General features: G+C 45.5%; 34 protein-coding genes (1 of these 34 only partly in view). 16 read left to right on the forward strand and 18 right to left on the reverse strand.

All coding sequences use genetic code 11. The annotated features are described in order from the left end of the window. The 5 genes from epd to nhaD form a co-directional block, all read left to right on the forward strand. A protein-coding gene (epd, locus tag KFE26_RS04365; RefSeq protein ID WP_105250098.1) for an erythrose-4-phosphate dehydrogenase crosses the window boundary here: on the forward strand, positions 1 to 243 show its 3' end. 774 nt of this gene lie to the left of the window's left edge; the window shows 243 of its 1,017 coding nt (coding positions 775–1,017); its start codon lies off the left edge, out of view; its stop codon occupies positions 241 to 243. 135 nt (positions 244 to 378) lie between these two features. Beyond that, positions 379 to 1,554, forward strand: coding sequence for a phosphoglycerate kinase (locus tag KFE26_RS04370; protein WP_168824858.1), 1,176 nt, complete (start codon positions 379 to 381; stop codon positions 1,552 to 1,554). Between the two features lie 223 nt (positions 1,555 to 1,777). Continuing rightward, positions 1,778 to 2,845 carry a class II fructose-bisphosphate aldolase gene (gene fba, locus KFE26_RS04375; RefSeq protein ID WP_028761627.1) on the forward strand — a complete coding sequence of 356 codons (1,068 nt, stop codon included), beginning with the start codon at positions 1,778 to 1,780 and terminating at the stop codon, positions 2,843 to 2,845. A gap of 205 nt (positions 2,846 to 3,050) precedes the next feature. After that, positions 3,051 to 3,788, forward strand: coding sequence for a YdiY family protein (locus KFE26_RS04380; protein ID WP_212599762.1), 738 nt, complete (start codon positions 3,051 to 3,053; stop codon positions 3,786 to 3,788). Positions 3,789 to 4,020: 232 nt separating this feature from the next. Then, on the forward strand, positions 4,021 to 5,490 hold the full coding sequence (gene nhaD, locus KFE26_RS04385) for a sodium:proton antiporter NhaD (RefSeq protein WP_173246601.1): 1,470 nt from the start codon (positions 4,021 to 4,023) through the stop codon (positions 5,488 to 5,490). Between the two features lie 181 nt (positions 5,491 to 5,671). On the opposite strand, the gene KFE26_RS04390 is transcribed toward nhaD, so the two are convergent. Beyond that, on the reverse strand, positions 5,672 to 6,190 hold the full coding sequence (locus KFE26_RS04390; protein WP_212599763.1) for a hypothetical protein: 519 nt from the start codon (positions 6,188 to 6,190) through the stop codon (positions 5,672 to 5,674). Positions 6,191 to 6,200: 10 nt separating this feature from the next. Beyond that, positions 6,201 to 7,022: a cytochrome C gene (locus KFE26_RS04395; protein ID WP_168824862.1), complete on the reverse strand. Its 822-nt coding sequence runs from the start codon at positions 7,020 to 7,022 to the stop codon at positions 6,201 to 6,203. A gap of 429 nt (positions 7,023 to 7,451) precedes the next feature. Between KFE26_RS04395 and KFE26_RS04400 the strand changes: the two genes are divergently transcribed. The 3 genes from KFE26_RS04400 (at position 7,452) to KFE26_RS04410 (ending at position 10,247) form a co-directional block, all read left to right on the forward strand. Beyond that, positions 7,452 to 8,201: a transcriptional regulator gene (locus KFE26_RS04400; RefSeq protein WP_105250092.1), complete on the forward strand. Its 750-nt coding sequence runs from the start codon at positions 7,452 to 7,454 to the stop codon at positions 8,199 to 8,201. Beyond that, complete coding sequence (locus KFE26_RS04405; RefSeq protein WP_113939813.1) at positions 8,194 to 8,748, forward strand: hypothetical protein; 555 nt, start codon at positions 8,194 to 8,196, stop codon at positions 8,746 to 8,748. Before KFE26_RS04400 ends, KFE26_RS04405 begins: the two co-directional genes overlap by 8 nt. Positions 8,749 to 8,843: 95 nt before the next feature. Next, on the forward strand, positions 8,844 to 10,247 hold the full coding sequence (locus tag KFE26_RS04410) for a hypothetical protein (protein WP_028761621.1): 1,404 nt from the start codon (positions 8,844 to 8,846) through the stop codon (positions 10,245 to 10,247). Here the strand turns inward: KFE26_RS04410 and KFE26_RS04415 are convergent. The 6 genes from KFE26_RS04415 to KFE26_RS04440 all read right to left on the reverse strand — a co-directional run bounded on the left by KFE26_RS04415 (position 10,228) and on the right by KFE26_RS04440 (position 20,569). Then, the gene (locus KFE26_RS04415; protein WP_173497323.1) at positions 10,228 to 12,465 is read right to left on the reverse strand and encodes a PAS domain-containing protein; all 2,238 of its coding nucleotides are present in this window, start codon (positions 12,463 to 12,465) and stop codon (positions 10,228 to 10,230) included. The two genes, KFE26_RS04410 and KFE26_RS04415, sit on opposite strands and share 20 nt — an antisense overlap. 190 nt (positions 12,466 to 12,655) lie before the next feature. Further along, complete coding sequence (locus tag KFE26_RS04420; RefSeq protein ID WP_173497324.1) at positions 12,656 to 13,363, reverse strand: TatD family nuclease-associated radical SAM protein; 708 nt, start codon at positions 13,361 to 13,363, stop codon at positions 12,656 to 12,658. A gap of 228 nt (positions 13,364 to 13,591) precedes the next feature. Then, on the reverse strand, positions 13,592 to 16,783 hold the full coding sequence (locus KFE26_RS04425) for an efflux RND transporter permease subunit (RefSeq protein ID WP_212599764.1): 3,192 nt from the start codon (positions 16,781 to 16,783) through the stop codon (positions 13,592 to 13,594). Beyond that, the gene (locus tag KFE26_RS04430) at positions 16,783 to 17,994 is read right to left on the reverse strand and encodes an efflux RND transporter periplasmic adaptor subunit (protein WP_212599765.1); all 1,212 of its coding nucleotides are present in this window, start codon (positions 17,992 to 17,994) and stop codon (positions 16,783 to 16,785) included. Before KFE26_RS04430 ends, KFE26_RS04425 begins: the two co-directional genes overlap by 1 nt. A 362-nt stretch (positions 17,995 to 18,356) precedes the next feature. After that, complete coding sequence (srmB, locus tag KFE26_RS04435; protein WP_105250089.1) at positions 18,357 to 19,616, reverse strand: ATP-dependent RNA helicase SrmB; 1,260 nt, start codon at positions 19,614 to 19,616, stop codon at positions 18,357 to 18,359. 236 nt (positions 19,617 to 19,852) lie between these two features. Next, positions 19,853 to 20,569 carry a tRNA1(Val) (adenine(37)-N6)-methyltransferase gene (locus tag KFE26_RS04440; protein WP_212599766.1) on the reverse strand — a complete coding sequence of 239 codons (717 nt, stop codon included), beginning with the start codon at positions 20,567 to 20,569 and terminating at the stop codon, positions 19,853 to 19,855. Positions 20,570 to 21,116: 547 nt separating this feature from the next. Between KFE26_RS04440 and brnQ the strand changes: the two genes are divergently transcribed. From brnQ to KFE26_RS04470, 6 genes are all read left to right on the forward strand, one after another. Beyond that, positions 21,117 to 22,529: a branched-chain amino acid transport system II carrier protein gene (gene brnQ / locus KFE26_RS04445; RefSeq protein ID WP_212599767.1), complete on the forward strand. Its 1,413-nt coding sequence runs from the start codon at positions 21,117 to 21,119 to the stop codon at positions 22,527 to 22,529. A 120-nt stretch (positions 22,530 to 22,649) separates the two neighbouring features. Then, positions 22,650 to 23,552: a site-specific tyrosine recombinase XerD gene (xerD, locus tag KFE26_RS04450; RefSeq protein ID WP_212599768.1), complete on the forward strand. Its 903-nt coding sequence runs from the start codon at positions 22,650 to 22,652 to the stop codon at positions 23,550 to 23,552. Between the two features lie 140 nt (positions 23,553 to 23,692). Beyond that, complete coding sequence (dsbC, locus tag KFE26_RS04455; protein WP_105250085.1) at positions 23,693 to 24,418, forward strand: bifunctional protein-disulfide isomerase/oxidoreductase DsbC; 726 nt, start codon at positions 23,693 to 23,695, stop codon at positions 24,416 to 24,418. A gap of 94 nt (positions 24,419 to 24,512) precedes the next feature. Further along, positions 24,513 to 26,237, forward strand: coding sequence for a single-stranded-DNA-specific exonuclease RecJ (gene recJ / locus KFE26_RS04460; protein ID WP_212599769.1), 1,725 nt, complete (start codon positions 24,513 to 24,515; stop codon positions 26,235 to 26,237). Between the two features lie 17 nt (positions 26,238 to 26,254). Further along, entirely contained in the window at positions 26,255 to 26,590 is a 336-nt protein-coding gene (locus KFE26_RS04465; RefSeq protein ID WP_311980920.1) for a hypothetical protein, read from the forward strand. Positions 26,591 to 26,624: 34 nt separating this feature from the next. Continuing rightward, positions 26,625 to 27,065, forward strand: coding sequence for a GNAT family N-acetyltransferase (locus KFE26_RS04470; protein ID WP_212599771.1), 441 nt, complete (start codon positions 26,625 to 26,627; stop codon positions 27,063 to 27,065). 72 nt (positions 27,066 to 27,137) lie between these two features. Here the strand turns inward: KFE26_RS04470 and ahpF are convergent, their stop codons facing one another. From ahpF to KFE26_RS04490, 4 genes are all read right to left on the reverse strand, one after another. Next, on the reverse strand, positions 27,138 to 28,709 hold the full coding sequence (gene ahpF, locus KFE26_RS04475) for an alkyl hydroperoxide reductase subunit F (RefSeq protein ID WP_113939822.1): 1,572 nt from the start codon (positions 28,707 to 28,709) through the stop codon (positions 27,138 to 27,140). Between the two features lie 162 nt (positions 28,710 to 28,871). Continuing rightward, a complete protein-coding gene (gene ahpC / locus KFE26_RS04480) occupies positions 28,872 to 29,441 on the reverse strand; it encodes an alkyl hydroperoxide reductase subunit C (RefSeq protein ID WP_105250080.1) in 570 nt (189 codons plus the stop codon). A gap of 364 nt (positions 29,442 to 29,805) precedes the next feature. Next, positions 29,806 to 31,341, reverse strand: a complete 1,536-nt coding sequence (locus KFE26_RS04485) for a leucyl aminopeptidase (protein WP_212599772.1) — start codon at positions 31,339 to 31,341, stop codon at positions 29,806 to 29,808. A gap of 89 nt (positions 31,342 to 31,430) precedes the next feature. After that, the gene (locus tag KFE26_RS04490; protein ID WP_212599773.1) at positions 31,431 to 32,174 is read right to left on the reverse strand and encodes a spermidine synthase; all 744 of its coding nucleotides are present in this window, start codon (positions 32,172 to 32,174) and stop codon (positions 31,431 to 31,433) included. Between the two features lie 106 nt (positions 32,175 to 32,280). On the opposite strand from KFE26_RS04490, the gene KFE26_RS04495 reads away from it, so the two are divergent. Next, a complete protein-coding gene (locus tag KFE26_RS04495; RefSeq protein ID WP_106651494.1) occupies positions 32,281 to 32,826 on the forward strand; it encodes a mechanosensitive ion channel family protein in 546 nt (181 codons plus the stop codon). A 148-nt stretch (positions 32,827 to 32,974) separates the two neighbouring features. Here KFE26_RS04495 and KFE26_RS04500 read toward each other — a convergent pair whose 3' ends face one another. From KFE26_RS04500 to KFE26_RS04510, 3 genes are all read right to left on the reverse strand, one after another. Then, positions 32,975 to 33,757, reverse strand: a complete 783-nt coding sequence (locus KFE26_RS04500; RefSeq protein WP_212599774.1) for a PepSY domain-containing protein — start codon at positions 33,755 to 33,757, stop codon at positions 32,975 to 32,977. Next, positions 33,754 to 34,419 carry a peptidase gene (locus KFE26_RS04505; protein ID WP_212599775.1) on the reverse strand — a complete coding sequence of 222 codons (666 nt, stop codon included), beginning with the start codon at positions 34,417 to 34,419 and terminating at the stop codon, positions 33,754 to 33,756. The genes KFE26_RS04500 and KFE26_RS04505 overlap by 4 nt, the downstream gene beginning before the upstream one ends. Before the next feature lie 133 nt (positions 34,420 to 34,552). Beyond that, positions 34,553 to 37,267: a TonB-dependent receptor gene (locus KFE26_RS04510; RefSeq protein ID WP_212599776.1), complete on the reverse strand. Its 2,715-nt coding sequence runs from the start codon at positions 37,265 to 37,267 to the stop codon at positions 34,553 to 34,555. Between the two features lie 324 nt (positions 37,268 to 37,591). Between KFE26_RS04510 and KFE26_RS04515 the strand changes: the two genes are divergently transcribed. After that, positions 37,592 to 37,996 carry a DUF1801 domain-containing protein gene (locus KFE26_RS04515; protein ID WP_113939828.1) on the forward strand — a complete coding sequence of 135 codons (405 nt, stop codon included), beginning with the start codon at positions 37,592 to 37,594 and terminating at the stop codon, positions 37,994 to 37,996. A 174-nt stretch (positions 37,997 to 38,170) separates the two neighbouring features. On the opposite strand, the gene KFE26_RS04520 is transcribed toward KFE26_RS04515, so the two are convergent. The 3 genes from KFE26_RS04520 to fccA form a co-directional block, all read right to left on the reverse strand. Further along, positions 38,171 to 38,908 carry a dienelactone hydrolase family protein gene (locus tag KFE26_RS04520; RefSeq protein WP_212599777.1) on the reverse strand — a complete coding sequence of 246 codons (738 nt, stop codon included), beginning with the start codon at positions 38,906 to 38,908 and terminating at the stop codon, positions 38,171 to 38,173. A 68-nt stretch (positions 38,909 to 38,976) separates the two neighbouring features. Then, complete coding sequence (locus KFE26_RS04525) at positions 38,977 to 39,966, reverse strand: 2-hydroxyacid dehydrogenase (RefSeq protein ID WP_212599778.1); 990 nt, start codon at positions 39,964 to 39,966, stop codon at positions 38,977 to 38,979. Between the two features lie 257 nt (positions 39,967 to 40,223). Beyond that, complete coding sequence (fccA, locus tag KFE26_RS04530) at positions 40,224 to 42,017, reverse strand: fumarate reductase flavoprotein subunit FccA (RefSeq protein WP_113939829.1); 1,794 nt, start codon at positions 42,015 to 42,017, stop codon at positions 40,224 to 40,226. Positions 42,018 to 42,487 lie beyond the last annotated feature (470 nt).

Raw genomic sequence — 42,487 nt, forward strand, 5'->3', positions numbered from 1 at the left:
GTCAATCAGGTGCTGGAATCAGCCGCCAATGGGCGATTTAACGGCATCTTAGGCTATACTGATGAGCCCTTAGTCTCATGTGATTTCAACCATGATCCGCGCTCCAGTATTGTCGATGGTACCCAGACCCGCGTGAGCGCCGGTCAGTTGGTGAAGTTACTCCTGTGGTGCGATAACGAGTGGGGTTTTGCCAATCGTATGTTAGATACGAGTTTGGCGATGATCGCGGCCAAGCGAGGCTGATAAAAGTAGATTATTCACTTGTGGGTTACTGAATTTATGCCAATTCGACGGGATGTCGAGCGCCGAGCGGCAGTCAATTCATACCGGCTATAGTGTGAAACAGTTTGTTTTTTGATTATAAAAGGAAGCGTTACCATGGCAATTATCAATATGTCAGATCTGGATCTACAAGGTAAGCGCGTGCTTATCCGCGAAGATCTCAATGTCCCTGTCAGCAACGGCGTCGTCACCAGTGACGCACGTCTGCGCGCCTCTCTACCGACTATCGAGTTGGCCCTTGAAAAAGGTGCGGCTGTGATGGTGATGTCGCATTTAGGTCGTCCGACCGAAGGTGAATACAATGCTGAATATTCTATGCAACCTGTGGTCGATTATTTGGCAAAAGCCCTGTCTTGTCCTGTGCGTTTAGCGACCGACTATTTAGATGGCGTTGACGTTGCCGTGGGTGAAGTGGTTGTGTTCGAAAACGTGCGTTTCAACGTGGGTGAAGGTAAGAACAACGAAGCCTTATCGAAAAAAATGGCGGCGCTGTGTGATGTCTATGTGATGGACGCCTTCGGTACTGCACATCGTGCCCAAGCATCGACTCATGGCGTGGGCATGTTTGCCCCAATCGCCTGTGCCGGTCCATTACTGGCACAAGAATTAGATGCCTTAGGCAAGGCATTAGATAATCCTGCGCGTCCAATGGTGGCGATTGTCGGTGGCTCTAAAGTGTCGACTAAGCTGACTGTGCTAGAAAGTCTTTCAGGCATAGTCGATCAGTTAGTGGTTGGCGGCGGTATTGCCAATACTTTCATTGCGGCGGCGGGCTACAATGTCGGTAAATCGCTGTATGAGGCGGATTTGATCGACGAAGCTAAGCGTTTAGTGGCTAATGCTAAGAGCCGTGGCGCCGATATTCCTGTGCCGACCGATGTAGTCGTTGCGGGCGAGTTTAGCCCAACAGCAGCGGCAACTTTAAAATCGGTTAGCGAAGTCGCTGATGGCGAAATGATTTTCGATATTGGTCCAGATAGCGCTGAAGCACTGGCTAAAATCATCGAATCTGCAGGCACTATCGTGTGGAACGGCCCTGTGGGCGTGTTCGAATTCGACCAATTCGGTGAAGGTACTAAGCGTATCGCCCAAGCGATTGCTGATTCAAAAGCGTTCTCTATCGCAGGCGGTGGTGACACTTTGGCTGCGGTTGATAAGTACGGCATTGCCGATAAAGTGTCTTACATTTCGACTGGTGGCGGTGCTTTCCTCGAGTTCCTCGAAGGTAAAGAATTACCGGCTGTGGCTATGTTAGAAAAGCGCGGCGCTTAATCATTAAGTTTTAAAAAACGCGGCGCATAAGACGCCGCGATAAGCTCTGATAACATCAAAGCTTTGATAAAAAGTAAAAAATTATAAAAAAACCGCCCGTATTCATCTAAGGTACTTAATTTAAGTTGTTTATTTAAGGTACAGAGTTGAATGCGGGTATAAAAATCCATCCAAACGATAGCGACCTCGGTGATAGATATCACCCTATTATTGGAGTTAAAAAATGGCGTTAATTTCCCTACGACAACTACTTGATCACGCAGCAGAACATGGATACGGTGTGCCTGCGTTTAACGTTAACAACTTAGAGCAGATGCGTGCCATTATGCAGGCCGCTGAAGCAACAGACAGCCCTGTGATAGTGCAAGCTTCTGCTGGCGCGCGTAAATACGCTCGCCCACAGTTCTTAAAATATTTGATGGCAGCGGCTCTTGAGCAGTACCCAGATATTCCAGTGTGTATTCACCAAGACCACGGTACCGATCCTGATATTTGTCAGCGTTCTATCCAATTAGGCATGTCATCAGTCATGATGGACGGCTCTTTGATGGCTGACGGCAAAACGCCTGCATCGTACGAGTACAACGTTGATGTTACCCGTCGTACAGTGGCATTTGCCCATGCGTGTGGTGTGTCAGTTGAAGGTGAAATCGGCTGTTTAGGCAGCTTAGAAACTGGCCAAGCTGGCGAAGAAGATGGTGTTGGTGCATCAGGTATTTTAAGTCACGATCAAATGTTGACTAGCCCTGAAGAAGCGGCGCGTTTCGTTGCCGATACCCATGTTGATGCACTCGCGATTGCTATCGGTACTAGCCATGGTGCATATAAGTTCAGTCGTAAACCGACGGGCGATGTACTGCGTATCGACCGCATCAAAGAAATTCATGCGCGTATTCCTAACACTCACTTAGTGATGCACGGTTCATCTTCTGTGCCACAAGAGTGGCTAAAGATCATCAACCAATATGGTGGTCAGATCCCAGAAACCTACGGTGTGCCATTAGAAGAAATCGTAGAAGGTATCAAACACGGTGTACGTAAAGTCAACATTGATACCGACTTACGTTTAGCATCAACGGGTGCCGTTCGTAAATTCCTAGCTGAACACCCAAGTGAATTTGATCCACGTAAATTCCTGAAAGCATCAATGGAAGCCATGGCCGATATCTGTACGGTTCGCTATGAAGCTTTCGGCTGTGCAGGTCAAGCATCTAAGATTAAGCCATTGTCTTTACAAGCAATGTATAAAGCGTATCAGTCTGGCGCGTTAGATCCTAAGATCAATATGTAAGCGTTATCACTGAGATAAAAACCCGCTAAAGCGGGTTTTTTTATACTTAAAATAGCTGCAATTTTCATTTTTTAATCGTAAATGTTAATATCGCGCAGATTTTCAGGGGAAAATACTAACCCTTATTAATATGTGCTTATTCAGCATCGCTGGGACGAACAGATATTTATAGGGATTGGATTTAACGGAACAGGAACGGATAAACATGAAGAAAGTACTGACCGCAGCACTATTAATGGCTGCACCTTTTATGGCGATAGCTGGGGCCGATTTTGTAAAAGGCGATGAGACATTCGCAGGTGAAGCTGAGCTTGGTGCAACCTTAACCACAGGTAACACTGAAACCTCATCATTCAAAGGACGTTTAAATCTTAAGCATGAGCTTGGCGATTGGGAGAATCAGTACTTACTCGAAGGTTTATATAAAGAGGATACAGGTTCTGTTACCGCGAAACGCTATTTAGCGGGCGCACAAGGTAACTACAAGATGACAGATCGTAGCTACTTGTTTGCTAACGGTAATTATGAAGTTGATCCGTTCACAGGTTATGATTACACACTATCTGGCGCAGCGGGTTATGGTTATAGATTCTATGATACTAGTAAGACCTTTTTAGATGTCGAAGTCGGTCCAGGTTATATCTATCAGCGTCTTGATACAGAGCAAGCACTTATCGAAGGCCATGACACCAATGACAGCGTCGTCGCTCACGGCGTGATCAACTTTGAAACCGAAATCACTGACACCTCTAAATTCCAACAACGTTTTGTTGCAGATTACGGTGATAAGCTCGATGCCCGCTCTGAAACTTCGTTAACGGCGAATATTATCGGCGCATTAGCAATGAAGTTTGCCATTATTGTGCGCTACAACAGCGAGCCGTTGGATAATAAGAAAAGTACAGATACAGAAACCAATATGACCTTGTTATATTCCTTCTAATACTGTGACACTGATTTAGAAACTAAAAAGCACCTTTGAGGTGCTTTTTTATTGGCTCTTTTTAGACTAAGTTAAATGTTTCTTTATTAGTTATCGCTGTAGTTATACAAAAATTAATGTTTTAAACGCCTTTGGTTATAGGGTAATGCATAGAAAGTTGCGTTTTATCAACATTTACTATGCCGAAGCTATGGTAATTTTCGACTAATTTCCTACGTAGAGATGAACTTTAATGAAATTACAGCGGTTGTTTAAAGGCAGTGGAATGGCGTTATGGAGTCTATTCTGCGTTGCAATATTGAGCGGATTCTCACCTGCAGCATGGGCTATGACAGAAGGGATAGAACGGCTTAATTTAACCGCCTCGAGTGTGGGTTATGTTGCCGTCTTTGTGTTTGTACTTGCATACATAATGGTGATGGCTGAGGAGTCGTTACATTTACGCAAGTCGAAACCTGTGCTGGTCGCGGCAGGGATTATCTGGGGCATGATAGGTTTTGTGTATGTACAAAATGGTATGTCTGAAGTGTCGGAAGCGGCATTCAAACATAACTTGCTTGAATATGCGGAGCTTCTACTCTTCTTACTCGTGGCGATGACTTATATCAATGCTATGGAAGAGCGAAATTTGTTTGATGCCATTCGTGGTTGGCTTGTCGGCCGTGGGTTTAGTCTAAGAACCGTATTTTGGTTGACGGGGTTTATGGCGTTCTTTATCTCACCCGTGGCAGATAATTTAACGACTGCGCTATTGATGTGTGCCGTGGTGATGAAGGTGGGGGCAGGGCAACGCAAGTTTATCACCCTAGCCTGTATCAACATTGTTGTTGCGGCTAATGCGGGTGGCGCGTTTAGCCCGTTTGGTGATATCACGACCTTAATGGTGTGGCAAAAAGGATTAGTGCACTTTAGCGATTTCTTCCATCTGTTTATTCCTGCTTTAGTGAACTTTGCATTACCCGCTGCCATTATGAGTGTGTTTATCCCACATTTCGTGCCAGAGCCAGAAAAAGAGCATGTTTATACTAAGCCGGGTGCTAAGCGAATTGTTGCGTTGTTTTTACTCACAATCGCTACGGCAGTGTGTGCTCATTCCTTCTTAGGTATGCCACCTGTATTGGGTATGATGACGGGATTAGGTTTCTTACAATTCTTTGGTTTTTATCTGCGTAAAACCTTCAATCGTTCCGTTGCCCGCGAACGTGCAAAGGCTGAATTGCGTCAGGACGAGCAGCGTCTTCAGCAGCTTGGTAGTGTGGTGCCCTTCGATGTGTTTAGCAGGATCTCCCGCGCTGAATGGGATACCCTGTTGTTCTTTTATGGTGTAGTGCTATGTGTGGGTGGCCTTGGCTTTATGGGGTACTTGAGCTTAGTATCTGAGGCTTTGTATTCCAATTGGGATACGACCTATGCCAACGTGGCTATCGGTCTGTTGTCTTCGGTTGTTGATAATATTCCGGTGATGTTTGCTGTGTTGACGATGAACCCTGAGATGGCCTTAGGCCAATGGTTACTGGTAACGTTAACCGCAGGAGTTGGGGGCAGTTTATTGTCAATTGGCAGTGCTGCAGGGGTCGCGTTAATGGGACAAGCTAGGGGGATTTACACCTTTGGTGCCCATTTGCGTTGGACACCTGTCATTGCGCTGGGTTATATCGCGAGCATTTTAGTACATATGTGGCTCAATGCTGCGATGTTCTAAATAAAAGTACTGCTCATTCATCTTTTGGGCTGTATTGACGTTTGTGAGTCGTTTTGTAGCGAATTATTTAGCGAACAACATCGATCTAACAAAATTCAATCGCATAACGTCTAGATATCAATGAATAAAATAGAGGCATCCGATGGATGCCTCTATTTGTTTGGATATGTCATTGGAAGGATTATTGCGGTAGCACTTGAATTAAATCCAGCTCGTTATTGGCTTTTGCGCCGTAGATCTGAATCGCGACTTTAATTTGTGCCACTGAACCACTTGGATCCTGCTGAGCCCAATCTAAGCCTGCTATCTCAAATTGGTATTGACCGCTTGTGACTTCGGTTAATTTACCGCTGCATTCTCCAAGACTTTGGCAACGATAATTTTGGGTAACATGCCAGTGTTTCCATGCCTTTGGATTCGAGGATTCTTTGGCTTTGTCGGGGAACCCAAAATAGTAAATATCATAGGTTTTAGCCGCAGTGATCGCCTCTTGTTGCGCATCCGTCAGTGAAAATTGAATTGTCCCTGTACTCGAGTCAAATTGCTCAAGCTTGAGATTTATCTGCGTTGCTTCATCAATGTTTATTGCATTTTCGACGGGAGGTGGCTGCGGAGTTTCAGGCTCAGTGTTATTGCTGTCACTGCCACATCCTACAAGTATTAATGTCGCGAGGGTCAATGTGAGTAATGGGTATTTCATCACAGTCTCCTTAATTGAAATGCCCTGTATGGCAAGTGGTGCATTCCATGTCTGTTTTTACACTTGCCGCTGAGCCTAGTGTGCTAGTACTACCGTGACAAGTTTGGCAATCTTGTGCATCTGGTGTTGGCTTACTACCAACAAGGGCGCCGATATTCTCCCCTTGATAGGCACGATTCAATACATCGACTAAGTAATAAGCCATAGACGCGGATAAGCGGTAGCAGCGTTCACCTTTTTTCGCGAATGGTAAGCCAGAAGCCTTTGACCAGTTACTGATAGATGAGTGACATAACACGCTCTTGGCTTTTGATGAACTGCCCACAAGAGCCGTTTTTTCTGCTGTCGAGCCAATACCAGTAACAAATTCAGGTGAAGATAAAGGGAGCGTTGTATTTTCGTAGTAGCGGAAGGTATTAGCTATCACGGCGTTATTGTGACCATTAATGTCATCTAAAATATTCACTAACATGCCTATCGCATTAAGATTACCGCAGAGCGTGCCTTGACCCGTTACCCCTGCAAAACCATAGGCGGCTAATGCCGTTGGAATTGTTTTGAACTTGTCTGCATCGGCACTATTAGATTGGGCTAGCATAGTCACAACGGCATGAAAAACTTGGTGCATACAACCACCACCCGTTTCATAGGCCAGTTTTGCTGTTGCCATTGCATCAAGTGGAACGTATTTAAGTTTCTCTCCTATCGCTAATTGATATTGACCATCGGCATTCGTTGCCGCGAGAACCGATGTTCCCATGAGTGTTGCACCTGCCGCAGCGGTGCTAATACCAATAATACGGGTTAATGCTTGACGTCTATTTATGCTCATTATGTATTTCCTCTATGTAGGATTACTTCTATTTATCAAATGCTAAAGATAAATTGATGGCGTAAATTCTAAGCATGCTTGAGATAAATATTGTGATTTATGCCGGAGGATATTTGCCTTTTACATGAGCGGTAAATAGCGTCACTAAAATAGAATTAACCGACTTAAATTCTGCATTTTAATTAACTAAACAGATTGCAAGGTGCTCATTGTCCCGATATTTGTTATATTTATGTAAATTTATGCCGAATTTCCCATGTGCTAAATGGCATTTATTCCTGTGAGTTAACGCATGTTTTTGCCTAATAGCGCTGAACTTGGGGGTCGTCTCACGAAAATTAACTATTTGCTGACTTGGGTTAGCAAGATCACATTAATCATTAGTTAGTTTGCATAGACTTAACTTTGTGTTTTTATGGAGTTGAGTGGATGTTGATGCAATTGGGAGACTGCAGGTTTGATCGGGAACGAGGCATACTGATTGAGTTGTCTCGCGATGAATCTTGGCATCTTCCTCGAGCCGAGTTACAAGTGCTTAATTTGCTTGTTGAGCATCAAGGTAAGTTGGTTTCTAAGCATATGCTGAAAACGGGGGATGGAAAGCATCCGCCGCTAACTGATACCTCTGTGGCCCGTGCTGTCTTTATGCTTCGCAGCTTTCTTGGACCTCAATATGAGGGCTTGATTGAAACCGTGAAAGGCCAAGGTTATTTACTTCAACCATCTAATGGGACTGAGTTTAGAGGTGTTAATTACCTCAGATTGCATACAGTGCCTTTGTGGAGTGCCTTAGTATTATTCGGGTTTATGTTAGCGTTTTCGGTGTTTTATTTGAATCATACGGATCACAGCAAGCCAACCCAAGCACTTATGACCTCAATATTACCTTTGGCTTCTGGCCAGCAAGTACGATTACACTTATTTGCTGATTCCAATACTAATAACACTTTACTCTTCGAATTAGGTGAGCGCTTAAGTGCAGGATTAATCGCCTGCGGTCAAAGTGATTGGGCTGATGTTTATGCTTCTTTGTCCCATGATAAACAAGTGCTTAATATTACTTTTCGAGGCGAAAAACTCGGTCAGTCAGTGATCCGTAATATTAAAATCAGTGATTTCACTCGACCGAAAACCTTCATCGATGCTGCTTGGCTGCAGGAGGTTAACATCTGTGGCTAAATGGCTAAAGTGGACGATTAATATTGTTATCTTGTCGGCATTGATTATGGCCTGCGGTGTGATATACAAACAGTCGGCTACCAATCAGACGATGATTTTAAATTGCAGCTCTGAATTATTCGACCGCCATTCTAGTGCCAATCCTAGCGGCAGCTCGAGTGTTAGCAGTGACGGTAAATTTTACCTACTCGTGGATGTTTTGATTGCCGCTGACAATACGCAGATCAATTATCGTTACTTTAATATTGACGGTACGAGTGCGGGCAATATTTTAATGCAAGGCAAAGTCGACAGTATTGAGGCCAATAGCATGACCTACAAAGTTACCGTTAAAACGAAAACGGAATCTGAAATTGAAAAGCAAAAAAATTGGCCAGAACATATGAAATATCTATCCTATATCAGCAGCTTACATTTTAATGACTCGGAAATGCACAATCTCAGTATCGAGGTGTTAGATATGGATGACACCAAAGATTATGCCGTGGTCCTTTTTCAGCCGAGCAATACCATTTGTGGATGCAGAATCGTAAATAGTCGAATTTAATCAGTGAATTTGAGTTTATTTCAGTTAAGATTAGTGCTCATTGATTTGTGATTACTGTGGTGAGTCTCCAGTGAGGGATTCATGAAAAGGGTGTTGTGTCTAAGATACGTGTGAAGCAAGAAGAATCCCTGTCGATTAAGTTCAGCCATCAGATGGAAAAGGGCGATAATCGTCAGCTTGATCTCTATTTCTTTTTACCTAAGGAAATGGGCATAGGCTCGCGCACGCTCAATGAAGAAGAGTACTACTACAGCTCAATAGTTGGACGTCGCTCATACTATTCAGAAGGCTTGCACTTACCTCTGGTGCAGGGGCGTTTTGCCAGTTTAAATCGCCGTACTGTTGAAGAATTCAGATTGTACCTAAATCTCTTCGCCTATCAGTTTGCGGTTGCGGTTGAAAACGATGTTAAAGAACTCAATCAAATCACAGATGTAACCCATTTTTATTTTGCCCTCGACGAATTACGCGAACAAATTGCCCAGTTGCTGAAAAAGTTTCGTCGTAACGAACCAGGTGATCCCAAATGGAAATCTTACTTTGAAAATGCTGATAACTACTTGTCTTGGTTTTGTGAGCAGCAGTTACTCAAAGTGCTCGCTTATGCAACTCGTACCAGTGATTTCAACGATATTTTAGAGCGGGTACTCACGCTCTGCCGTAATGAATGTGCCTATCGTGATGAGCATAAGTACAACTCAGCGCAAACTAAGCAAGATCCTAACCGTATCTCTAATAAGATGTTGTTATTGCGCCGTTTAATTCAACAAGGGGTGGTACTCAAAGAAGAGTTAAAGCCTTTAGGGATTGGCCTTAAAAAGTTTACGACAGGACTGGCGACCGCGTTAGTGATGTTGGTGGTGTCTGCGTTGATAATTCAAGCGCAGGGCGCCTTTAGTGGTTTTACTATTGCACTAGTGCTGACTTTGGCTGTGATCTATGGTTTCAGGGAAATCTTTAAGGACGATGTGCGCAATGCCATGTGGCGATTTATTCAGCGGGGTCGACCACGTTGGAGCCGCATTTTACGGGATACTACGAGTCAGGCGGTTATCGCTAAGCAGTTGGTATGGCTTGAGTTTATGCGTCAGCAAGATCTACCCGAAAAAGTCAGTGACATTCTAAAGCACAGACATAGCCAAAATAAGGTCGATGCGGAAATTCTGCACTATAAAATCGCTACTAAGGTGAATCAGAGTGAATTCCAAGCGGGATATTCGACTATTCAAGAGCAAGTGAGCTTTAGCTTAGTGCCTTTTGCCCGTTATTTAGAACGGGGTAAAGCGAAGATTTATAAGGAAGTTGAAGGCAAAATTAGTTATGAATCGGTTGAGCGGCGCTATCAAGTCAACCTGATTTTAGTGTTGCGAGATGGGCGCGAAGCCCCGCAGTATATTCGCTATAAAATCACCATGAACCGCTCGGCAATCATAGAAATTACCCAGAGTCAGTTGCCTGACTCCGTTAATGCACCCGAATCTACGATTGATGACGAGTAAAGGCCTGACCGATATTCTGATCGTTATTTTGCTTCGCCCGTTTTAGGGCGATTTCGGCATTATTCAAATATTGCTCTAATGTCTGGCCTTCTTGATAACCCGCAATACCAATACTAATACCTTCCCCTAAGCCATTACCATTGAGTTTTTCCATCATATTGAGGGCAAAGTTGTGCGCATGGGTGGCGTCTGTGTCAGGTAACATCACAATGAGCTTCCCTAGCTGCCAATGCAGAATTTGATAATTAGCTGGAATTTCAAGCAATAATTGCACTTCTATTTCTTGCTGACGATTTGCCAGTTGGTCGATATCACTCATGTGGCTTAGCATGCCCTCTGGATTGATATCCATTAACAGTAAGCTTGAGCTGAGACGGCTTGGTGGCGGCAGAGAGTTAAAGTAACGTTCTAAATCTGCCAAATTCAGCAGAATAGTACTGCGATGGGGCACAAGGTTACGCTTCTCTGTGCCTCGACCACGCTCGGCGGCTTGCTCTAAAGTGCAGACGATATAATCAATCTCACCATCGGCGGCCACATGACCCTTCAAGGTGGCTTGCAAACAATTGGAATGCGCTTGCTTAGGTGAGCATAGAATTTGCCCTTGCCACTGACCTTGCATGGCTATCTGAGCGCTGATCCTCTGCCATTGATTGCCTAAATCATTCGCGAGTAATGACGCTAAATCTTGATTTAAATCGCCATTGAGTTGCATTAGCGCATCGAATACAGGATTGATTTTAATCAGTTTACCGTTAGCATCAGTGAGGGCTGTCGCGACTGTGTTATCGCATAAAAGCTCACTGAGAAAAGCATTTTGTTTGCTGCTGATTAACTCACTGATGTCCTCAAGGGTGATTAATAGATGTGGTGAGCCTCGGCTCGCCCTTGGTGCTTGGCGGATATGAACGCGTAACGTAGGGCCATCAATACTGTCTAGACTGATTTCACCAGACCATTGACCTGTTTTATGTACCTGCTCCATTAACTCCGTGTAGGTTTTATCATCGAGGCATAAGGTACGCTGTAGGCTTCGGTCTGTCAGCTCATCTAATGGTACTAAGGTCGCTTGTGCCGCTTTAGTATTGGCGCTGATGACTCTGGCATTTTCGTTGACCATCATAAAGCCGATGTCACTATTAAATAAGCCATTAGCAACATCAATACTGTATTGGCGTGAACGCTGTTGTAAGCGATACATGTGGCTGAGTAGTACAACCCAAGCGGCTAAAACCGTTAATATTAACGATGCCACAATGACAATGTTTTGCCATTGTGAGAAACGAGCAGCTATGTCTGAGTTGCGCACATAGGAGAGTAAAAAATATTCTCTGTGAGTCTCAGGTTGGGCTGTAAGTTCGATTTTAAGGTAAACAAAAGTGGCTTCTTCACCGTGGAATTGTCCAAAGTTGCTCATGGACATATCGCGCCACAGGGCCGGATAGCTCTGTCTTAAACTTGCTCCTAAGGTCTCTGGCATATTGCTTAGAGGGGCGAGATCGCTAGCGCCAGCATAGAGTAATCCCTGAGTATCCAGCACTAACATAGGGGATTTATTGCTCGAAAAGGCTGGTTTTATGGCCTCCAGCATTTTTACCATAGAGTTGTATGTCACCAGATAACCGATAGAACTCTGATCGGGCTTCTCGAGCCACGCCATTTGATACATATAAGGTTCAAGCATGCCGTCTATCGGAACAAATTCCAGCGGTGAGGTATAAACTTCTTTGCCACCCATGCTCCGACTCGCTCCAAGTAAGGTCGGTGGTAAGGCATCTTTATTGAAATTAGGGGGAGTTGAGAATTTATAGTTACCTTGGGGATCGTACAGTGCAATGCCGAGTAACTCAGGAATATGTTTTACTAGATCTTGCCAGTTTTCCTGCAATTTAAGTTGTTGCTTGGCGGTAGGATTGCTTAAGTATTGTTTTAGCAGTTCCCCATTGGCGAAAATTTGGGTTCGAAATTGCTGAAAAGACACTTTATCTGCGATCAATGAGCCTATGGTTTGCAGTTCACTGTATCTTTGCGTTGCCCACTCTTCTTGCAGGCGTCGTTCACCTAACGTAATGATTAAGTGAGTTAAAATAATCATGCCAATCACCAGCATAGAAAGCTGGCTTGCAATAGCGAGTAAGCGTTGATGCGACCAATAGATCCCTTGGGTTAAAGAGAGCAGTGGCGCAGCGGGATACGTGCTTGGGTTATTCTTCAGCATGAACCGATTATGAGTGGGTGAACTGTTAATTTCGCTATGTTAACACGAAAGAATTGTTACGACAGTGCCAAGTTACTCAGCAAGATTCCTTGAGTAAAAGTTAAGACGATTCACACATGTACCACTCACGTAATCGACAGTGTTATCTGCTTGGGTGTTTGAGTCGATTTTGGCTGTATTAGAATGCCGTTTAGCCTAAGGCGCCTAATATGCGATGCTTGAATTCGCAGCCGTAGGACTCAACTTGTTCACGACAGATGTCGATATCAACCCCCGCTAATCCTTCGATGGCCGAAACTTGTACCGTTTCAATATAGTGTGGCGCTAATGCGATGAAGGCATGTACGGCAGAATAGGAACCAGCGAGTTTGGGGCGACAATGTTCCATATAGGCGGCTTCATTATCCGCATTGAGGGAAATGGATAAACTATCAACGCAGTTGGCTAGTTCCGGCAAAATATTGCGCCTATGGACTAAATTACCTAAACCATCGGTATTAATGCGTACTCGCCCGCCTCTTTGTTTAATTTCTTTCGCCACCGCCAGCAAGGTTGGAAGATTTAAGGTTGGTTCGCCATAGCCACAAAACACATATTCTTCGAAGTCTTTAACATCGCCAAGCAGTGGAATAATTTCTTCGGGCTTAGGTTGGTGACACAGTGCCAGTTGATATTCGTGGATCTGTTTACTGCCATTATGTTTTGGACAAAACGCGCAGCGCAGGGTGCAGCGACCCGTAATATTAAGGTAGCGACTGCGACGAATATCATAGACAAGCGTTTCAGTCGCACAGGTTTCATTTGTGCAAACTTCATCTGTTATGTGACCGTTCGCTAGGGTTTCTGTGGTGACAACTTGTGGTTTATCAATATTTTGCTTGTGCAGATGCTCAGACATAATGATGGGTTTCATTCTAACGATAGCTGACGACTTAAACACAGTGTAGCGAAAGCCTGATGCGATAACTGTCAACTAGATCGCAACTTGAAAGCTCAAGCCACTCGCGGCAGACTCAAAATGACATAGATGATTGAGAGGTTATTGACTCGCACTGAGGATTAAAAAGAGAGCCTAAGCTCTCTTTTTAAGGTTCAAGATATTGATTAACTGCTTCTAGTTAACTTCCTATAGATAGTCTTTTTTATAGTCAGTGGGGACTGGCGGCTCTAAATGCTCAGGTGTAAAGTCCACTTCATGGTCTTTTTTAGGCTGCCACCACCAATTGAAGAAGCGGCTGCTAGTGCGCTTAACGTCGTCCAGTATGATGTACAGCAAGGGCACTAAAATTAGCGTCACAAGGGTCGAGAACAGGATACCGAAGGCGAGGGATGTCGCCATAGGGATCACTATTTGCGCCTGCAAACTACGCTCGAGAATAATAGGCACTAAGCCGACGAAGGTGGTGAGTGACGTCAGGATGATCGCCCTAAAACGATAACAGCCTGAATCGACCGCCGCCTGTCTGACCGACTGCCCTTGCTCCCGCGCACGGTTCACAAAGTCCACCAAAATCAAGGAGTCGTTCACCACCACTCCCGCTAATGCCACTATGCCGCAGAGACTTAACACACTCATCGCGAGTCCCTGAATTAAGTGACCAAACAGGGCGCCGATAATCCCGAAGGGGATCACAGACATGATGATTAACGGCTGACTGTAGGATTTAAGTGGCACGGCCATCAAAGCATAAATGGTGAACAGCGCAAAGAAGAAGCCTTGCATCAAACCGACCATGGCATTCTGTTCATCCAAACTGCCACCGTCCAGTGCAGTTTGGATTTTAGGATACTTGGCCTGCAATTGTGGCAGGTAATCTTTTTGGATTTCTTGCACTACTTTTGAAGGTTCAACGATGTTTTTGTTAGCATTTGCCGTGATGGTAATCGCTCGCTTGCCGTCAACACGGGTAATTGAGGCGTAGGATTCACCTTTTTCAATTTGTGCCACGGTCGAGAAGGGAACCGAAGTGCCCGTTGGCGTGCGGATCAGCATATTTTCAAGATAACCCACAGTACGACGTTGCTCTAATGGGTAGCGCACCATCACCTTGATTTCTTCTTTATTACGCAAAATCCGTTGGGCTTCGTAACCGTAGAAACCATAACGTACTTGGCGAGCTAAATCGGAAAGCGTGAGGCCAAGGGCTTCTGCTTCTGGGCGTATCTTGAGGCGAATTTCATGGCTGCCCGATGAAAAGTTGTCGGCAATATCGTACACGCCTTCATAGCTGGCGAGTTTTTGCTTCAACTCTTTAGAGGCTGCGGACAGCTCATCGAGGTCACTCGAGGTCAGTCTGAAGGAAATATCGCCACCAGCATCGTTGGTGCTCGCGTTAAAGCTGAGTTTTTTAACCGACAAAAGCTCGGGCAATTGTTCACGCCACGCGGCAGCAATCGTCACGCCATCGACTTCCCGGTCTTCACCTTTCGTCAGTTCGGCAAAAATGAAGGCCGAGGTACGGGAGCTCATATTGATAAAGCTGTGCTTCACCACTTGATAACCGTTATCTTTCTCCATTTTTTCGTTCATCTTGTACAGGGCTTCTTCTATGCTCTGTACCACTTTTAAGGTGTTACCTTCGGAGCTGCCTTCATCCATTTCAAGTTCAACTTGAATAAAGTCTGAGGGAATGTCTGGGAAAAATACCCAGCGCACTTTGCCACTGGCGACTAAGGCAATCGACAGAATCAATACACCGATAAAGGCCGCGACCACGTTGTATCTGTGTTTGATACAGCGCTCGAGGAAGTTGCGATAACTGTGGTGAATAAAGTATTGCACTCTGTCGTTAAAATTGGCTTTTAGGTGGCCAAAGAATCCCTTTGGTGCACCAGGTTTTTTAAACTTCATGTGCGCTAAATGCGCTGGCAGAATGAACTTAGACTCTACCAGTGAGAAGGCTAAACAGAGGATGACCACCATACCGATGGATTTCCAGATAATCCCCATAGGGCCAGAAACCATCAACATGGGAATAAAGGCTGCAATTGTGGTTAATACGCCGAATGTGGCGGGCATAGCCACTTTTTGTGCACCGCGGATCACGTTCTCAACCGAGTGACCGTGTTGTTCGACCTCAGTGTAGGCACTCTCGCCGATGACAATGGCATCATCCACCACTATTCCGAGCACTAAGATAAAGGCGAATAGGGTCAACATGTTGATCGTCATGGAGAAAGGTTCGAGCGGCATGACCAACATAGTGCCGAGGAAACAAACAGGTATTCCCATCATGACCCAAAATGCTAACTTCAGATCGAGGAACATGGCTAAGATGATAAACACCAACAAGGCACCGTAAAACATGTTTGACATCATCATGTCTAAGCGGCCCTGGAGATAGTGGGTCATATCACCCCAAGTATCGAGTTGAGCGTTAGCTGGCAGTGTGGCGCGGCGCTGCTCGACGTACTGTTTAACTTGGTCTGCAATGTCTAAGGCGTTTTGATCATCAATGCTGGTGACTTCAATAATCGCAGCGGGTTTGCCGTTAAAGCGGGTATATTCCAAACGTTCTTCAAAATCATCTTTGATGGTCGCCACTTGTGGCAGCATCACGCGGCTACCGTCGGCGCGAGTTGTGACGACTATATTGGCAAAGTCATCGCCCGTGTAGGCTTGGCCTTTGGTGCGCAATAGGATATCGCCATCTTGAGCACGAATAGAGCCACCTGGTAAGTCTAAGGAGGAGTTTTGCACTGCTAATGCGACCTGCGAGAAGGTCAAACCGTATTCTCTTAACTTATTCTCAGAAACTTCAATACCGATTTCATAATCGCGCACCCCTGTGACTTTCGCACGGGTTACCGCGGGGAGTTGGGTTAAATCGTCACGCACCGACTTAGCCAATTCTTTCATATCGTGGAGTGTCATATCGCCATAAACAGACACCCAAATGACGTTATTCTCTGGCTTGATTTGAGAGATATTCGGTTTTTCGATGTTCACTGGGAAGGTTGAAATTGCATCTAACCGCAGTTTGGCTTCATCGAGAATGGTCTGCACTTCGTAACCGTCTTCAACTTCAACGGTAATCGAGCCAACGCCTTCGCTAGCCACAGAAGTCACTTTCTTGATGCCGTTGATATCTTGGATGGCTTCTTCAATCTTGATATTGATGCCTTCTTCGATTTCCTGTGGCGCCGCACCTGGATAGGCGACGGAAATATTTAATAAATTGAGTTCGAAAGAAGGAAAAACTTCTTTATTAATCAAAATACTGCTGAACAGGCCGCCGATGAGCAGAACACACATTAATAAGTTCGCGGCCACACTGTTGCGGGCGAACCAAGCTAAGATCCCTTTTTGAGTGTCCATTATTTGACTCCAGCGGCCGCAAGACTCGATTCAGGAGTATTTTCTTTTGGTGTCTCAGTGGGCAATGCCGCTTCACCTAAGATTTTGACCATTTGCCCATTTGCCATACTGTTAAAGTGGGTCGTAGCGACGCGTTCGCCCGTTTTTAGACTGTCTTTGATGAACACATTTTCTAAATCACTACGAACCACATTTACTTGGCGCATTTCAATGATATTTTTGTCGCTGACTAGGGCGACTTGGTCGTTACGAACCACATGGCGGGGTAATTTAACTATGCCATCGACAGTGCGGCCCTTGATGACTGCATTGACGAAGCTGCCGTATTTAAGTGGTAAGCTACCTGGCACTTTATTCGCGCGCAGATAGGGATCTTTGATTTCTGCGACTAAATACACCATGCGATTTTCGGCATCGATAACACCTTCACTGCGGATAATATTGCCTTCCCAAGTATTTTCTTTGCCCGCCAAAGAGGCGCTAAGCGTGACTTGGGTATCGGGATTATCGACAGACTCTAAATAGGCTAAATCATCATTAGAAATGGGTAAGCGGATTTCGGCAACGCGAGTGTCATAGAGCTCACCTAGATTAGTGCCTAAGCTAACGTATTGACCTAAATCGACATTTCTAACTTTGATTATGCCATCAAAGGGCGCGCGAATAACCGTGCGCTCAAGGTTACGTTGGGCTCGCGCCAGTGCTGCCTGCGCATATTTTACGTTAGCTTGTTCTTTTTTGAGTTGCGGGATACGTAGACCTAACTCAGGGGGCAAGCCCTTGTCATAGCCTTTGAATTCGATTTTAGCGACTTCACCACGGGCTATTTCTTCGTTCAGTGCGGCGGTGGCTTGGGCCAGCGTCGCTTCGGCTTGCATTAAGTCAGCCTCGTAATCTGAGGGCTCGATTTGCGCTAATTGGTCGCCTTTCTTGACTATGCCACCTGCAACAAAATGAGGGGAGATAGTGAGCATTCTGCCTTGAACTTCGGTCACGAGTTGTGTTTTATACTTTGGGGTAACCACGCCGTAGGAAGGTAAGTTTAGCGATACTGTTTGCTGAGTCACTTGCGTGACATCAACGATAGGAATGGGCATCTCTTCAGGTTTTTGTTCTGGCGCCTCCTTCGTTTGCATTAATAAGGCTGCGCCAAAGACAAACAGCAGCAGAATAAGAAAAGGAGACAGTCTCCTCAGTAGGGTCTTCATCATATAATGGTTAAATCCATGCTAATCGCGTAATGGGGTTAAAGTAGCAGAGTCGGCCACGCCAATAAATTTATTTTTGTAAATTAAATGTTTCTAAAAGTGATGCCGTGACAGATATGCGCATCGTGCATCGATATTTGGGCGAAAATTAGAGCAGAAAGGTGATGAAAGGTTCAGTTAGGTGATTGGAATATATTGAAATAAGAATGAATACGCATTGGGGTTAACCGCTCTAAATCCGCCGCATTTCATTCTATATAATTAAGCGTAACATGATATTTTTAGTAAAATCACCCACGTAAGTTATATTTTGGTAATAAAAAAGCCGCATATAGCGGCTTTAGTTTGGTGAATTTAAGCGGGTGTTACTTTTTCTTACGGGCGATTTTACTCGCTTTCTTTGCCGCTTCTTTCTTGCTCGTTTTCTTCGCAGCTTCTTTCGCTTTCACTTTGGCTTTTTTCTTACCCGGTGTGCGCGCTTCTTTATTCTTTGGACGCAGCTCTTCGATCACGCGGCGTTTCAACGGTTGCTCGATATAACGCTCGATTTTACCGACGATACGCATGTCGTGGGCTTCGGCAAGCGAAATCGCGGTACCTTTTGCGCCAGCGCGGCCAGTACGGCCAATGCGGTGGATATAAGTGTCAGCAGAACGTGGCATATCGAAGTTGATCACATGAGTGATATCGTCGATATCGATACCGCGTGCAGCCACATCGGTCGCTAACAAGACATTGACTTCACCTTTAGTAAAGCGACTCAAGGCTTGGAAGCGTTTCTTCTGTTCCATATCACCACGCATAAAGGCGCAGGGAATACCGACTTTAAGTAACTGGCCTTCTAGGCTAGAAACGATGTCGCGGGTTTTCACAAATACGATAGTCCGTTTGACATCTTCTTGGCGTAGCAAATGGCACAACAGCGCAAATTTATGCTCTTTATCATCGGCTAAGTGAATCCATTGGTGGATCTTGGCTTTTTCACTGCGAGGGGCTTCAACATCGATTTCAATCGGGTCGTTTAACACTTCACGGGCAAAACGTTGTACACCGCCGCCTTCTAAGGTGGCAGAGAACAGCATGTTCTGTTTGCGGCCTTGGGCCTCAATAGCAATGGCTTGCACCACAGAAGAGAAGCCCATGTCTAACATGCGATCGGCTTCGTCGATAATTAAGATATCGACTTCTTGGGCGTTGAAATTGCCTTTGTCTAAATATTCCATTAGGCGGCCTGGGGTCGCGACCAGAATATCGACGTTGCCTGCTAAGGCCTCTTCCTGTGGTCCATAAGGAACACCACCAGTAACGATAGCAATATCTAAACCTTGGCCCGTGGCTAGGTGACTCGCATAACGGTGGATTTGGCTGGCTAACTCACGGGTTGGCGTGAGGATTAGCACCCTTGCTTGACCAGCAAAACGACGGGGAAAGTCGATCAAATGCTGTAGCGATGGCAGTAAAAAGCTTGCTGTTTTACCTGTTCCTGTCGGGGCGCGCGCAAGAATATCTCTTTGCTCTAGGGCGTAAGGAATCGTTTCTTGCTGAATCGTAGTGGGTGAATGATGCCCCATGGCATTAAGCGACTCTAATAAGCTAGGGTCAAGCTGGAAATCTTCAAATTGCATGCGCAGCGTCTCGACGGATAATAGCGAAGCATTATAAAGGTTATGGCGGTTAACTTAAATAACTTATCTAGATCTCCTGTGTTTATCTTCTGTGTCAGTAAAGTTTTATGGTAATCGACATAAGTTAATTACTTTTAGGTCAATGTATTAGCATTTAATTTGTGGGAAATTGGACCTTTCGTTAAATTTGCCAAACTTAGCTAGCTTTACTTAAGGTGTCAGGATTGGACTCAATATCAGTATTTAAGGTAAAAATCTCGGATCAATTGCACCATGGTTTGTGTGTATTGGCCTGAACTTTCACGAATAGCGATATCACTGAGCTTTGGAGCCATTTGTGGATGAGTCTTGTGGGCGAGCACGCAGAGTACTCGATTAGCGCTTTTCCCTACAATGCTGATAAGGTTGGTTATTTCAATCAAATTGAGCTGAGAGTGCGTTAGTATTTCGTCGAAACGCGCCATACTCTGCATTGGTAATATGAGGCTTGCTTTTCCTTGTGGTGCTAGGCACACATGAATGGCATCGAGTAGTGCGGTAAAGCTTAAGCTATCTGTGTGGCGGGCCATAGCGCGCTGGGATTGTATCGCTTGCGTGCCTTGCTCAAAATAGGGGGGATTACAAATTATGTGATCAAAATACTCTTGATACTCAGTTTGTTGGCAAAAGTCTTGGATGCTGCAATTAACTAAGGTCAGTCGATTAGCCCAAGGACTATTGTGGAAGTTATGTTGGCAAGCATGGGCGGCATTGGTGTCTAATTCGACACTGGTGATATGTGCTTGACTGCGCTGAGCTGCCATTAAACTGAGTAAGCCGCTGCCTGCGCCTATATCTAAGATTGATTTCGCGGTGGTCAGTTGTGCCCATGCCCCAAGGACGACGCTGTCTGTGCCTACGGCCATGCCGCAATTCATGTCATCGATATGAAATTGTTTAAAAGTGAATGCCATGGGGAGTTAATTTTGCCGTTCTAAAGTGATTTAGGCCCAATATTGGGCGCGCAATATTCTAATTCTAGCCCTCGTTTTTAGCTAATGTTTTTAAACAGTCGCATCTGTCCTAGCTGTATGAATTTGTGTCGCCAAATCATTTACTATTTTACGTGGTAATACTAATTTCACTTAATTAACGCTTTAATTTATTGCCTTAGAAACCTTTTATTAGCATTATTTAGCATTATTTAGCATTATTTAGCATTATTTAGCTTTTTTTGCCTGAACGGACTTGTTGTCTTGTATTGATGCTTTAAGTCTGGTATTAGTTTCGCCCCCATTTTTAATCACTTTTAAGATTAACGGATAGGTAAACGAGTTTGTTGGTGAATTAGTCGTCAGTTAGGCTACATAAACGTTCGCCATCGTTTATAAACTCGGCAGATATCGAACATATTTACCACGGAATCGTGTAAACATAGATTTGCACTCCGGATGGGCTTTGTTTTAGCTATGGCTAATCGACACATAATCACTTAAGTTTGTAAAAAAACAATAAGACAAGATGGGGCTTCCAGTGCAAGACAATCAGATGAGTATCGGAGATACATTAGGCTTAGGTTTTATGACCTTTGCGTTCTTTTTAGGTGCGGGAAACCTAATTTTTCCACCATTCGCGGGTATGTTAGCGGGCGAAAATATGCCCCTCGCCATGTTGGGTTTTTTGATTACCGCCGTAGGTTTACCTTTAGTTGGACTGATTGCTGTCGCTAAGGCTCAAGGTAAGGTTATGGCTATGCTGCCAGTATTTGCAGCAACGACATTGGCCGTCGCGATTTACATTATTATCGGCCCTGCTTTTGCTGCGCCGCGTACGGGATTAGTGGCTTACGAGATTGGCGCTAAGCCATTTATCGATGACACTACGGCAACGTTTTTGCTGGGCAGTTTGGAATTAAACCTGACGCAACTGCTATACACATTAGGTTTCTTCGCTGTCACTATGTTGCTGGCGCTTTTCCCTGGTAAGTTGCTCGATAGCGTAGGTAAAGTATTAACGCCTATTTTATTGATTTTGTTGGTCGGATTAGCCGTTTCAGTGCTGTTTTTACCTGCATCCGAAGTGGGCCAAGCAGTGGGGGATTACCAACAGCATCCGCTGACCAAAGGTATTTTGGAAGGCTATAACACTATGGATACGTTAGCATCCTTGATGTTTGGTATGTTGATTATTGATATCCTGCGTAAAAAGGGCATTGACCAACCCAGTGATCAAACTAAGTATCTAATCCGTGCAGCCTTTATTGCCGCCGCTGGTTTAACTTTTGTGTATGTGTCCTTGTTCTTTTTAGGTGCAACCGCTGGCGATATCGCTATCGGCACTAAAAATGGTGGCGAAATATTAACAAATTACGTGACCCGCGAGTTTGGTGAACTAGGCTCAGTCTTGTTGTCATCAGTCGTGACTTTAGCTTGTTTGACCACTGCGGTTGGGCTAGTGAGTGCGTGTTCTGAGTTCTTTAATGAGCTGATGCCTAAACTGTCTTACCGTTTCCTCGTGGTCTTTTTAAGCTTGATATGCGCTGTGATTGCGAACGTGGGCCTAAGTCAGTTGATTGCTATTAGTATTCCCGTATTAATGACGATTTATCCTGTGGCTATTGCTCTTGTGGTTGTGACTTTCCTGACCGCTTATTTTGCGAATCCACAGTTTGCACATCGTGCAGTACTGAGCGTGGCACTGTTTTTCGGCATCTTCGATGGTCTTAAAGTGGCAGCGAAAAGTTTGACTGACGCTGATGGTCAAGCCATTAATGGCTTAGCACAGGTTTTTATCCATATAGTGAATGTTATGTCTCCAGTGTTATCTAAGCTGCCACTCTATGAAGAAGGTATGGCTTGGTTATTGCCGACCATTGCGACGATTGCACTGTGTTTAGTATTCGGTCGTGGCCGTGGTCAAACGGCTGCAGCCTAGGCTTTGCATTCGAGTTCTCGTCTTTATGCTTAACTCAGTTAAGCTTATGCAGGCTTAGACATATTTAAATTAATATCAACGGCGTATCATTTGATTACGCCGTTTTTTTATGGAGTATTTGTGCCTAAAACCTATATGCCAGATCCACTTATCGATGCTTTTCTTGATGATCTTTGGTCAAGCAAGGGACTGAGTGATAACACGCTATCGGCCTATCGTACCGATCTACGCCATTTTGATCGTTATCAAGGTCAGCAAGGAGTGACGTTACTTGCGGTTTCTCAGGCCGATGTTAGGGCATATCTGGCCTTTAGAGTTGAGCAGAATTTTGCGCGTACCAGTAGCGCTCGACTGCTCAGCAGTTTACGGCGTTTTTATACTTATTTGGTGCAGATCAAGCAGATTTCAGCCGATCCTATGGCCTTAGTCGAGTCGCCTAAGTTAACGCGTCATTTGCCGGATTCTCTGAGTGAGTCGCAGGTTGACCGTTTACTGTCTGAGCCCAATGTGGATGATGCCGTCGAATGCCGTGACAAGGCAATGCTAGAGCTTTTGTATGCAACTGGCCTCAGGGTGAGTGAACTTGTCGGCTTGACCATGGAGCAAATGAGTTTGCGCCAAGGCTTAGTACGTATTGTGGGCAAGGGTGGCAAAGAGCGTCTTGTGCCGCTGGGGGAATTGGCTATTACCGAAGTGGAGGGCTACATGAAATTTGCTCGCCAAGAGTTGCTCGGTAATAAACAATCCGATGTGGTATTTCCGTCGAAACGCGGGCAGATGATGACGCGGCAAACTTTTTGGCATCGGATTAAACTTTATGCTCTGCGTGCGGGGATTGAAACTGCATTATCACCGCACACTTTACGCCATGCTTTTGCCACTCATTTGCTCAATCACGGTGCCGATCTGCGGGTTGTCCAACTGTTATTAGGTCACAGCGACTTATCGACGACACAGATTTATACCCATGTAGCACGGGCAAGATTGCAGGAATTGCATCAACAGCATCATCCTAGAGGCTAAAAAAGGATTTAGTTACAGCATAAATTTGCTTTCCGCGCGGCTTGTCTGTAACTTTTTGCCCCTATACAGGGTCTATTGAATATCTCGAGTTAGAACGGCCCCAATATCTCGTTGTAGTGACACAATTTATAGGATGTCCCATGAAGTTGACCCCAGCATTATCCTTAGTTTTTGCCCTCCTAGTTGCACCACTTGCCAGCGCTGCCACTGCGACGTCTCCCGATACCGCTGCGATTAAGCAAAAACTCGGTGAGATGTTAGATGTTGAAGTCATTTCTATGCAGGACTCACCAATTGAAGGCTTGTATCAAGCCATGACCAACCGCGGCGTGCTCTATATTAGCCGTGATGGTTCAAAACTATTCCACGGTAGTGTGTATGATATCGATAAGGGCATGAAAAACTTAACCGAAGCCGCATTAGCGGGTCCGCGTTTAGAAATGATGAAGCCGCTTGAAGAGAATATGCTTGTCTATAAAGCGAAAAACGAAAAACATGTGGTCACTGTATTTACCGATGTTAGCTGTGGTTATTGCCGTAAACTGCATAGCCAAATGTCTGACTACAATAAACTTGGTATTACAGTGCGTTACTTAGCTTTCCCGCGCGCGGGTGTGCCGTCAGCTAATGCCGACGAGATGCAAGCTATCTGGTGTGCTAAAGATCCATTAAAAGCCATGACTGATGCTAAAGCGGGCAGCAAAGTTGCTGCGGCAACATGTGACGCTAAAATTGCCGAGCAATATGCTTTAGGCACAACCTTTGGTGTCAATGGTACGCCTGCAATCGTATTAGAAGATGGCAATATGATCCCTGGTTATCAACCGCCTGAAGACTTATTACGCACCTTAGAGGCACGTCAGTAACAGCCTAAAATGTAAAATTTTTCCCACGAAAGGTGAGCTTAAGGCTCACCTTTTTGTTATCTTATTGCCACGATTTCATGAGAGTTTGAGTCCCTTGATCCATAAGATAGTCCGTCGCCCAACCGTTGATGATAGCCATTTACCCGCTCATCTTTCGCCGCTATTGAAACAGCTTTACGCTCGTCGTGGTGCGCTAACCCACGAATGCGAGCTTGTCCTTAAGGGTCTATTAAGACCTGAAACTATGAAAGGGTTGCCCGAAGCCGCGGTGCTTATCGCCGATGCCATGCAGGCGAATAAGTCGATTCTGATCGTGGGTGACTTTGACGCCGACGGCGCCACATCGACCAGTGTGTGTATGTTGGCGCTGCGGATGATGGGCGCGGTGAAAGTGGATTATTTGATCCCCAATCGCTTCGATTACGGCTACGGCTTAAGCCCTGAAATTGTTGCAGTTGCGGCCTCCAAACAGGCTGAGCTACTCATCACAGTTGATAATGGCATTTCATCAATTGACGGTGTTGCGGCGGCCAAAGCCTTTGGTATGCAAGTGGTGATTACCGACCATCATTTACCCGGACATGAGTTACCCGCTGCCGATGCGATAGTGAACCCTAACCAACCGGGCTGTCCATTTGCCAGCAAATCGATAGCGGGTGTCGGCGTGGCCTTTTATTTGATGACGGCATTAAGGGCTGAATTACGGACGCGAAACTGGTATCAAACCCATGGTATTGCTGAGCCTAATTTAGGCACATTACTCGACATCGTTGCCCTCGGCACCGTTGCCGATGTGGTATCACTCGATGCCAATAATCGTATTTTGGTTGAAGCAGGTTTACAGCGCGTGCGAGCCGGGCGTTGCCGTGTGGGGATTACTGCGTTGCTTGAAGTGGCGAAGCGAAATCCGGCGCGCATTGTCGCATCTGACTTTGGTTTTGCTGTGGGCCCAAGGCTTAATGCCGCAGGCCGGTTGGATGAAATGGCACTTGGGGTTGAAACCTTACTCTGCGAAGACATGATGTATGCGCGGCGCATGGCGGCAGAGCTTGACGGATTGAATCAAGAACGCCGTGAGCTGGAAGTCGGCATGCAGCAGGAAGCCTTAAAAAGCCTAGAGCACTTAAAGCTTAACGAAGCCGAGTTACCTTGGGGGATTGCTTTATTTCAAGAGGATTGGCATCAAGGCGTGATCGGGATTTTGGCCTCGCGCATTAAAGACAAATACCATAGACCCGTGATTGCCTTTGCCGATGCGGGCAATGGTGAAATTAAAGGCTCGGCGCGTTCGATCAAAGGCTTGCATATGCGCGACTTATTGGAGTTAGTGAACACTCGCCATCCGGGACTGATTATCAAATTTGGTGGTCATGCAATGGCGGCGGGTTTATCGCTCAAAGCGGGCAGTTTTGCGACATTTGCCAAAGCCTATGATGATGCGGTGCGTGAGCAGCTTAAACCTGAGTTGTTAACGGGTGAGCTTTGGTCCGATGGCGAACTCACTCCCGCAGAGTTGAATCTTGAAATGGCTCAGTTACTGCGCAATGCGGGGCCTTGGGGACAAGCTTTCGAAGAGCCGTTATTCGATGGTTACTTTACGATAGTGCAACAACGTCTTGTCGGTGAGCGCCACCTTAAGCTCGTACTCGAAACCCAATGCGGCACTGTGATGCTCGATGCCATTGCCTTTAATGTGGATTTGCACACTTGGCCAGATGCGACGATTAATCATGCCCGTATTGTGTATAAACTCGATGTGAATGAGTATCGCGGCAATTTTTCGCTGCAACTTATGATTGAGCAAATCGAAGCTATGTAAGCTTCTGATGACAAGGAGTGAAGTTGAAATCATTATCCGATAAAAAAATTCGCCAGCTACTTAAGCGTTTTGCTTGGATATATGTTGTCTGCTTAAGTGTACCGTTTATCTCAACCTTACTCACTACTAAGGCTCAGGGGCAAATGCTGCTTATGGGGATTTGGCCAGCAGCCTCCTTGTTTTACTTTCTCGCTTACCGTTATTTAGCTAAATCCTTTAAGTATGAAATCAATCGCCACTTAGCCTTTAGTTATCATGGCGGTGGCACTTTAGCGGGGGCTTTGTATTCGTTAGCTAAAGTGGTGTTATTAGCGATGGCATTTATGATATTCATGAGTGCCAATAACACCTGAACTGACGTTAACGAAAAATTTCGGAGAAAGGAAAATGCAGCAGGAAACAGGATACAGAGTCAGTACAGATCAGGCTGAAATGAATCTTGAGGTTATCCATGGCTTTATTAGTAATAGCTATTGGGCGCAGGGCATGCCAAAGGCGCTGCTACAAAAAGCGTTAGCCAATAGCCTGTGTTTTGGGGTATTTGATAAGGATAATCAACAAGTGGCTTTTGGCCGCTTAATTACAGATAAAGCCACTTTTGCCTATCTTGCCGATGTGTTTGTACTTGAGTCGCACCGCGGCTTAGGTTTAAGCAAGTTGATGATAACAGCGATTCTTGAACATCCTGAATTACAAGGTTTAAGACGGATAATGTTAGCCACCCGCGATGCCCATGGACTCTACGCGCAGTTTGGATTTAAAGCGGTCGACACCCCTGAAATGCTAATGCAAATTAGGCCTGCTAAGCCTTATCAATGGCTTAGTTAACATCAAAAAAATAGCCAGCAAATGCTGGCTATTTTTTTGCGTTAGCTTTGATGTCTGTTGACGAGTTAAGCCTTAAGCGGCTTTGGTCGCGGCGGTTTCTTCATCGCTGTGGCGAATTAAGTAATCAAATGCGCCCAGTGATGCGGTCGCGCCGCTGCCCATGGCAATGATAATTTGCTTGAAAGGTGAGTTAGTGACATCACCTGCGGCAAAAATACCTGGGACTGAGGTTTGTCCGCGCTCATCGACTATGATCTCGCCCCTTGGGGTTAAATCGATAGTGCCCTTTAACCATTCCGCATTCGGTACTAGCCCAATCTGCACGAAGATACCTGCAAGTGCGACATGGTGACTCTCGCCAGTGGCTCTGTCTGTGTAGTTCAGGCCATTAACCCGAGTACCATCGCCAGTCACTTCAGTGGTCATGGCTTGGGTAATGATTTTAATGTTACCCATAGAAGCCGCTTTACGTTGCAGTACATCGTCAGCGCGCAGGGTTTTATCAAATTCCAGCACAGTCACATGTTCTACTATGTTGGCAAGATCGATAGCCGCTTCGATACCTGAGTTACCGCCGCCGATCACCGCCACACGCTTGCCCTTAAATAACGGGCCATCACAATGTGGGCAGTATGCGACGCCTTTGCCGCGGTATTCTTTCTCGCCCGGGACGTTCATCTCACGCCAGCGGGCACCTGTGGCTAACAATACGGTACGGCTACGTAATTTAGCGCCGCTTGCCAGTTCAAGCTCGAACAAGCCATCTGTTGATAACGACACTGCCTTTTGGTTGTCCATGATGTCGACTTCGTAGTCTCGTACATGGGCTTCAAGGTTTGCCACTAGTTTTGGACCTTCGGTCGCTTTGACCGAAATAAAGTTCTCGATACCGACGGTTTCAGCCACTTGTCCGCCAAACTTGTCGGCAACAATACCGGTGCGAAGTCCTTTACGTGCTGCATAAATGGCTGCTGCTGCGCCGGCTGGGCCGCCGCCAACGACTAAGACTTCGAATGGCGCTTTTTCATTAATTTCATCGGCCTTACGGCTTGCGGCATTGGTATCCAGTTTATTGAGGATCTCGCCAATGCTGATACGGCCGGCTGCAAACACTTCGCCATTTAAGTAGACAGAAGGCACAGCCATAATGTTTTTGCTGGTCACTTCTTCTTGGAACAGGGCACCGTCGATCATCACGTTGGTGATATTCGGGTTAATGGCCGCCATCATGTTCAGTGCCTGTACTACGTCTGGGCAGTTTTGGCAGGTCAGTGAGACGTAAGTTTCAAAGGCATATTTGCCTGGCAGATTGCGGATCTGCTCAATAATATCATCGCTGAGTTTGATTGGGTGTCCACCCGTGTGCAGTAATGCCAGCACGAGTGAGGTAAATTCGTGACCCATAGGCAGACCAGCAAAGCTGATTTGCGTATTAAGCTCTGGGTTAATCACTGTCATCGCCGGGATGCGTTCGCCCTGAACTTCTTTCAGGCTCACCAGAGAAGATAGGCTGACAATGTCTTGCGCTAAGCTTTTTAATTCTTGAGACTTTCTACTTTCATCTGCAGACACGACAAGTTCAACTGGTCTCTTGAGGTTTTGCAGATAGGTTTGCAGTTGATTTTTTAAATTCGCATCTAACATGTGATGACTCCAAAATCGCGTAAAAGGGAGAAAAAGGGGGCCAGTCTAGGCCCTTGCTGGGGCGGGCTTAATCCTTTGCTGCGTGGCGCTACAACTGTGTCGGCTGTAACGCCAATCAGCTTAGGACGCTAGACTGGCGGGGTTGACGCTTTGCAGACTAAATTAGATTTTGCCAACGAGGTCTAAAGACGGTGCTAATGTTTCGTCACCTGGTTGCCATTTAGCTGGGCAAACTTCGCCATCGTGAGTAGCAACATATTGAGCAGCTTGAATTTTACGAACTAGCTCTTGAGCGCTACGGCCGATGCCTAAATCGTGAACTTCGCTGACCTTGATTTGGCCTTCTGGGTTAATCACGAAAGTACCACGTAGTGCTAAACCGTCTTCTTCAATCATCACGCCGAAGTTACGGCTGATAGTGCCTGTTGGGTCAGCCAGCATTGGGAAGTTGATCTTCTTGATGGTGTCTGACGTGTCATGCCATGCTTTGTGAGTGAAGTGAGTGTCAGTTGATACTGAGTAAACTTCAACACCCATTCCTTGCAGTTTTTCGTAGTGATCAGCCATGTCGCCTAATTCAGTTGGGCAAACAAAGGTAAAATCTGCTGGGTAGAAGAAGACAACAGACCATTTACCTAACAGGTCTTGTTCAGTTACTGGAACGAACTCACCATTGTGGAATGCAGTGGCTTTGAATGGTTTGATTGTGCTGTTGATAATTGATTGAGTCATTTTATGCTTCCATTTAGTTGATGATGGCTTAAGTTCATAACGAGGACATTTGCTTGCGTCCTGTCGATGTGAAGCATATTACCGACTCGATTAAAATTAAGATAACGGATAAAAACTATTATCCTAATCGGTTTAGTCGAATGGTGATGCGATTAGGTCGGACTCAATCGGTTTTTCTGCGACTGCTGTGGGTTTGGCGTGACTGGGTGTTGTTTGGGTTTAGTCGGCTGGTCTTTGGTGATTGAGATAAGATAAATTTCGAGCATAAAAAAGGGATATCAATGATATCCCTTAAAGTGTAAATACAATTAAAACAAGATACTGAGGTTCTAGGTTCTAGGTTCTAGGTTCTAGGTTCTAGGTTCTAGTTCTGTGCTTTGGGTTGAGTTAACCAAGTGCTGAGTAAGCGCACGCCGTAACCTGTTGCCCCCGCAGGCACAACAGCGGTATCGGTGGCGGTTAAGGCATTGCCCGCGATATCGAGATGTGCCCAAGGCTGTTCGCCCGCAAAGCGTTTTAAGAACATGGCCGCAGAGGAAGCGCCAGCGCTGCCTTCTTTACCTGTGTTTGTGAGATCCGCGATAGTGGATTTAAGCTCATCCGCATAGGCTTGATCTAACGGTAAGCGCCAGACTTTTTCGCCAACCTGTTGACCTGCATAAGTTAGCTGCTGCACTAAAGGCTCAGAATCGGTAAACAAGCCTGCGTAAACATTGCCTAACGCATTCACTTTTGAGCCTGTCAGTGTCGCAACATCGATAATCACTGATGGCTTATAATTTTCTCTGGCATACCAGAGGCCATCGGCCAGCACTAGGCGACCTTCGGCATCGGTGTTGAGCACTTCAACGGTGAGACCTTGGGCGGTTTTAATCACATCACCTGGGATCATTGCATGACCCGATACCATGTTCTCCGCCATTGGCATAATCGCCACTACGTTGACAGGCGCTTTTTGAATCGCCATAGCTTTTATAGTGCCAAGCACTGTGGCTGCACCTGCCATATCTGACTTCATCCGCGCGATTGAAGTACCTGTCGCCTTAATATTGTAACCACCCGAGTCGAAGGTGATGCCTTTACCGACCAGTGCGATTGGCGCGTCTTTGCTACCAGGCCAATGGGCGACCACTAACTTAGGTGGGCGCTCGCTGCCTTTACCTACAGCAGCTAAGGCGCCCAGTTGTAGACGTTCGATATCTTTGGCTTCTAATACCGTGACTTTAACGCCGAGGGATTTGAGTTTTCTGGCTTCGTTAGCAAAGCTGTCGGGATACATAATGTCTGCAGGTGCGTTTGTCAGATCGCGCGCTAAAAACACACCTGCTTCAACCGCTTGCAGATTTTTATGGTGTTTTTGGTTGCGACTTAAATCATCGACAGCGATTTGGTAATTCTTCTCGGCACGGGGGCTCGCTTTGAACTGAGTATAACGATAACTGCGTAGTTCAATTCCGTGGGCAAGCTCAGAGGCAAATAGCGGCGCGGCAGTTAAGCCTTGGGTGAGTACACGCACTGTGGCTTGGGGAACCGTATCGAGTTTGGCCGCAACATTGCCGCCGATGGTATTAATGTCGCCGGGCGTTAAGTTTTTTGCATCGCCAATGCCGACCAGTAAGACCCGTTTAGCATCAATTTCGCTGGGTACCAAAATCTCGAGGATTTCTCCCCGTTTGCCGGAAAAAATATTATCCGCCGTTGCTAGGTTTAATTGATCTTGGGTCGACTGAGGTAAAAAGTCGATCCCATAGGTAGTGGAGTCAGCACTTTGGAATAGCACTAATGTATCTGAATTCAGTGAGCTACGAGTGTCAAAACTAAAACTTTCGGCGTTAGCATTGAGAGAGTTAAGGCACGCCAGAGCCATAACGCTTAACATCAATTTATTATTATTTTTCATGGTGACAGCTCATATCATGGAAGTGTGAGAAGAATATCAAAGCTCAGCCTTAGGGTTAACTAATTTACGCTATTTTGCTGATATTAGTATTAAATCCAAGGCCCAAAGCGTGTCAATGATCGATCAAGGGCAAAATCCAATTGTTGCGATAAAGATTGAGCACTACTTTTAAGGGCCGAGGTGCCTAAAAGCTGTGGCGATTGGCTCGCAAAAATCACCCAATTACCGCCGCCTGTGAGACAAGCGTTCACATGGGCAAAGTGTTGTTGTAAGTCGGCTAACAACTCGCGATTTTGGCTATGTTCTTTCCAGCAGTTCAGTACTAAATAACCGTTGGGTTTGATGAGGTTAGTGCACTGCTCAAGGAATATTGGCGAAAGCTGCCCTGTTTCAACGCCTTTGGCTGTATAAATATCGGCAAAAATTACATCCACTTTTTTATGATCGCCAGCAGCTAAAAAAGCAATAGCATCATCATTGATAAGATTGAGCTTTTTACCTATCGGCAGCTGAAAATAGCGCTTAGCTAACTCAATCACCGCGGGGCGTAGTTCCACCGCTGTTAACTTTATTGCCGCGTCAAAATTGCGCAGTGAGTGAATAATTGAGCCGCCGCCTAAACCTAAAACAATAGCGCTCTTGGGCTTACAAAACAGTAAAACCAACAACATGGCTTGCACATAAGTGTGCTGGGGAATATGGGGCGCCGCCTTGAGGATCTTACTCTGCTCATCGTTATCCCCAAAGGACAAGATCCGTGAGTCGTCATAATCGATTACGCGAATCGGGCCTAGTGCGTCTTGGGTTTCATGTAAGAGGGTCGAATCGGCCATATTGGATTAATTACTCGGTTTAGCTGTTTGGCTTATTTGCACGGGCTATAACTGCTCGCGCAAAAAAGTTAGAATTCAGACAGTTTTAGTTAATTGAGCCGCTATTATGACAAATCAAATCCTGCTTGCCTGTATTTATCTTGCAGTGTTTATCTTTTTACAGCGCGCCTTAACCCATTGGGTTAGAAAACTCGCGCAAATGAAGCAAGTGAGTGTTGCACGGACCAGTTTAGTGACCCGTTTTATTTCCTATGTGATGTTTTTTATTACTCTGTCATTGATGGCGGTCTCGCTTGGACTAGGCTATCAGGATGTGTCGCTATTTGTGTCATCCGCCTTTGCAGTAATGGGCGTAGCATTGGTTGCTCAATGGTCGATATTGAGTAATTTAACCGCTGGCGTGCTGATCTTTTTCGTGTTTCCTTACCGTATCGGCGAGCGCATTCGGGTGGTCGATAAGGATGAAGATATTAGCGGCGTGATCATCGAAATCGCGTTATTCCATGTGCTGATTCATCGCGATAACGGCGATACCATCACTTATCCTAATAACCTCATGCTGCAAAAGGCAGTGTTAAAGCTGGCCGATCAAACCCCCTTAGCCGAACGTCAGGCGTTACTCGAAGGCAAAAAGAAGTTTGATCCTGAGTAGTTTGGATAGTTGCGCAGCGCTATATTGATTATCAAACTGTGCTGAGCGTTCGTGGGCGTGTCTGAGTCGTTTGGCAGGCTTATAGGGTCTATTAACCAATCGCGGCGTACGATGAGATGAATGAAATAGCTCTTGCCGTTCTAGCCATTCAACTCAGACTTAACCGATAGCGCTTGAGTACAAGATTATCAATAACCCAATACAGGCCAGATAGGGATAACAACAAGGTCAGTATCCCCAGCAGCCAGCTAAAGGGGTTGTTAAAAGTACCTTGATTGAGGTAATCCATAAAGTGCAATTTAAACATCAAGTCGGCGATGTCTGTGTGGTCATTTTTATGGCCAACTAATTCGCCATTAACTGTATTGATATAAATTCGCGTCGACAGGTCATCATCCATATCTATTTGCCAAAGTGAATTGCACTGGGTTGGCCACTCGCTAATGGGGGCTGATATTTGCTTAACTTGGGTAATTTTCCCTGGCCCGGTATAACTTTCAAGCGCCAGTTGTTGCGCGCTTTGTTTATTAATGAGTAAGGTATTTCCCGTATATGCATCAATCAAGGTTTGCTGCTGGCACTGGTGTGCATAGCGCTGCACCTTTGCATCGAGTACATAAACGGGCTTACCCGCGAGCGCCATTAATGTCAGGCTTTCTACCTGAGTATGCTTAGCCAGTAAGGGAGCGATATCCACGAGCTTTTGTGGATCAAACTCTTGCTTTTGCGGTGCAGGACTATGGCTAAGCTGGTACTCCATTCCCTTGAGTTCATCATGGGGCGTTAAATTGAAATAGACCCCAGTAACAAGCCAAAGTAGCAGTTGAATGCTTACTATGGCACCGAGCCAATAGTGGGCGATTTTGACCCAGCGTTTGAAGTGTTTACTTTGAGGCTTAGGTTTAGGCTTAAGTTTAAGATTCGGCATCATCTCAGATACCTCCTTCTTCGCTGCCACAGTAAGACGAAGCCAGCTAACACAGCCACAATGGAGACTAGAGCCGTGCTCAGCAGTAGAAGATTGTCGATGGCTTCACCCTCGTCGTAATCCATAATGTGCCATTTCCAAAAGAGATCGAACAAACGCCAATAGTCATGTCTGCGCGTGACTAACTCTCCCGTTGTTGCTGATAGGTAAAGGCTTGTAGCAGCGCTATCGTTAAAATCCATTCTCCAAACTGGTAGGTATTGCGGCGCTAGTTCAGCTGGGGCGATATCGGTGAGCAGAGTTGCACTAACAAGCTTAGCCTCTAAGGGTAAAGACCCGTTATGCTGATAGTTTGAAGCTATCATTCGGGCTTGTTTCTCCGTTATCGAAGGCAATAACTCACCCGAATCTGCGTCCACGAGAATGGACTTATCGTTCAGTTTAATCCGGTAATAGAGGGTATCAGTGATTGAGGTTAACGCGATTGCTTGAGCCTTAGGGAAACGCGCATAAACCGCTGCGATTGGGTACTGGATCTGGCTGGGATTGATATGCTGGGTGTCTTGCACTTTAATATAATCGCCACGGATAAACCCAAGATCCATTAAGACGAAATAGCTGCCTGTGACTGACCAGATCCCAATCGGCAGCACCAGCAATAGCATCAACCATCGGTGTAGAAAGTGTGCTGATGAGACTCGTTTTAGTGTGTTAACCCGCTTCAAGTTGATGACTCACTTTTTATTTAATTAATTTAGCCAGCTTGCTTAGGGGGATTACCCCCTTAAGCCCAAAGCATTACAGAGCCCATTTCATTCCGACATAGTAACGACGTCCCATTAGGTCGTACGTCATAGTGTTGGTATTACCATCGGTAAAGCTTTGATGATATGGCGCTGGTTTATCGAACAGGTTATCGATACCTGCCGTTAAGGCTATATTGTTGTCCATTTGATAATGAACCTGTGCGTTATGGTAAGTGACCGCATCAACGGAGTCACCTATATCTCCGGCATTGGCATATTGATCATCCGCCGCGCCGATATATTGAATGTTGTAGCTAAAGCGCCAATTGTCATTCGTGATATCAAAATAGAGGTTTGAGCGCCATTTGGTGTAGCTACCATCATAACCAATGGTGCCAGCTCGTGATTCAACGGGGGCGCCAGCGTAGGTTTGTAGATCGTATTGATCTAAATAGCTCAGCTCCCAAGTCGTATTAGTCACAACGCTGCCCATCTCTTTCTGGTAAAACATCGCCATATCAACACCTGAAACCACTTCGTTGGCGGCGTTGCCCAGTTGTGTCTGTAAGTAGGTGATGTTGCCTGTCATCGCGTCTCGCACAAAGTGCTCGTCGCTACAGAAAGGATGCGTCATCCCTTTACTGTCGTAACAGGCGGCTAATTTGCTCGAACCATTGACTGAGTTAATGGCGTTATTAATCTCTATTTTGTAGTAATCGAGCGTGATATTGAGCCCTTCAATAAATCCCAGATCCCAAACAATACCGGCAGTAAAGGTATTGGCCTCTTCTGGTTCTAGCTCGGCATTGCCGCCACGGTCGGTTAAAATAGTGCCTTCTTGTTTATAATTCGTTGGCACGTTTGATGCCATACAATTAGCGTATCGATTCGAGCTAGGATCGAGCTTAGCCCACTCGCTACAAGGATCTGTGGTATTCATGGAGCCTTGATCTATGCCGCCAAACAACTCAGGAATATTCGGTACTCTGAATGCCGTAGATTGGGTGGCCCGCAGCGTCACTGTGTCATTGACGACCCACAGCAGCCCCATTTTATAATTGGTATCACCACCGAAGGTATCAAAATAGGAATATCGCAACGCCGCAGTTAATTCGACCGACTTAGCAAAGTGCAGGCCGCTTAACATAGGTAATAAGGCTTCAAGATAGATTTCGTCGGCAGTGTAACTACCATCAATCGGTTCTTGCTGAGCTGTGTTTGCTTCACCACTGATTTTAAGTGGGTCAGGATCATTCCATCCTTTCTCGTTTCTGTGCTCTAGTCCTGCGGCAAAACTCATCATGCCCGCGGGTAACTGCCATAGATCGCCTGTGATATTCGTTGTGAGGCTAAACTGCTCATTACCGCCGCTATCTCGCATGTTAAACAGAAAATAGTCCAGCATTTCAGGTGTGAGTGAGCCAGCTACCCAAAAGTCTGCGCAAGGGACATTGGGATCAAGATTACAATTGCTATAGTCTGTCGCGTCGGCAAGACGAACCTTATTAATGACATTGGTCACTTCATAGGAACCACGATTACTGCCGAAGTTAACGGCAGCATCCCATTGCCAACCGTTATCTAAATCCCCTTTAAAACCTGTCACTAAGCGCCAAGTATCCGCTTGAATATTAAATTGTCGGGGAGCTTCTGCCAGTCTGCGACTCTGGAGAAGGAAGTCTGCATCGGTCGGATTTGATTCATGCCAAGCAGGGATCACGATACCTGACACCGATTGCGGAGTAGCGGGTAATTGTGAGCTACGGTGAGTGTACATAGCCTCTGCAAACATTTGGCTGCTCGCCGTTAAGTCATATTCACCGTAGGCAAACAGATTGACTCGCTCGTTAGGTTGAACCGCATTAAAATACTGATAAGTATTATCCTTATGGCTACTGGTGTAAGGGGCACTTCCTGTTGGCAATAGCATTAATTCATTGCCGATTTGATTGCCATTTGCATCAATGAAATGGCCTCTGCCTCCCGGCAGCGCCGAGCTACCGCCACACACTAGCTCACCATTCACTTCCTCAAGCGGACAAGGTGCGCGACTCAGCATATCGACGGCTTGGGTTTTATCGTAACTCATCGCCACATATGCACTGCTATGCTCACCGATATGACCGAGGGCAAGGTCGAGCTTGTACTGTTCACCATCATTTTGCTCGGTTATGCCCGTTCTCGCTTGAAATTCAACCCCTTCGATTTGTTGCCGAGTGATGATATTGACCACGCCAGCAACCGCATCTGCACCATAAATGGCGGATGCACCATCTTTTAATACCTCGATTCGTTCAACCACGCTAATGGGAATAGTATTAAGATCCACGGAGGAGTTTGCCCCTGTGCCACTGTTCACCATACGTCGACCATTGAGCAGTACGAGTGTGCGATTTACCCCTAATCCGCGCAGGTTAACTTGGGTTGAACCATAGCCCCCCTCAGTCCAATAGGCATTCGTTTGATTACCCGCAAACCCCGCAGAGGCCGTCATTCTTTGCAGCAATACTTCAACTGAGGTAGCACCGGTTTTCTCGATATCTTGCGCGGTAAAAACGGTCATCGGCGCTGTGGAAGCCATCTCTTCCCTTTGAATTCGGCTCCCTGTAATGGCAATCCTTTCGATAGCAGTGGGAGTCGATAATTGAGGTTTAATTGCAGATGCTGGAAACATTGCTTCAGTTTCGGCTTCGGCTGCTATCCCTGAAAAAGTGGCCATACTTGTTAGGGATATTGCAATTGAAGTCATTACTGCAGAGCGGGACATAATAAGCCTATGAAAGGTTTGTTTAAATAATGAGATGTTTTATAAAGGATTAAGCTGATATCTCAATAAAAACTCAACTACCTGCGACACTGTGTCACACCTCTAATACGCGATTTATAATAAAGTGCTTATATAATCGTCACTTTCGATGAAGAAAAATAAAATTACGCTTGTTTCTACTTATTTTCACTATCTCCATATTTCCACTAAGTGATAAATCACCGATGACTAAGGGTTTGGAAGTTCAACCATGTGGGCCCGCTGCATAGTTTTTTGTTTTACAGATATGATGATTCGGCATTGCATGAATTGGAGGATGAGAGCATGAAAGCGCAAGTACTGAACAAGTTTGAAGGCTATCCTGAGCATATAACGCCCTTGCTATTGCGGATCCGAGTTTTGATTTTTTCGATTGCCGAAGCGCAGGATTTAGGCGCGGTGGAAGAGAGCTTAAAATGGGGCGAGCCGAGTTATTCCGTTAAAAATGGCAGCACAGTGAGATTTGACTGGAAGCCTAAATATCCCGAACAATATTACCTATTCTTTAATTGTAAAACTAAGCTGATTGATACATTTCGAGAGCTGCATTCCGACGTGCTGCAGTTTGAAGGGAATCGAGCCATAGTGTTGAATATCCATGATCCCCTACCAGAATCTGCGATTTCCCAATGTATTGAATTATCGTTGAAATACAAAAGTATCAAACATCTACCTTTACTAGGCGCTTAGTTTCATTGAATAAAAAGATGATGAATCACTAAAACCTTAACGCGAGTTAAGGTTTTAGTCTGTTTCATTAAGCGTGAATTTTGCTAGTTAAGTGTGTTTTGGATAACCTGCTGCATTATTTGAATTATGCAATAAAGGCTTCTAACTTGTGGCGGTAGGATTCTTCAAAGGCAATTATCGAAGCACTCTTTGAAAAAAAGCTACCGCTTGCAGGTACATTTGCAGTGCGAGTGCGGGATCATAGCGTTCGCCTTCATCACGCATAAAGGCGTGTTGGGCGTTGACTTCAAGCCAAGTGAAGTTACGGTTCAGCGCCATTAATTGCTGGTGGATTAGAACACGGCCTTCCGCGGATACGTGGGGATCTTGCTTGCCGAACACTAACACTAATTCCCCTTGAATATCACCGCTGCGGCTCAATGAGTCATTGCCGTAAGCGCAGGGTAGGGTGTTGGAATGAATGTCGGTTGGATAGAGGCAAAATGCACCTAAAATAGCGGGATTGAGTGCGGCACGGTAGGCTAAGTGGCCGCCGATACACACGCCCATAGAGCCAACTTTGCCATTGCAGTAAGTTTGTTGAGTGGCAAAATCGATCAGTGCTTGGGTATCGCTATTGTGGTGTTCTAGGGGTTTGGCAAATTTATCGGCGTTACCTTTATCTTTACCTGATTCATCATAGGCCAGCACAGTGCCTAAAGGATTCAGTTCATGGAACACTTCGGGTACTAACACCACAAAACCGTGGCCAGCAAGAATAGTGGCGGTGCGGGCGATGGGCGCAGTTTGCTGAAATATCTCGGAATAAAAGATGATACTTGGGAATATTCCCTGTGCTTCTGGGCGATAGATATAGGTGCGCATTAGCCCTGAAGGCGTGGAGATATCCTGAATTTCCTGAGTCACTAACATATTTATATTCCTCTATGAGGCTTCAAACGTTGAAGCCTCACTTTAGCAGTCAGGATTTTATCTGTCAGTTAAAACAATTCGTTACCAGAGAGTTCACCGGCACATAGTGCTTTTATATTGTTCAAGGTCGTTTTGGCAATGGCGCCTAGGGCTTCTTCGGTGAGGAAGGCTTGGTGACCCGTGAAAATCACGTTATGGCAGGCTGATAAACGACGGAATACATCGTCTTGAATAATTTCATTCGATTTGTCTTCGAAGAACAGGCCCTTTTCGTTTTCGTATACATCGAGCCCAAGCGAGCCGATTTGCCCCAGTTTTAATGCTTCCATTGCGTCGAAAGCATTGAGTAAACCACCGCGGCTGGTGTTGATCACCATGACACCGGGTTTCATCTTGGCGAAGCTGGCTTGGTTAAGTAAGTGACGGTTATCCGCGGTCAACGGGCAATGCAAGCTGATGATATCGCTGTTGGCATAAATAGAGTCGAGATCTTGATATTCAACATTCAGCGCGATGACAGCCGGATTGATAAAGGGATCGAAGGCAATGACTTTACAGCCAAAACCGAGCAATACCTTGATGGTTGCTACGCCGATTTTACCTGTACCAATCACGCCGACGGTTTTGCCGAACATGTTAAAGCCGACTAAGCCTTCGAGGGAGAAGTTGGCATCGCGAGTGCGTTGGTAAGCTTTGTGGATTTTTCGATTCAGTGTCAACATCAGTGCGACTGTATGTTCGGCCACGGATTCAGGAGAATAAGCTGGTACGTTAACGACTTGCATGCCTAAGCGTTTAGCGGCAACTAAATCGACGTTGTTAAATCCAGCGCAGCGCATGGCGATAATTTTTGTGCCACCCTTAGCGAGTTCGACCAGAACTTCTTCACAGAGTGAATCGTTGACGAAGGCGCAGACAATTTCAAAACCTTCGGCAAGCTTCACTGTTTGCATGCAGAGGCGATAATCGAAGTACTCAATTTGTGCATCAAACGCAGCATTTGTGCGGTTAAAGTGCTGCATGTCGTAATGTTTTGCGCTAAAAAATCCAATTCTCATTTCAGTCACCTAACGGGTTTGCTGATGTCATTATCTGGCAAAGAGTGTAAGTGAGTTAGGGCTTTTTGTCCTTAGCCTTAGAAAACTCCCCTTTAAAAGAGTGAGCTTTATCATCAATTGGGAATAAAAAAGCGAGCCCCTGACGGCTCGCTTATTGATTGACTGCTTTTACTTGAAGTGTTCAAGCTAGAGCTCTCATATTGAAAGTCGTACTATATGAGCTGAGGGTTAGTCCTTTAACCCTCTGTTATTGCATTTTACTTTTTGTCTTTAGCGTATTTAGCTGCAGATGCACCCGCGATACGGCCATAAGTAACGATATCGGAGATAGCATTACCACCTAAGCGGTTAGCACCGTGAACGCCACCTGTGACTTCACCTGCTGCATATAAACCATCAATAGGTTTGCCTGTTTTTTCACTCTTCACTTCGGCTTTAGTATCGATCACAACACCACCCATAGTGTGGTGAACTGCTGGCGCGATTTCGAGAGCGTAGAAAGGTGCAACAACTAATTCACGTGGTAAATCAGGACGTTCAAATTGAGCATCTTTACCTGATTTAACAAAGCCATTATAAGCTTTCACTGTTTTAGCGAGTTCGGCCGCTGGAATATCTAACTGTTTAGCCAGATCTTCAATTGTTTTGCCTTCTTTAACAATGTTCAGGTGCACATAGCCTTCGATAGCTTTTAAGCTCTTACGGATAGAGTCATCGAATACCAAATAAGCACTTTCGCCTTTTTGTTGCAGAATCGCGGCAGACGCTTTGTCACGGGTGGTGATTTCGTTCATAAAGCGGTTACCTTCACGGTTAACCACGATCGCACCGTTACCACGTACCGCTTCGGTGATCATTACACCACCAGCAGGTGAGTAAGTTGGGTGAGCTTGAATAAATTCTAAGTCGCGAGTTGCAGCACCCGCTTGCAATGCCACGTCTAAGCCATCACCTGTAGCACCAGGGTGGTTAGTCGCTTTAAAGCCTTTCAGTTTTGGATCGTACTTAGCTACACGATCGTTATTTTTCGCAAAACCACCCGCTGCGATAACGACAGCGTCAGCTTTGACAACGTAATAACCTGTATATTCACCCTTCACCAATACGCCGGTAATTTTACCGCTCGCATCTTCAAGAATACGTACTACACGGCTGTTTAAGCGGATGTCAGTACCACGTTTCACTGCATTGTCCCATAGAACTTGTGCTACGTGTGCACCCACGCCAGCGCCGCCTGTTGGACGGTGACTACGGTTAACACTTGCGCCACCCATACGACCTACGTCAGTCATATCGGCACCCATAGAGGTTAACCAATCGATAGAGTCTGATGAGTTGTTGGCTAAGGTTTTGACCAGTTCAGGATCGTTAATATTGCGACCACCTTTCATGGTGTCGTCGATCATGATTTGTTTCTTGTCTGCGATACCTAGTTTAGCCTGTGGCTTAGTTTCTGCAGCGTTCATACCGCCAGCAGCAAGTTTAGTGTTTCCGCCTGGGATAGGTTCTTTTTCAAGCAGGATAACTTTAGCGCCTGCATCACGGGCTGAAACGGCTGCAGCAAGACCTGCACCACCTGAACCTATGATCACGACATCAGTGGTTTCTTTTGCGCCAGCGGCAATGGCTTTATCTTGAGCAGCTTTGTCTGCATCAACAGGCACAAACTTACGTTCCCACTTACCACCGTAAGGCATATCGAAGCCGAAGCTGTGACAAGCATCGCAATAGGTAACTGATTTTTCATGACCTTTATGGCAGCTAGTACAAGCAATTTCGCCAATTAGGTGAGATTTATGGGGTGATACTTTATCTTTAGGTGCAGCGGCGGCCAGTTCTTTTAAATCACCGTGGCAGCTAACACACTGAGCATTTTCATGGGTAAGGTTGTCGTTGGTGACGCCACCTTTGTCTGATACGTGGCAGCTGTCGCAGCTACCCATTTCACCGTGAAAATCGGCTAGCACTTCTGGTGCTGCATAGGCAGTACCTGCCATAGCGCCAGAGATCAGCATGGCTAGTGCTGTTTTTTGAATCTTTCTTGTGAACATGATAGTTCCTCCGCCGTACATTCATCTACTTAATAAGGGTTATTCATCGTGGCGTGATATTTATTTTTTACGCAGCTCACGCACTGTTAGAGCATTCTCCATTTGCAAATTTAGCACTATCTAAAGAGGTATATGTGTGTTCAGATCACATAACCTTTGTTACAGCGAAAATAACATATTTAAAATGTGCAATCGGATGGGAAATATTAATGAAGTTGAGACTAATCACTGCTTCAATACGGTATAACATGCGTGAGTTAACATATTGAATGGATTGATTTTAACTTTGTAAAATAAAAATGGCATAAATTATGGCTTTGGTGGTGTGTTTTATCTATTTGTATTTTATAGATATTATAATTTAATCTTGTATATTGAGGAGATGGTTTATTTATTTTTATATATTCTATAAATAATGTTATTTCAAAAGCCTTTATTGTATAAAATTATATTATAATTTTAATTAAATG

Source organism: Shewanella sp. M16, from assembly GCF_018224605.1.
GTDB lineage: Bacteria > Pseudomonadota > Gammaproteobacteria > Enterobacterales > Shewanellaceae > Shewanella > Shewanella oncorhynchi.

Bases quoted from the DNA above. Each gene is read 5' to 3' on its own strand.
- KFE26_RS04370 (WP_168824858.1), top strand. From the start codon at position 379: ATGGCAATTATCAATATGTCAGATCTGGATCTACAAGGTAAGCGCGTG.
- fba (WP_028761627.1), top strand. From the start codon at position 1,778: ATGGCGTTAATTTCCCTACGACAACTACTTGATCACGCAGCAGAACAT.
- KFE26_RS04380 (WP_212599762.1), top strand. From the start codon at position 3,051: ATGAAGAAAGTACTGACCGCAGCACTATTAATGGCTGCACCTTTTATG.
- nhaD (WP_173246601.1), top strand. From the start codon at position 4,021: ATGAAATTACAGCGGTTGTTTAAAGGCAGTGGAATGGCGTTATGGAGT.
- KFE26_RS04390 (WP_212599763.1), bottom strand. From the start codon at position 6,190: ATGAAATACCCATTACTCACATTGACCCTCGCGACATTAATACTTGTA.
- KFE26_RS04395 (WP_168824862.1), bottom strand. From the start codon at position 7,022: ATGAGCATAAATAGACGTCAAGCATTAACCCGTATTATTGGTATTAGC.
- KFE26_RS04400 (WP_105250092.1), top strand. From the start codon at position 7,452: ATGTTGATGCAATTGGGAGACTGCAGGTTTGATCGGGAACGAGGCATA.
- KFE26_RS04415 (WP_173497323.1), bottom strand. From the start codon at position 12,465: ATGCTGAAGAATAACCCAAGCACGTATCCCGCTGCGCCACTGCTCTCT.
- KFE26_RS04420 (WP_173497324.1), bottom strand. From the start codon at position 13,363: ATGTCTGAGCATCTGCACAAGCAAAATATTGATAAACCACAAGTTGTC.
- KFE26_RS04425 (WP_212599764.1), bottom strand. From the start codon at position 16,783: ATGGACACTCAAAAAGGGATCTTAGCTTGGTTCGCCCGCAACAGTGTG.
- KFE26_RS04430 (WP_212599765.1), bottom strand. From the start codon at position 17,994: ATGATGAAGACCCTACTGAGGAGACTGTCTCCTTTTCTTATTCTGCTG.
- srmB (WP_105250089.1), bottom strand. From the start codon at position 19,616: ATGCAATTTGAAGATTTCCAGCTTGACCCTAGCTTATTAGAGTCGCTT.
- KFE26_RS04440 (WP_212599766.1), bottom strand. From the start codon at position 20,569: ATGGCATTCACTTTTAAACAATTTCATATCGATGACATGAATTGCGGC.
- brnQ (WP_212599767.1), top strand. From the start codon at position 21,117: ATGGGGCTTCCAGTGCAAGACAATCAGATGAGTATCGGAGATACATTA.
- dsbC (WP_105250085.1), top strand. From the start codon at position 23,693: ATGAAGTTGACCCCAGCATTATCCTTAGTTTTTGCCCTCCTAGTTGCA.
- KFE26_RS04470 (WP_212599771.1), top strand. From the start codon at position 26,625: ATGCAGCAGGAAACAGGATACAGAGTCAGTACAGATCAGGCTGAAATG.
- ahpF (WP_113939822.1), bottom strand. From the start codon at position 28,709: ATGTTAGATGCGAATTTAAAAAATCAACTGCAAACCTATCTGCAAAAC.
- ahpC (WP_105250080.1), bottom strand. From the start codon at position 29,441: ATGACTCAATCAATTATCAACAGCACAATCAAACCATTCAAAGCCACT.
- KFE26_RS04485 (WP_212599772.1), bottom strand. From the start codon at position 31,341: ATGAAAAATAATAATAAATTGATGTTAAGCGTTATGGCTCTGGCGTGC.
- KFE26_RS04490 (WP_212599773.1), bottom strand. From the start codon at position 32,174: ATGGCCGATTCGACCCTCTTACATGAAACCCAAGACGCACTAGGCCCG.
- KFE26_RS04495 (WP_106651494.1), top strand. From the start codon at position 32,281: ATGACAAATCAAATCCTGCTTGCCTGTATTTATCTTGCAGTGTTTATC.
- KFE26_RS04500 (WP_212599774.1), bottom strand. From the start codon at position 33,757: ATGATGCCGAATCTTAAACTTAAGCCTAAACCTAAGCCTCAAAGTAAA.
- KFE26_RS04505 (WP_212599775.1), bottom strand. From the start codon at position 34,419: ATGCTATTGCTGGTGCTGCCGATTGGGATCTGGTCAGTCACAGGCAGC.
- KFE26_RS04510 (WP_212599776.1), bottom strand. From the start codon at position 37,267: ATGTCCCGCTCTGCAGTAATGACTTCAATTGCAATATCCCTAACAAGT.
- KFE26_RS04515 (WP_113939828.1), top strand. From the start codon at position 37,592: ATGAAAGCGCAAGTACTGAACAAGTTTGAAGGCTATCCTGAGCATATA.
- KFE26_RS04520 (WP_212599777.1), bottom strand. From the start codon at position 38,908: ATGTTAGTGACTCAGGAAATTCAGGATATCTCCACGCCTTCAGGGCTA.
- KFE26_RS04525 (WP_212599778.1), bottom strand. From the start codon at position 39,966: ATGAGAATTGGATTTTTTAGCGCAAAACATTACGACATGCAGCACTTT.
- fccA (WP_113939829.1), bottom strand. From the start codon at position 42,017: ATGTTCACAAGAAAGATTCAAAAAACAGCACTAGCCATGCTGATCTCT.